This window comes from Dissulfuribacter thermophilus (genome assembly GCF_001687335.1).
Taxonomy (GTDB): domain Bacteria; phylum Desulfobacterota; class Dissulfuribacteria; order Dissulfuribacterales; family Dissulfuribacteraceae; genus Dissulfuribacter; species Dissulfuribacter thermophilus.
Map to the genome: position 1 here is coordinate 1 of NZ_MAGO01000006.1, position 57,671 is coordinate 57,671.

General features: G+C 42.0%; 52 protein-coding genes and 2 pseudogenes (2 of these 54 only partly in view). 30 read left to right on the forward strand and 24 right to left on the reverse strand.

What is annotated here, in order from left to right; translation table 11 throughout:
- Positions 1-545: pseudogene (locus tag DBT_RS05980) on the reverse strand (hypothetical protein); the annotation flags it as partial.
- A gap of 349 nt (positions 546-894) precedes the next feature.
- Here DBT_RS05980 and DBT_RS05985 point away from each other — a divergent pair.
- From DBT_RS05985 to DBT_RS05995, 3 genes are all read left to right on the forward strand, one after another.
- Positions 895-1,632 (forward strand): ABC transporter ATP-binding protein, encoded by a 738-nt coding sequence (locus DBT_RS05985; RefSeq protein ID WP_067617799.1) that lies wholly within the window; start codon positions 895-897, stop codon positions 1,630-1,632.
- A 125-nt stretch (positions 1,633-1,757) separates the two neighbouring features.
- Positions 1,758-4,187: a Gldg family protein gene (locus DBT_RS05990; RefSeq protein ID WP_067617802.1), complete on the forward strand. Its 2,430-nt coding sequence runs from the start codon at positions 1,758-1,760 to the stop codon at positions 4,185-4,187.
- A gap of 3 nt (positions 4,188-4,190) precedes the next feature.
- Positions 4,191-5,219, forward strand: a complete 1,029-nt coding sequence (locus DBT_RS05995; protein WP_067617805.1) for a DUF4340 domain-containing protein — start codon at positions 4,191-4,193, stop codon at positions 5,217-5,219.
- Here the strand turns inward: DBT_RS05995 and DBT_RS06000 are convergent.
- Entirely contained in the window at positions 5,175-5,903 is a 729-nt protein-coding gene (locus DBT_RS06000; RefSeq protein WP_067617808.1) for a sulfite exporter TauE/SafE family protein, read from the reverse strand. The genes DBT_RS05995 and DBT_RS06000 overlap by 45 nt on opposite strands.
- 199 nt (positions 5,904-6,102) lie before the next feature.
- Positions 6,103-6,366 (reverse strand): annotated as a pseudogene (locus DBT_RS06005) (rhodanese-like domain-containing protein); the annotation flags it as partial.
- Between the two features lie 306 nt (positions 6,367-6,672).
- Here DBT_RS06005 and DBT_RS06010 point away from each other — a divergent pair.
- Both DBT_RS06010 and miaA read left to right on the forward strand, forming a co-directional pair.
- Positions 6,673-7,347: a tRNA1(Val) (adenine(37)-N6)-methyltransferase gene (locus DBT_RS06010; RefSeq protein ID WP_083186668.1), complete on the forward strand. Its 675-nt coding sequence runs from the start codon at positions 6,673-6,675 to the stop codon at positions 7,345-7,347.
- A 50-nt stretch (positions 7,348-7,397) separates the two neighbouring features.
- A complete protein-coding gene (miaA, locus tag DBT_RS06015; protein WP_067617814.1) occupies positions 7,398-8,330 on the forward strand; it encodes a tRNA (adenosine(37)-N6)-dimethylallyltransferase MiaA in 933 nt (310 codons plus the stop codon).
- A gap of 226 nt (positions 8,331-8,556) precedes the next feature.
- On the opposite strand, the gene DBT_RS06020 is transcribed toward miaA, so the two are convergent.
- Positions 8,557-9,354, reverse strand: coding sequence for a hypothetical protein (locus DBT_RS06020; protein ID WP_067617817.1), 798 nt, complete (start codon positions 9,352-9,354; stop codon positions 8,557-8,559).
- Between the two features lie 286 nt (positions 9,355-9,640).
- On the opposite strand from DBT_RS06020, the gene DBT_RS06025 reads away from it, so the two are divergent.
- Positions 9,641-10,828, forward strand: coding sequence for an NAD(P)-dependent malic enzyme (locus tag DBT_RS06025; RefSeq protein ID WP_067617819.1), 1,188 nt, complete (start codon positions 9,641-9,643; stop codon positions 10,826-10,828).
- Positions 10,829-10,851: 23 nt separating this feature from the next.
- Here DBT_RS06025 and gdhA read toward each other — a convergent pair whose 3' ends face one another.
- From gdhA to DBT_RS06040, 3 genes are all read right to left on the reverse strand, one after another.
- The gene (gene gdhA, locus DBT_RS06030) at positions 10,852-12,207 is read right to left on the reverse strand and encodes an NADP-specific glutamate dehydrogenase (RefSeq protein WP_067617821.1); all 1,356 of its coding nucleotides are present in this window, start codon (positions 12,205-12,207) and stop codon (positions 10,852-10,854) included.
- A 160-nt stretch (positions 12,208-12,367) separates the two neighbouring features.
- On the reverse strand, positions 12,368-12,754 hold the full coding sequence (locus DBT_RS06035; RefSeq protein ID WP_244155323.1) for a hypothetical protein: 387 nt from the start codon (positions 12,752-12,754) through the stop codon (positions 12,368-12,370).
- A 17-nt stretch (positions 12,755-12,771) separates the two neighbouring features.
- On the reverse strand, positions 12,772-13,932 hold the full coding sequence (locus tag DBT_RS06040) for a deoxyguanosinetriphosphate triphosphohydrolase family protein (protein WP_067617824.1): 1,161 nt from the start codon (positions 13,930-13,932) through the stop codon (positions 12,772-12,774).
- Positions 13,933-14,272: 340 nt separating this feature from the next.
- Here DBT_RS06040 and DBT_RS06045 point away from each other — a divergent pair, with 340 nt between their 5' ends.
- Positions 14,273-16,558 (forward strand): GspE/PulE family protein, encoded by a 2,286-nt coding sequence (locus tag DBT_RS06045; RefSeq protein ID WP_067617827.1) that lies wholly within the window; start codon positions 14,273-14,275, stop codon positions 16,556-16,558.
- On the opposite strand, the gene DBT_RS06050 is transcribed toward DBT_RS06045, so the two are convergent.
- The 6 genes from DBT_RS06050 to DBT_RS06075 all read right to left on the reverse strand — a co-directional run bounded on the left by DBT_RS06050 (position 16,555) and on the right by DBT_RS06075 (position 26,775).
- Positions 16,555-17,784, reverse strand: coding sequence for a GAF and HD-GYP domain-containing protein (locus tag DBT_RS06050; RefSeq protein ID WP_067617830.1), 1,230 nt, complete (start codon positions 17,782-17,784; stop codon positions 16,555-16,557). The two genes, DBT_RS06045 and DBT_RS06050, sit on opposite strands and share 4 nt — an antisense overlap.
- A 12-nt stretch (positions 17,785-17,796) precedes the next feature.
- On the reverse strand, positions 17,797-19,719 hold the full coding sequence (locus tag DBT_RS06055) for a hypothetical protein (protein ID WP_067617833.1): 1,923 nt from the start codon (positions 19,717-19,719) through the stop codon (positions 17,797-17,799).
- Positions 19,710-20,951: a FecR family protein gene (locus tag DBT_RS06060; RefSeq protein ID WP_067617836.1), complete on the reverse strand. Its 1,242-nt coding sequence runs from the start codon at positions 20,949-20,951 to the stop codon at positions 19,710-19,712. Before DBT_RS06060 ends, DBT_RS06055 begins: the two co-directional genes overlap by 10 nt.
- 18 nt (positions 20,952-20,969) lie before the next feature.
- Positions 20,970-22,991, reverse strand: coding sequence for a CHASE2 domain-containing protein (locus DBT_RS06065; RefSeq protein ID WP_067617839.1), 2,022 nt, complete (start codon positions 22,989-22,991; stop codon positions 20,970-20,972).
- A gap of 3 nt (positions 22,992-22,994) precedes the next feature.
- Positions 22,995-24,632: a GAF domain-containing protein gene (locus DBT_RS06070; protein ID WP_067617842.1), complete on the reverse strand. Its 1,638-nt coding sequence runs from the start codon at positions 24,630-24,632 to the stop codon at positions 22,995-22,997.
- A 61-nt stretch (positions 24,633-24,693) separates the two neighbouring features.
- Entirely contained in the window at positions 24,694-26,775 is a 2,082-nt protein-coding gene (locus DBT_RS06075; protein ID WP_067617844.1) for a PKD domain-containing protein, read from the reverse strand.
- A gap of 482 nt (positions 26,776-27,257) precedes the next feature.
- Here DBT_RS06075 and clpB point away from each other — a divergent pair, with 482 nt between their 5' ends.
- From clpB to DBT_RS06135, 12 genes are all read left to right on the forward strand, one after another.
- A complete protein-coding gene (gene clpB, locus DBT_RS06080) occupies positions 27,258-29,846 on the forward strand; it encodes an ATP-dependent chaperone ClpB (RefSeq protein ID WP_067617847.1) in 2,589 nt (862 codons plus the stop codon).
- An 81-nt stretch (positions 29,847-29,927) separates the two neighbouring features.
- Positions 29,928-31,154, forward strand: coding sequence for a cation:proton antiporter (locus tag DBT_RS06085; protein WP_141674230.1), 1,227 nt, complete (start codon positions 29,928-29,930; stop codon positions 31,152-31,154).
- Between the two features lie 2 nt (positions 31,155-31,156).
- Positions 31,157-31,603, forward strand: a complete 447-nt coding sequence (locus tag DBT_RS06090) for a CBS domain-containing protein (protein WP_067617853.1) — start codon at positions 31,157-31,159, stop codon at positions 31,601-31,603.
- Between the two features lie 211 nt (positions 31,604-31,814).
- Positions 31,815-31,967 (forward strand): hypothetical protein, encoded by a 153-nt coding sequence (locus DBT_RS12080; RefSeq protein ID WP_153304051.1) that lies wholly within the window; start codon positions 31,815-31,817, stop codon positions 31,965-31,967.
- Positions 31,964-33,307: a sigma-54 interaction domain-containing protein gene (locus DBT_RS06100; protein WP_067617859.1), complete on the forward strand. Its 1,344-nt coding sequence runs from the start codon at positions 31,964-31,966 to the stop codon at positions 33,305-33,307. The genes DBT_RS12080 and DBT_RS06100 overlap by 4 nt, the downstream gene beginning before the upstream one ends.
- 192 nt (positions 33,308-33,499) lie before the next feature.
- Positions 33,500-33,883 (forward strand): NifB/NifX family molybdenum-iron cluster-binding protein, encoded by a 384-nt coding sequence (locus DBT_RS06105; protein WP_067617862.1) that lies wholly within the window; start codon positions 33,500-33,502, stop codon positions 33,881-33,883.
- A 5-nt stretch (positions 33,884-33,888) separates the two neighbouring features.
- Complete coding sequence (locus DBT_RS06110) at positions 33,889-34,158, forward strand: DUF5320 domain-containing protein (protein WP_067617865.1); 270 nt, start codon at positions 33,889-33,891, stop codon at positions 34,156-34,158.
- Between the two features lie 25 nt (positions 34,159-34,183).
- Entirely contained in the window at positions 34,184-34,996 is an 813-nt protein-coding gene (locus DBT_RS06115; RefSeq protein WP_067617868.1) for an MBL fold metallo-hydrolase, read from the forward strand.
- Positions 34,984-35,601 (forward strand): class I SAM-dependent methyltransferase, encoded by a 618-nt coding sequence (locus tag DBT_RS06120; RefSeq protein WP_067617871.1) that lies wholly within the window; start codon positions 34,984-34,986, stop codon positions 35,599-35,601. Before DBT_RS06115 ends, DBT_RS06120 begins: the two co-directional genes overlap by 13 nt.
- Positions 35,602-35,660: 59 nt before the next feature.
- Positions 35,661-36,422 carry an N-acyl homoserine lactonase family protein gene (locus DBT_RS06125; RefSeq protein WP_067617874.1) on the forward strand — a complete coding sequence of 254 codons (762 nt, stop codon included), beginning with the start codon at positions 35,661-35,663 and terminating at the stop codon, positions 36,420-36,422.
- 109 nt (positions 36,423-36,531) lie between these two features.
- Positions 36,532-36,909, forward strand: a complete 378-nt coding sequence (locus tag DBT_RS06130) for a NifB/NifX family molybdenum-iron cluster-binding protein (protein ID WP_067617877.1) — start codon at positions 36,532-36,534, stop codon at positions 36,907-36,909.
- A 19-nt stretch (positions 36,910-36,928) separates the two neighbouring features.
- The gene (locus DBT_RS06135) at positions 36,929-37,180 is read left to right on the forward strand and encodes an FmdB family zinc ribbon protein (protein ID WP_067617880.1); all 252 of its coding nucleotides are present in this window, start codon (positions 36,929-36,931) and stop codon (positions 37,178-37,180) included.
- 93 nt (positions 37,181-37,273) lie between these two features.
- On the opposite strand, the gene DBT_RS06140 is transcribed toward DBT_RS06135, so the two are convergent.
- The 9 genes from DBT_RS06140 to DBT_RS06180 form a co-directional block, all read right to left on the reverse strand.
- The gene (locus DBT_RS06140; protein ID WP_067617883.1) at positions 37,274-37,651 is read right to left on the reverse strand and encodes a DsrE family protein; all 378 of its coding nucleotides are present in this window, start codon (positions 37,649-37,651) and stop codon (positions 37,274-37,276) included.
- 45 nt (positions 37,652-37,696) lie between these two features.
- The gene (locus DBT_RS06145; protein ID WP_067617885.1) at positions 37,697-38,674 is read right to left on the reverse strand and encodes a (Fe-S)-binding protein; all 978 of its coding nucleotides are present in this window, start codon (positions 38,672-38,674) and stop codon (positions 37,697-37,699) included.
- Positions 38,671-38,973, reverse strand: a complete 303-nt coding sequence (locus DBT_RS06150; RefSeq protein ID WP_067617888.1) for a 4Fe-4S dicluster domain-containing protein — start codon at positions 38,971-38,973, stop codon at positions 38,671-38,673. Before DBT_RS06150 ends, DBT_RS06145 begins: the two co-directional genes overlap by 4 nt.
- Positions 38,974-38,976: 3 nt before the next feature.
- A complete protein-coding gene (locus tag DBT_RS06155) occupies positions 38,977-39,216 on the reverse strand; it encodes a hypothetical protein (protein ID WP_067617891.1) in 240 nt (79 codons plus the stop codon).
- Complete coding sequence (locus tag DBT_RS06160; RefSeq protein WP_067617893.1) at positions 39,213-40,976, reverse strand: CoB--CoM heterodisulfide reductase iron-sulfur subunit A family protein; 1,764 nt, start codon at positions 40,974-40,976, stop codon at positions 39,213-39,215. Before DBT_RS06160 ends, DBT_RS06155 begins: the two co-directional genes overlap by 4 nt.
- A 78-nt stretch (positions 40,977-41,054) precedes the next feature.
- Positions 41,055-43,205 carry an NAD(P)-binding protein gene (locus DBT_RS06165; protein ID WP_067617894.1) on the reverse strand — a complete coding sequence of 717 codons (2,151 nt, stop codon included), beginning with the start codon at positions 43,203-43,205 and terminating at the stop codon, positions 41,055-41,057.
- Positions 43,198-43,593, reverse strand: coding sequence for a hydrogenase iron-sulfur subunit (locus tag DBT_RS06170; protein ID WP_067617896.1), 396 nt, complete (start codon positions 43,591-43,593; stop codon positions 43,198-43,200). Before DBT_RS06170 ends, DBT_RS06165 begins: the two co-directional genes overlap by 8 nt.
- A 1-nt stretch (position 43,594) precedes the next feature.
- Positions 43,595-43,849 (reverse strand): sulfurtransferase TusA family protein, encoded by a 255-nt coding sequence (locus DBT_RS06175; protein WP_067617899.1) that lies wholly within the window; start codon positions 43,847-43,849, stop codon positions 43,595-43,597.
- A 10-nt stretch (positions 43,850-43,859) separates the two neighbouring features.
- Positions 43,860-44,237, reverse strand: a complete 378-nt coding sequence (locus DBT_RS06180; RefSeq protein ID WP_083186670.1) for an ArsR/SmtB family transcription factor — start codon at positions 44,235-44,237, stop codon at positions 43,860-43,862.
- Between the two features lie 141 nt (positions 44,238-44,378).
- Here DBT_RS06180 and DBT_RS06185 point away from each other — a divergent pair, with 141 nt between their 5' ends.
- From DBT_RS06185 to DBT_RS06205, 5 genes are all read left to right on the forward strand, one after another.
- A complete protein-coding gene (locus DBT_RS06185; protein WP_067617902.1) occupies positions 44,379-44,771 on the forward strand; it encodes a NifB/NifX family molybdenum-iron cluster-binding protein in 393 nt (130 codons plus the stop codon).
- On the forward strand, positions 44,768-45,631 hold the full coding sequence (locus DBT_RS06190) for a nucleotide-binding protein (protein WP_067617904.1): 864 nt from the start codon (positions 44,768-44,770) through the stop codon (positions 45,629-45,631). Before DBT_RS06185 ends, DBT_RS06190 begins: the two co-directional genes overlap by 4 nt.
- The gene (locus DBT_RS06195; protein WP_067618202.1) at positions 45,604-46,491 is read left to right on the forward strand and encodes an ATP-binding protein; all 888 of its coding nucleotides are present in this window, start codon (positions 45,604-45,606) and stop codon (positions 46,489-46,491) included. Before DBT_RS06190 ends, DBT_RS06195 begins: the two co-directional genes overlap by 28 nt.
- Positions 46,492-46,590: 99 nt before the next feature.
- Positions 46,591-47,991, forward strand: a complete 1,401-nt coding sequence (locus DBT_RS06200; RefSeq protein ID WP_067617907.1) for an ATP synthase subunit B family protein — start codon at positions 46,591-46,593, stop codon at positions 47,989-47,991.
- A 134-nt stretch (positions 47,992-48,125) separates the two neighbouring features.
- Entirely contained in the window at positions 48,126-49,100 is a 975-nt protein-coding gene (locus tag DBT_RS06205) for a hypothetical protein (protein ID WP_141674231.1), read from the forward strand.
- Positions 49,101-49,124: 24 nt separating this feature from the next.
- Here the strand turns inward: DBT_RS06205 and DBT_RS06210 are convergent, their stop codons facing one another.
- Together DBT_RS06210 and pstS are read right to left on the reverse strand one after the other, a co-directional pair.
- Positions 49,125-49,820, reverse strand: a complete 696-nt coding sequence (locus DBT_RS06210; RefSeq protein WP_067618204.1) for a winged helix-turn-helix domain-containing protein — start codon at positions 49,818-49,820, stop codon at positions 49,125-49,127.
- A 42-nt stretch (positions 49,821-49,862) separates the two neighbouring features.
- The gene (gene pstS, locus DBT_RS06215) at positions 49,863-50,933 is read right to left on the reverse strand and encodes a phosphate ABC transporter substrate-binding protein PstS (RefSeq protein ID WP_083186671.1); all 1,071 of its coding nucleotides are present in this window, start codon (positions 50,931-50,933) and stop codon (positions 49,863-49,865) included.
- A gap of 93 nt (positions 50,934-51,026) precedes the next feature.
- Here pstS and DBT_RS06220 point away from each other — a divergent pair, with 93 nt between their 5' ends.
- On the forward strand, positions 51,027-51,836 hold the full coding sequence (locus tag DBT_RS06220; RefSeq protein ID WP_067617914.1) for an ion transporter: 810 nt from the start codon (positions 51,027-51,029) through the stop codon (positions 51,834-51,836).
- A gap of 223 nt (positions 51,837-52,059) precedes the next feature.
- Positions 52,060-52,569: a hydrogenase maturation protease gene (locus DBT_RS06225; RefSeq protein ID WP_244155324.1), complete on the forward strand. Its 510-nt coding sequence runs from the start codon at positions 52,060-52,062 to the stop codon at positions 52,567-52,569.
- A 6-nt stretch (positions 52,570-52,575) separates the two neighbouring features.
- Positions 52,576-54,012 carry a 4Fe-4S dicluster domain-containing protein gene (locus tag DBT_RS12715; protein WP_279614867.1) on the forward strand — a complete coding sequence of 479 codons (1,437 nt, stop codon included), beginning with the start codon at positions 52,576-52,578 and terminating at the stop codon, positions 54,010-54,012.
- Between the two features lie 115 nt (positions 54,013-54,127).
- Positions 54,128-57,190: an FAD-dependent oxidoreductase gene (locus DBT_RS06245; protein ID WP_153304052.1), complete on the forward strand. Its 3,063-nt coding sequence runs from the start codon at positions 54,128-54,130 to the stop codon at positions 57,188-57,190.
- Positions 57,191-57,221: 31 nt separating this feature from the next.
- Positions 57,222-57,671: the 5' portion of a hydrogenase iron-sulfur subunit gene (locus DBT_RS12480; protein ID WP_153304053.1), read on the forward strand. 3 nt of this gene lie beyond the right edge of the window; the window shows 450 of its 453 coding nt (coding positions 1-450); it begins with the start codon at positions 57,222-57,224; its stop codon lies beyond the right edge, outside the window.
- Positions 57,664-57,671 carry the beginning of an NADH-quinone oxidoreductase subunit B family protein gene (locus DBT_RS06255; RefSeq protein ID WP_067617933.1) on the forward strand. The gene runs 916 nt beyond the window's last position, so only the first 8 of its 924 coding nucleotides appear in the window; it begins with the start codon at positions 57,664-57,666; the stop codon falls past the right edge of the window. The genes DBT_RS12480 and DBT_RS06255 overlap by 11 nt, the downstream gene beginning before the upstream one ends.

Consider the following 57,671-nt stretch of genomic DNA (forward strand, 5'->3'; position numbering starts at 1 on the left):
CCCCGGACAGTTTTTTTGTTGAGTTCTTTTCGTTTTTGGTAGATTTCTGCCACAGTAAAGCCATTTTCTCCCTCTGCCTTGTCCACATGGAATCCCTTGGGGATTTCAAGTGATTCTGTCTTCTTGGTCAAAGATGATGGCATGGCGGCGTGTGGATTGGTAGAGGCTTTAGAATGGTTATTGGTGTGGGCGCCAACTATCCCTGTGGCAAAAATGATCCTTTCAAAGGTACGGTTGAGTGTCCTGCTTGTAAAGTTTCTTAGTTCCATATCTGGAAGAACTTTTACTATAGAATCTTTTTCAACCTTTGATTCAGGGATTGCAACCCAAATTTTTTCGTTTCCAGTATTGAGATTAAGGTATGTATATCCTGGGACATTTAAGACTTCTAATACCTTTCCCTCGATTACCTTTGAGTGAAGTTTGGCCGGTGGAACAGCGTTGTTGTTAGAGGCCACCTTTTTGGGTTCATGAGAGTTGTTCCCCTTACAACCTGAATATGAGAATAATAATATTAAGCTCAATAAAATAGTAAAATATCGCATTTTGTTACCTCTCTTTTTTAGTGTTTTTAACAGATAAGGCTGGGTCTTATCAAGAGGGAAAACGTAATGGTTGGGAACTATGTGAGGAACTTGACAAATTTCTTGAGCTAATTAGTCTTCTTTACGTGTCGTCGTTCTTCCATATATGTTGGCGCCCACAGAGGGGAAGGTCTCATATGATCGGTCGCTCGACGAACAGGGAGTACGTCCATCGATCTTTCCACCTCGTAATAGGGGCGAGTTTTGACCGCTTACATATTTGGGAGTACGGAAAGTATGCATTGAAGTACTCTTTGAAGGCTTATCCTATTGGCTTTTTCAAGACTCCACGGTCTCGGAGGCATTGGTCATGATCCAACTTGAAAATATCTCTATGAATTATGGCAGCTTTCAGGCAGTAAAAAATTGCAGTTTTAATGTTGAAAAGGGGCGTATTGTAGGACTTCTTGGTCCAAATGGCGCTGGCAAGACAACTTTGATGAAGATCCTTGCCACGCAGATCGTGCCCACAAGTGGCAGGGCAATGGTTGCAGGTTTTGATTGTGAAAAAAATCCCAAAGAGGTGAGGGCAAATATCGGATATCTCCCTGAAAGGGCTCCACTCTACGATGACATGGAGGTCAGAGAATATCTTGATTTCGTGGCGAGGGGCAGAGGCCTCAAGAATAGTCTTCTAAAAGATCGTCTTGAATGGGTGAAGGATCGTTGTGCCCTAAAAAAGAAGTGGTGTACGCCCATTGGAGAACTATCCAAGGGATATCGCCAGAGGGTAGGGCTGGCCCAAGCCCTGATTCACGATCCTCCAGTTCTAATTCTTGATGAACCTACTAGCGGACTTGACCCATTACAGATCATAGAAATCAGAGACCTCATTAAAGATCTAGCAAAGGAGAAGGCTATACTCTATAGCTCTCACATCATTCAAGAGATCGTAGCCCTGAGTGATAGAGTAGTGATAATTAGTGAGGGCAGTATTAAGGCAGATGGTCCAATACAAGAGTTGGCCCCTGATTTTCCAATTCAAGAATTATCGAGGGCGCAGGCAGACCTCGAAAAGGTATTTACCACCCTTATTCACCATAGCTAGATCCTGCATGAAAATGCGAAAAATTTTGTCACTTTTAGTGATCGCAGGATTTTAGACCATAATCCTTAGGGCCATAAGAGTGTGGACCTTTGCAGTATACAGGACCAAGCTGGAAGGAGGTATTTATGAGCCAGTGGTTGAACGTAGCCAAAAGGGAACTGAGGAGCTACTTTAATTCTCCTATCGCATACTGCTTTATAGTAGTCTTTTTATTGGTCACCTGTGGCCTATTCATGACCACCTTTTTCCTGTCAGGTGTCGCCACTATGAGGCCTTTTTTTTCCTCCCTGCCCTTGATTTTGATTGTATTCGTTCCAGCTATAACAATGAGACTTTGGGCAGAGGAAAGAAAGAACGGTACGCTTTCCCTACTTTTCAGTCTACCCACAAATAGCATTTCGCTGGTCTTGGGAAAGTTTTTAGCCTCATTTGCCTTTGGAATTCTAGCCCTTTTGAGTACCCTCGTTATTCCAATTATGTTGATTGTCCTAGGCGATCCAGACCCAGGACCAATTTTTGGAGGCTATCTTGGGAGCATTCTTTTGCTCGCATTTCTCCTATCTCTTGGGATGGCCGTATCTGCCTTTTTCAAAGACCAGATAGTTGCCTTCATCATATCCCTTGTAGTGGGATTTAGTTGTTTTCTTGCGGGTCTTGAATTCATCAGCGCATTTATTGATGGTTGGATTCCCGGGCTGGGAACTTTTCTAAGGGAGACAATTGGTATCTCTAGCCATTTTAATTCATTTTCCAAGGGAATAATTGATATAGGCGACTGTCTTTATTTCATTGTCTTTTCCGTCATATTTCTCCTTATCAACGTATTCACCCTAGAGGGTTATCTTAGGATGCGTACCACCAAGGGGTTTGCCTTTGGCTGCATCCTCCTTATTGGTATTGGGATCTTTTTAAACGGCATTTTTAGGGATATGCACCTTGGCAGAATGGACTTGACAGAGGACAAAATTTTTACAGTCTCCCCTGCAACCAAAAGGGTCTTTGAAAGACTAAAAGTGCCAATTCGCGTTACCTACTATGTATCGCCAAAAGATAAACTTCCAACTCCCATGAAAGATATGCCAAGGGATGTTGGAGACATCCTTGAGGAATTAAAAAGGCTTTCCCCAAAGTTTTCATACAAGATTGTGAATCCAGAAGACATACCTGATGAAATCGAGGACATACACAAAAAGGGGATTCTACCCTTTAGTGCCCAGACCATTGAGCATGACGCCCTCAATATAAAACGGATATATTCGGCAATATCAGTCGCTTATCTCGATAAGAAAGAAGAGATAATACCACAAGTTGTTCCGGATTCTCTAGGAAGCCTTGAATATGACCTCGTTAGCAGGATCTATAGGCTTACCTTGACCTCAAAACCAAAGATCGTCCTCATAACTCCAAATTCTTCTATGGATCCAAAGCTCGCCGAAATGCTGAGGCAGGCAGGACGCCCACCGCAGGAAATGGATAGATTTCAGCGCATCGTGGAAATACTTGAGTCTCAGGGCTACGAAGTTGTTAAGCAAAAGATTACAAAGGATACTCCTATCCCAGACGATGCTAGGCTAGTTATGATTATCGCCCCTGAGAAAATGAGTGATAGAGCGCGTTTTGAGATCTACAGATTTCTGAGGTCTGGTAAGCCTGTATTTATCGCTGGTCAGAGCTATACCTATTCCTATAGTGAAGGACCAAATGGGCCAGAGCTCCATGCACAAAAGTCCCTTCAAGAGACCAATGATTTGATCAGTCCATTTGGTCTCAAAATAGGTGAAAAGATGTTTTTTGACACCAGACATGTCACTCTCCATGTGACTAGTCAACGTCAAATAGGCATGTTTACGGCGTTAGTTCAGACTCCAGTAAACTATCCAGTCCAGATACAGGTCTTGCCAGATCAGATGAATAAAGATCTTTCCATTACAAATTCGATTGCTGGCCTCTTGTATCTCTGGGGGAGCCCTGTTTCAGTAGATGACGATCTTCTAAAAAAATATGGTGTTACGAAAACCGTCCTTTTTGAATCGAGTCCAGGTGCATGGGAAAGGGATTTTCATTTTGGACCATTGACTCAAAGGGATCTGAGTCCACCAAATACAAGGCAGTTGAAGTCATATCCCTTGGCAGTGCTCCTTGAAGGGAAATTCCCTGACCCATTTGAAGGCAAGAAGGTACCCAAATGGGCATCTGACAAGACCGATAATGAAACTGAGACTGAAAAAGACCCTAATCGCAACCAGCAAGTTACCTCTAAACCATCGAGGCTTCTGGTAGTTGGATGTTCTGAGATGTTTTCAGATACAGCCATCATGGCCATGGGGAATCCTGTATTTTTGTTGAATAGTGTTGATGCCCTAAGTCTTGGTGAAGAGCTGATTCACATTAGGAATAAGACCCAAGTGCAGCGTTTCATAAGGCCAGTGAGCACAAAAGAAAAGCTCATGTGGCGTTTATTCACTGTATTTTTCATGCCAGTACTTTGGATTTTATACGGTATATTCAGGGCCATAAGTAGAAAGAAAAATAGATTGCTTTGTGAAGGGAGGTAGTAAATGAAGCAGAGCCATGTTGTCATCCTCAGTGTGGTGTTCATATTGGTTATTGGACTTTATTTCATTCAAAAAAGGCCCCATCATGTGGAACCAAATGAATTGTTCGAGGAAGTCATCCCTGAATTTGATATTGATTCCATAGATAGTATTAAGGTTTGGACCCCAAAAGACAAATCAGGACATCCCTTCCATATTGTAAAAAAAGATCATTCCTATTGGATAGAAGTTTATGAAGATGGCACCTCTTTTCTAGCCCCCTGTCAGGAAAGCAGGGTCAAAAGACTCCTTGAATCACTCAGAGGTCTCAGGGGGGAGGAAAGGGCAAAGGGTGAAGATCACTTTGATACCTTTTTGATTGGAGACAAAAATGCCCTTCATTTGGAGCTAAAGAGTGGAGATCGAGTCATTTGCCACATATTGGTAGGTAAGAGAGGTGAGGCATGGGGTACATCCTTTGTTAGAAAAGTGGATGATGATAGTGTCCTAATAGTCAGGAAAAACATGCTGAGTCTTGTGGAGATCTGGCAGGAAAGGGCTGCACAAAATCCAAGTCCAACATCATGGATTGATCTGGGTGTGATAAAAGACGATTCAAGTGAGGTTGAAGGGGTTTCTTACTCTACTTCTGATGAAGTGTGGAGTCTGACGTCTAGTGGCAATGAAACGAGTGAGAAGGGAAAATGGCTTCTGGTACAAGATGGGGCTCAAATATCCATTGATGAGGATAAGGCAAAGGAATTCTTAAGGTCTATCTTTCCACTCTATGCTAAGAGCGTAAGAGATCCTTCCAAGATTAAAGACTTTGGACTCAGCAGCGGAGAAAACTTTGGCAGATTCACCATACATTATAGGACAAAGGGCCTAAAAATTATACACATCGGTAAGATTGATAAAGAAAAGAAGGTTGGATGGATACGAGACAATAGAGGGGTAATTTTTGAGGTATCCAGTGATCTCATCCATAAGATTCAAACAGGACCAGTCTTAGAAAAAAAGGAGGAGGCATCCCATAGCCAAGAGCAAAACTAGGACTATTTTTAGATAGATTGCATAAGGTATTGCCCTGTATGCCTTCATGCCTAAAAAAACACCGGAAAGTATAAAGGGGGCGTTTAGGAGAAAAAGAAAATAGGTGGTTTTATTCGATATACCAGTAAATAGATGACCCGTTGAAATGAATATTCCCGTGAAGAGAAAGAAGGCAGAAAGCGTCCCCTTTATTTCGTCTTTTTTCCAACCACTCAAGGTCACGTAGATAATGGTCGGGGGGCCTCCTGCACTGAAACTTGCCCCAATTATGCCTGTGAGAAAGCCTGCAACTATTCCCCAAATACGTGACAGACGCTTGTTTAGAGTCCTTTTTTTGGATAAGGAATAAATGGAATACGAAATGATGATTGCACCTAGTATGCGTTTTATGAGTATCTCATCCGCATACCTCAAGAAGCTTACTCCTAAAAAGATCCCAGGTATGGATCCTATGATCAGTGGCAATATGTTTTCAGACTTTACGTCTGATCTATGCCTAATAGTCAGTATGGTCGTAATAAGTAATCCGTTTAAAATTGATAGGCTCACTGCGAGTTTTGCAGGAAGTATTTGAATAAAAAAGGGCATGGCCACCAGGGCAGAGCCGAAACCAGTAAGTCCCTGCGTTAATCCTGCAAAGAATGATATGGGAAGCGTAACCAGATAATTTAGTTCTTCTATCATTCGAGCTATTCCCTAATGAGACAATTCTAGAGAACAGAAAATTTTCCCATCATTTTTTAATATGGCAAATATTATCCTAAATAGTGTGGCCATCTTCAATGGGCTTTTATCCATTGGTCTCTGGGCCAAAGGCCTTTTCTCCCATCCATGCCTTTATGCCGCCTGATAAGCTGTAGACTTTTTTAAATCCAAGAGAGGAAAATATCTGGGCACCTGCCCTACTTCTTGCCCCTGAGTTTCAGTAGACTATCGTGGTCTTAGACGGATCCAATGCCTTTGCCTTTTGAGATAGTTCTGAAAGGGGCATGAGATATGCTCTGGGAATATGGCCTTTTTCATACTCTTTGGGCTGACGAACATCAACAATTTGGATCTCATTGGGATCTGCCTTTGAAATGAGTTCCATGGCCTCTTGGCTGGAGATAGTCTTTACTGAGGAAAAGAGCTTCTTTAAAAAAAACATTCAGATTACCCCCTTTATATTGCAAGGCTGAGCGGTTTTAACACGCAATATTGTGAAGATAAATCAGGAATTTCAAATTACAATCCACGCCAAAATTCCTTAAGTACTGATTTTGTAGAATCAATTAATATCATTATGGAATGAAAGTGGAAAAAATTTTATTTATTATGGGATACTTTTTAAAAGATTACTCCTTGGCTGCACTAGTTCGCAACAAGCACTTGTTATAGTGAGCCTGGCTTACACCCTGTATCATTTGCCTTATAGGATATAGGAATTCATAATTTGTGATTAAAGGAGTTAGCTTTGGAAAAGTTTTCTGATACCTATTTAAGAGATTTCCAATTGAATATCCTTCAGCCACGGGAAGGATACAGATTTTCTGTGGACTCCATTTTGCTAACAAACTTTGTGCGCGCACCCAAAGAGGGCAGACTATTGGATATAGGTACAGGTTGTGGTGTTATTGCCCTTTGTCTTGCAAGGCTTTATCCTAATCTCAAGATCGTTGGTATAGAGATCCAAAGACAGTTATATGAAATTGCCAGGGAAAATGTAAAACGCAATGATCTTTCCCACCAGGTGGAAATAATCCATGGGGATATAACCAAGGCCAGGGAGATATTTGAGGCAGGGAGCTTTCAAGTGATTGTTACAAATCCCCCTTATAGGGATCCCCTAACAGGAAGGCTATGCCCAATAGCCCAAGAGGCCCTGTCTCGCCATGAGATATTGTTGGACCTTAATTCACTGGTCAAGGCCATCAGATACCTATTGTGTCCTGGTGGCCATATCTTCATGATATATCCAGCTGATAGAGCGGGCATCTTACTTCATGAACTAGTAGAAGCCAGACTTGAGCCCAAGCGAATTAGAAATGTACACCCAGGTCCCAATGATGAGGCCCGTATGTTTCTGGTTGATGCAATTAAGGATGCAAGGAAGGGTGGGCTCAGGGTGCTGCCTCCACTATTTATTTAGCACACTATTCAGGCTGACTCGCCAATTTTAGGATTTAGGTATTTAAACATATGAATAAAAAATTGGTCAAATTTCCATGGATTGCCATTCTTGGGCCGACGGCCGTAGGAAAAACGGACTTTAGTCTCAACCTGGCCGATGAAATTAGAGGAGAAATTATAAATTTTGATTCAGTTCAAATCTATAAGTACCTGGACATAGGATCAGCCAAGCCTACGATTGAAGAGCGAAAAAGGGTACCCCATCATTTGATAGACATATTATATCCCGATGATCCCTTTGACGCAGCAGACTTTATCGAAGCCGCTCTCAAGATATCAAAAAAACTTGAGACCCATGGAAAGGTCCCAATATTTGTTGGTGGAACTGGATTTTATTTGAGGGCCCTTGTTGAGGGCCTAACCCCCCTTCCTAAAGGAAATCCTCCTCTGAGAAACTGGCTGCGAAGTTTGGAGAGCAGGTTTGGTAGAGGCTTTCTTTTTAGATGTCTAAGTCAGTTTGATCCAGATACCGCTAAAAGGCTAGCCAAAAACGATTATTTTAGAATTATACGTGCCCTTGAGGTGTTTATTCTCACGGGACAACCCTTTTCAAAAATCTGCCGGGAAAATAGACCGTTTCCTAGAAGGTTCGATTGTCTTGTTAAAATAGGTCTTATTCGCCCAAGAGATGAGCTCTACAACAGAATAGAACAACGGGTTGAACAGATGTTTGAAATGGGATTTTTAGAGGAAGTAAAAGCCATTCTTGAAATGGGATATAGTCCTAATCTTAAGCCTCTGCAATCCCTTGGATATAGGCAGGTAATCGACTACATCTTGGGTAAGAAATCCTTGGAAAGGGCCATTTATGAGATCAAAAGGGATACGAGGCATTATGCCAAGAGACAACTGACATGGTTTAGAAGGGACTCACAAATAAAGTGGTTTCATCCAGATGCCTTTTTGGGTAGAGCTGATCTTTGGCGGTTTATCAATGGATGATACACCCAAAGGCCCAAAGCCCTCGTAGGGGCTGAGGGGGGTTGCATGGATGCTGTGTAGGTTGGCCAAGGGGAAATTGGCAGATAAGACAAAGCCATCAGATAGCCATACATATAGAAAATGGGACAAACTGGGAATGGTCCCATTTAGAACACTACATTTGGTATAGCAAAATGAGGGGCACACCTTAGGTGTGCCCCTGTTTGAGGATGAGGGAGGGAGTAATTTACTGAATAGAGGAAGCTATGGGATTGGCTTCGTAGTTATCGCAGAGTCCGTCGCCATCGATGTCGACGAAGTTTCTCATGCCAAAGGCCCTATAGAAGCCAATGGTTTGAAATTCATCGTGGATTGAGTCACCGTTTTGGTCAACAAAAGGTCCGATTCCGAGCTGTTCAAAGTAAGGGGTGTTCTGGGCGTAGTCGCAGATTCCGTCACCGTTTTCATCCACAAAGTTCAATCCCATTGTCATCTGTCTGAATCTTTCAGGATTAACAAATAGGTCATCATCTGTATTTACCTGGAACATTGCATAATGCTGTGGACCGAATTCTCTTCTAAGGTTTTGAGTGGCATTTGTTGCAAATGGATTGGCTTCATAGTTGTCGCAGAGTCCGTCGCCATCGATATCGACGAAATTTCTCATGCCAACGGCCCTATAGAAGCCGATGGTTTGAAATTCATCGTGGATAGAGTCACCGTTTTGGTCGACAAAAGGTCCGATTCCGAGCTGTTCAAAGTAAGGGGTGTTCTGGGCATAGTCAATGATTCCGTCACCGTTTTCATCCACAAAATGCATACCACCAGCCATCTGTGAAAAGGTACGAGGATTGATGAAGAGATCATTGCTGATGTCTACTGAAACATCAGGATACACTTGGGGGCCCATGACATTACGCATGTTGTAAGCATGCCCCATGCCAGTGGCAATTTGACCTGTTCCACTGCTCATTGGTCCTGTGGCAAAGGCGTTTGAGAAGATCATTAAGGAAAAAATGGCTGTTAAAAGTGTTAATTGTTTCATCTCTGAAACCTCCTTTATTTTGTTTTTTGTCTATATTTAAATCCAAGGAATGTGCCAACTGTAATTTGTTAGTAATAACAATAAGTTATTAGTTGTGAATGGTGGCATCCAGTCGACGAAATCAGTATTTGCTCGACAAATTTGTCGATGCCATAGGGTTTACGGTACGTAGTTCCATGCTTACTCTATAACTGTTAATGAGTTCTTTTTCCTTTTCCTTTGCTGGCGTGTCGCTCTTCATCTTAAAGGAGGTGGAAAAAAATGTCTCAGACTCATAGGGGTAAAAATGGACCAGATTTATAATGATGCCTTGGATCTTCACAGGAAACTGAGGGGAAAAATTGAGGTAAGAGCAAAGGCCGAGATTAAAAATTTACGTGATTTGAGCCTTCTCTACTCTCCTGGTGTAGCTGCACCATGCAGGGCTATTAAAAGGGATTTGGAAGAAGTCTGGAACTATACGATAAAGGCAAATACAGTAGGTATCGTAACTGATGGTTCTGCCGTACTTGGATTAGGAGATATTGGTCCAGAGGCTTCTCTCCCTGTGATGGAGGGAAAGGCCATGCTTTTTAAAAGATTTGCCAATATAGACGCCTTTCCAATTTGCTTGGCCACGAAAGATCCGGAAGAGATCGTAGAGACTGTCAGAAGGATTTGCCCTGTTTTTGGAGGCATCAACCTTGAGGATATAGCTGCTCCACGTTGTTTTTTAGTAGAAGAGGCCCTGCAAGACCTTGGCATCCCTGTATTTCATGACGATCAACATGGAACTGCCATAGTGGTCCTTGCGGCCCTCATGAACGCTGTAAAATGTCTTGGAAAGAGCCTTGAAGACCTAAAAGTCGTAATCTGCGGTGCTGGAGCCGCAGGTATTGCAATTGCAAGATTGTTGAGGTGTGTGGGCCATGAAGGTACATCGTGTATTACGGTCAAAGAAGTAATATGTGTAGATAGTAAGGGCATTATTCATAGGGACAGAGAAGATTTGAATAGGCCCAAGGAGGAGATCTTGATGTACACAAATCCCCGTAATATTAAAGGTGGATTAGAAGAGGCCCTGAGTGGAGCAGACTGTTTTATTGGGGTGAGCAAAGGAAATATTCTGGATAAGAGTCTGATATCCAAGATGAATCACGATCCAATTGTCTTTGCCCTGGCAAATCCTGATCCAGAGATCAACCCTAAAGATGCGCTTGAGGCTGGAGCAGCAATCGTTGCCACAGGAAGGAGTGATTTTCCCAATCAGGTCAATAATGTTTTGGGATTTCCAGGAATATTTAGAGGGGCATTAGATGCAAGGGCAAAGCGTATAACGAATGAGATGAAATTGGCAGCTTCAAAGGCGATTGCCGCATGCGTGGAAGATCCAACTCCAGATAGAATTATACCAAGTGTCCTAAATGAAGATATAGTAAAGATGGTATCAATTGCTGTTTTTCGTGCTGCTAACATGGGGGACCTGACAGAATAGGCCAACTGGTTGTCTCAAACATGCTAGACTGTTCCGCAGCTTAGCATTGCATCTGCCACCTTTAAAAATGCTCCGATATTGGCTCCTTTTTTATAGTTTACATAGCCATCATGTTCTCTTCCATATTTGACAATTGTCGCATGTATGTCTGCCATGATTTCTTTTAGTCTCAGGTCTAACTCCTCCTCTGTCCAGGAAAGTCTCATACTGTTTTGGGTCAACTCCAATCCTGAGACTGCCACACCTCCAGCATTTGCGGCCTTACCAGGTATGAAAACGCGTTTTGAGGCCATAATTGTGTGAACTGCCTCAGGCGTACACGGAATATTTGCGCCCTCTAGAAAGAATCTACAGCCATTCATTATTAAAGTCTTTGCATCAGAGTCACTAATTTCATTTTGAATGGCACATGGAAGGGCGATATCACAGGGTACAGCCCAAGGCTTTTTGCCGGAAAAGTATCTTAGACCTCTGTCTTTAGCGAACTGAGATATCCTTCCCCTCTTTTCAAACTTGAGTATCTTTAATTCCTCTACGTCCTTTTCTGCTAGGCCTTTTGGGGCATATACAAACCCTGAAGAATCAGAAACAGTGATTACATTTGCACCTTTGTTAACCAATTTTTCAATGGCATGTATTGCCACATTACCCGCCCCTGAAACAGCCACGGATTTTCCTTCAAGTCGTTGGTTTTGTTCTTTAAGTACAAATTCAAGCATATAGGCGCATCCGTATCCTGTGGCCTCTTTTCTAATGAGACTCCCTCCAAAAGACACTCCCTTTCCGGTGAGGGCACCTGAAAATTCGTTTTTTATCTTTTTATATTGACCGAACATGTAGCTTATTTCTCGCTCTCCTACCCCAATATCTCCTGCAGGAATATCAAGATTGGGGCCAATATAGCGACTGAGCTCAGTCATGTATTGCTGGCAAAATTTCATTATTTCACGGTCTGATTTCCCTTTTGGATTAAAGTTGGCACCTCCCTTTGCACCACCCATAGGTAGGCCAGTAAGGCTGTTTTTGAAGGTCTGCTCAAAGGCAAGGGCTTTAAGCACACTGAGTCTGAGAGGGGCTCTAAAACGTATCCCTCCTTTATAAGGACCAATGGCATTACTGTGCTGGATCCTGTAGCCTCTATTAGTGTGTATTACACCTTGATCATCCTCCCATGTCACCCTAAATATTATGATCCTGTCGGCCTCTGTGAGCCGCTCAAAAATGCGTTTTTCTCGGTAAATAGGGTTCTTGTCCATAAAAGGGATGATGTCTTGCGCCACTTCAAAGACTGCTTGGTGAAATTCCCTATCACCAGGGTGTCTTTCTTTGATGCCCTTAATGAATGTATGTAGCCCCTCGGACAGGCATACAGCAGCCATTTTATCTCCTTAGTGTTGGTCCCTAAAACCCTCACGTATAACAGTGAATTCGCCTGTTTCAGTATTTAGATCATAGATGTTGAAGTTGGTCTTGGGATCTATTCCAGGATAGTGTATTGCAAGATTCATAGAGGCAGATCCTTTTGGTCCGCTGACGATTCTATGAAAGACACCCCCTTGGCCAGGAAAGGAGGGCTGGACCATCATAAATTAGCTGACTTTGGTGCCAGATCTCGTTAGGACTTACTTTAAAATATTCAATTTTACCGTGTTTTTTAGTGTAGAGTTCTACATGTCTTGTCCCGTAAAGGACCACTAAATTGTCGTCCTGGTTTGGATGCATATACCAGGGGCTTTCGACATCTCCCACAGGACCTGGAGACATAGCTCCAGCTTCATGAATCACCCTATCTATGGCACTGATTTCTTTGAAGGCTGACCGTGGGACCAGGTCAAAATAGACACCAGGGGTCCGCCTAAATTGGTAGAGAAGAATAATCTTATATAGGCCTGGGACTTCTTTTAAAACTTTTACTTTAATCGCCATATTTAACTCAACATTTCTTACTTAAACTTTGCAGGAAGCATTTCAGGGATTAGCATTTCTCTAGCTATTCTGAGAAAATATGCATCGGTCATACCCGCGATAAAGTCTCTTACCTTTTCTTCTGGTTTGGTGGAATCCATGTAGCGGGTGTTCATACCGTTTAAGAAATCACAGACTATGGGGCTACTTTTATTGAATGTTTTGACATCCTCCAAAAGACGTTCAAATAGGTATTGAAACAGATTTTCAATCTTTTTTGCCTGGGTCTTTATAAGGGGATTGAGATATATTCTCTCCATATTGAAAGCACGTAGGATTTTCAAGATTTCTGAAACTTCTTTACTAAAGGAGATAGTGTCCCTGTCAAAGCTGTTTTGGATGAGGTCTTCCACCAGGTTATAAACAATTTTTCCATTTGTATCACCAAGGCGATCCCTACATTCTTTTGGTATATCTTTTCTATCAATAAGGCCAAGACGAATTGCATCTTCTATATCTCGCCCTATATAACTTATAACATCGGTCATTCTAACAAGACATGCCTCTAGAGTTGTTGGGACGAAATCTTTTTGAGGATTCTGCTCCTTTTCTTCCATTTCTTTTAAGAGGTCGCTGAAGGTCTTTCCCCGTATTGGGCTGATTTCTCTTTGGTGCCTTTCTCCATCATGGCATAAAATTCCATCGAGTACCTGTAAGGTTAGATTCAATCCTCTTCCTTTACGTTCTACATCTCTCAGAAATCTTACCCCCTGACAACTGTGGACGAAGTATCCTATTCCATGGGAATGACAGATTTTAGACAGATACTGTTCTCCATCATGACCAAATGGAGGATGGCCAATGTCATGTCCTAGGCTTATGGCCTCTATGAGATCGACGTTAAGCCCTAAGAATCTCCCAATACTCCTTGAAATCCGTGAAACTATCTGTACATGCAAGACCCTGTGAGTAATGTGATCGTTTGGAATTAGGGAAAAGACCTGTGTTTTGTCTATATAACGAGTGTATGCCAATGAGTGGAGTATTCGGTCTGTATCTATTGAAAAGGCTGTCCTGTGGTCTTGCTTGACGGTTTCTTCATCCCGTTCTCTCTGGGCATTGAGGCTGAGGGTTGCAAAGGGTGAAAGTCTTTTCTTTTCTTCGGCTTCAAGCCTTTTTTTCCAGAGTTGGACATCCATGTAAATTTCCTTCCAAGGAATCTATGAGAGATTTCCTGTAATAGACAAATAATTACACGACATTTAGGAAAAGAAGATGATATTTTAGATTATATTATTATTAATCCTTGCTGCCAACTTTATACTTTAAAAACAATGAAAAATGTTTTGGCGATGTTTTTTCTTTTAATGACAATTTCTTGAATATAATATCTTTCTTGAAAAACTTGTTTTAGTTAAAATGTGTTATGAGCTAGATTCTTCAATTCTAAGTCACTTCACCAAAATGTTGGATCTTTTTTGCAAAATGTGGGCTAACTATTAGGCAATTTTGGAACCAGATCGAGGAGAAAATCGAGGAATGAAATATAAGGATCTTTATAAAAGAGAAAAAAAGATCAATGAGATCACAATCAGTCTAAATCAGGCTGAAAATTTAATGGAAATAATGTCTCATTTGAAAGATCAGTTACTTGAGGTCTTTGATTGCGAGAGAATAACTGTGTATGCAGTAGATGTAGCCACAAAGGAATTATTTTCTTACTTTAAAACAGGACGTACTCCCGACGAAATTCGGGTTCCATTGAATAAAATGAGTATTGCAGGTTATGTGGCCACTACTGGAAAAATAATAAATATAAAAGATGTTTACCAAAATAACTATCAAATCGACTACCCGGGTCTACACTTTGATGCCAGTTGGGATTTGGAATCTGGTTTCAGGACAAGGTCTGTACTGGCCGCCCCACTTGTAATCAAAGAAAAGTACCTTCAGGGGGTAGTTCAATTACTAAATAAAAGATCTCATTTAGGATTTTCCGATGAAGATGTTAATTTATTAAAACATATTTCTAAAGGGTTAGCCGTAGCAATATACAATCAAAAGAGAATTCATCGAAAGATTAATAAGTTTGACTATTTATTGCAAAAAAATATTATTAGTTGTGATGAGCTTAATAGGGCAATAGCTCTAGCTCGTAGCAATACTGATGCGATTAAAAAAGACGTAAGTTATGTATTATTACATGAATTTGGAGTTGATAAAAGTGAGTTGGGAAAGGCACTTTCTAGATTTTATGATACGGAATTTATAGAGTTTTCAGATCAAATCATCATATCATCAGAATTGCTACAGGGCCTTAATGTAAAATATTTGAAAAAACGATTCTGGATACCTCTTAAAAAAGAGGGGAAAACAGTAACCGTATTGGTTGACGACCCTTTTGATCTAGAAAAGAGAAATGAGATCAGATGTGCTGGCCTTGGCAGGGACATAAAACTAGTCGTTGGCATACGAGAGGATATTCTGCGTTTTATCGAATGCAGTGCTGGAGACGTTCCATCTTTTGAAAGATCTTCCATTGATTCCTTTTTAGAAGAGATGGATGAAGGAGGAATTGAATTTGAAAGCGATAATACGCCGTCTGAGGAAGATTTATTAAATGAAGACGCCCCAGCCGTGGTAAAACTCGTTACCAGGATCATAAAAGATGCCTATGATCAAGGCGTTTCTGATATTCATATTGAGCCTTATCCTGGAAAAATGCCAACAGAAGTGCGGTTTCGTAGAGATGGCGTCTGTTATAAATATCTTGATATACCATCGACGCATACAAGGGCAGTGGTGAACCGGATTAAAATAATGAGTAATTTGGACATTTCAGAGAAGCGTCTTCCTCAGTCTGGGAAGATCAAACTCAGGTATGGTTCAAAAGATATAGAGCTTCGAGTAGAAATAACACCAACAGTATGTGGTCTTGAAGACGCAGTCATGCGAATCTTGAGTGCAGGAAAGCCTATTCCACTGGAAAAAATGAATTTTTCGCCAAGAAACTTGGAAAAGTTGTTGAATATAATTCAAAAACCCTATGGAATAATTCTCGTTGTCGGGCCTACTGGCAGTGGAAAGACTACAACTCTCCATTCAATTCTTGGTCATCTCAATAAACCTGAGAAAAAGATATGGACCGCAGAGGACCCTGTAGAGATTACCCAGCATGGTCTTAGACAAGTGCAGGTAAAGCCACAGATTGGATACACGTTTGCTGCTGCAATGCGATCCTTTCTAAGGGGTGATCCAGATATCATTATGGTGGGAGAAATGAGAGATGAGGAGACTGCCCATATCGCGCTTGAGGCATCTTTAACAGGGCATTTGGTTTTGTCCACTCTACACACTAACTCCGCTCCAGAAACCATTACCCGTCTCCTGGATATGGGAGTAAATACACTAAATTTTGCAGACGCAATCCTTGGAATATTGGCTCAAAGATTAGTTAGGACCCTGTGTCCATCTTGTAAGCGTCCCTATCATCCAACTAAAGAAGAATTTGCGCTCATAAAGGCTGAATATGGCCATGACTATTTTGATGAGTTAGACATATCATATGATGATGATTTTAGACTGATGGGGGCAGGGGGCTGTCCAAAATGCAACAACACTGGTTATAGAGGCAGGATCGCCATCCACGAACTTTTGGTAGGATCAAGAGAGATAAAGAGACTCATTGTAGAAAAGGCCCCAGTGGAAAGGCTTCTAGAGCAAGGAATTAAAGAAGGAATGCGTACCTTAAAGCAAGATGGAATCTATAAGATTATTCAAGGTTACACTGATATGGTAAATGTTCGAAAGGTCTGCCTTGTTTAGTCAGGGTATTGTAAACGTATGGACTTGAGGATTTCTAGGCACTCGAAAAAGGCATCTATCATTTCAGGATCAAATTGTTTACCAGCCTCTGTCCTCATGACGTTTAGCACTTTTTCTTCATCCCATTGGTCTTTGTAACACCTCTTAGAGCTCAAGGCGTCGTATACATCGGCTATGGCAACTATTCTAGCGAATACAGGGATTTCTGAGCCTTTTTTACCAATTGGTCTACCATAGGAATCTACGCGATCGTGTGGATATTTTTCGGTCTTCGGATCAATATGTCCTGGATAGCCTCTGCCGTCCCACCTTTCGTGATGATTTAATGAAATCTCATAGGCTGCTTCATCAAACTCAGACCATTTGTCCAAGAAAAGCTTTGCCCCGAAGTAGGTGTGTTTTTTTATCTGTTCATACTCCTTCTCAGTCAGTTTAGCAGGTTTCTTGAGTATCCTGTCTGATATTGCTATCTTACCTACATCGTGGAGCATGGCCGCCATTCTCAAGATATCTTTTTTGCGCTGTATTTCCTGGTAGTTCATTCCTTGTTTCAAGGCCCATTGCTCAAATATTTCGATTGAATAGGCTCCAACCCTGTTTACATGCGCCCCTGTCTCTGTTGGATCATGGAGTTCAGCCATCTTTATCATTCTGAGAATCATCTCCCTAGTCAGCATGGAACGTTCCACAGCAACCGCAGCATTCATTGCAAAGTGTAAAACTAATTGTTCTTCTTCCATAGAGAATTGTCGAATTTGCCCTGTCTCGTCCTTGGCGTTTATGAGTTGTAAGACTCCAATCACTTCATTCCTATATGTCTTCAATGGAAAACTAAGAACAGAGACTGTCCTGTAATTACTCAGCTTGTCGTATTCTGGATTGAACCTAAAAGGATGAGTGGCACTAATTGAATATGCATCTTTTATGTTTACAGTTTTACCTGTAGCAGCCACATACCCAGAGATCGTTTGATTGTTAATTGGAATAGAAAAACTAGAATAAATTAATTTTTTGTTAACTCCTAGCCTTTTTTGTATTGTATCATTTTGTGTGTATTTAATCTTTAAGTTGTCACCTTCTTTTATGTATATTGATCCAGCGTCAGAATTTGTAAGCAGTCTGGCCTCTGTTAGGATTCGTTCAAGGAGGACGTCAAGGTCCTTGATATAAGAGATTTCATGGGAAATTTTTATTACTGAATTTAAATCCTTATTTGTTTTATTCATTTTGGTATCGTATCAAAAATTCCACTGAACGCCCAGTTCAAACAGCTTTCTTTGCCAAGGCAATTGGGTAGCATCAGTTGGCTCAGTGAGCAAATACCTATATTGTTGGTCTGTGATATTCTCCAACCTGGTAAAAAATAGGGCTTTTTTGTCAAAAAGGCTCTTTTCAAGAGAGATGCTTAGAATAGTGAAATTGTCACCTACAGCACTGTTAGTGTGTCTTTGTTCTTTTTGATCTACATACCATACAGCACCCTGAATTCTCCAACCCTTTGGATGTACCCAGGTAAGTCGAGCTCCCACGTCATAATCTAGTCTCTCATAATCGGTTTTAGGCTTCAACTTTGTTACTCCAAAAGAAATAGATACAGAGGTCCTCTTGTTTAAAAGAGATTCAAGAGTGAGCCTAAAGGAGGTATCCTGTTCGTCCTTCCAGGAGAGGTTACTAAATGCCCATGGCATAAATTGATTGGGATAGCGCCTGTAGAGTTTGAAAATCTCCATTCGGGAAAATAGTTTTTTGCTCCAGATCCTATCCCACCCAAGACCATAAAACCATGACCATGTTCCAGGCGTTACACCACTAACCCTTGAAAAACCTGCAACTTCAATTGGTTGAAGGGTTCCACTCAAATAGTGAGGTTGGATTTCTTGAAAATAGGCCGTTCTTACAGTGTCTTTGATGCCGATTTTCTTAGAAATTCCTATGTGTGGTAATATCTCTTTTCGTTCCAAGGAAGAGCCATCAGAGGCTTGCCACACTCCATCCATGTTACAAACAGAAATGCCACTGTCAATTATTAAATTCTGAGATATCTTCCAAATATCTCTTATATATGCCCGAAACTCTCGCATGTGGTTTTTAATATTTGAAGAATTTAGTGCATTAACCATTAATATGCCAAACTTTCGAGAATGATTGAAAAATTCCGATACAAATAAGTCTTCTAGTGCCCCTCCTATTGAAAGTCTGTGGTTATTTACTCTCAGAAACTGTATTGCCTCGCCTCTTATGCCCTTTCTATAAAAATCAAGGCTGGATCTGGTGATCAACGAGGTTGGGCCAAACCCTGAAAGGATGATTGTATCACTTGATTCGTCTAGACCGTTAGTATCCAAGCCATCTATTTGTAAGGATAAAAGTAAATCATTTCCAGGTGCCTGTCTCCAATGATAACCAATCTGCCCTTGCCAATAGTCCCCGTGCACCACATGATGGTTTGGGCTGGCATAGCCATTTTGCAAGATACTTAGATCTTCTTCATTTCTGTGTCCCGCAAGGCCTTCAAACAAGAATTGATGCTGACGAGAGACAGCGTACTTAATTCTTATTAAGGTGTTTTCTCCACGATTTCCTGTTTCAGTCTTTGGACCATCTGTAGTAAAATAGTTGGCGTCTACAAATACTGCCATCTTACCCTGGCCACCCTGGAGAAAGGCCCTAGTTTTAACTGTCTCGTCAGTTCCTATATCCACTAGGCTACTCCCTCTGAAAGAGGGTTGTTCCAGCAGTTCCTGATAATCTGTATAGGTGATGAAAGTGTTGGCGTTTACAGGCTGTAATAAATGTGCCCGTTTGACATCTCCTAGGGTGTCTGCTCCCACTTGTCTGAGGTGGACTGACTCTGAAGCCCTGAATAGATAGGCGCTGCTATTGGTGGGGTCATTCCATACTGCCCAATCGCCAATGGCTTTTGCCCACTCATGGAGGCCCATAAAGGCAAGAGACCAGGCAAGGCTTATATTTTTTAATGCCCTATCTTGATCTAGTAAGAATCTGGAACGCGTAGTCAAACGGTTATCGTTTAGGTCAATTGCTTTTTGTAGGGCCAAAATACCTTCTCCTGCCCTGTATTGATCAGTGAATATGGTAGCAAGATAGAGATAAGGAGTTGGGTCAAGTGGATCTAATTCTATTGCTCGCCTCAATTCCACCTCAGCCTCTTTTCTTTCTCCAAGTCCATGTGTGCCTTGCCAAGGTAATAATGTGGGTATGCAGAAAGGGGTTCTAGAAGACATGCCCGTTCCATGCTCTCTAAACCTTCATTAGTTTTTCCCTGGTAATAGAGGGCGAGTCCAAGACCTAGATGGGCAGAAGCAAGATCTGGACGCATGCTCAAGGCCTTTTTGAAGTATTTTGCTGCCTTGACCGAATCAAGCTTTATAAGACAAATATATCCTTTTTGTAGGTAAATCCTAGGGTCAGCACTAGCGTCAAAATTATTGAGGAGTGATTCTGCTTCCTCTATCCTATCTAGTCCTAAAAAGAGTTCAACTGTCCTTAACAATGCAGGTATGGAATGTGGATCAATTTTTAATGCCTGTTTAGCTTCCACTAGGGCCTCATCCAGTTTGCCAAAAGATTGGAGGATGGTCGCCTTTGCAACGTGTACTGCTGCAGGCAGTTTAGATAGCTCCTCAGCCTTTTGAACTGTGGCAAGTGCTTCATTAGCCCTATTCCTTATGAGAAGATCTAGAGCTGTTTTTGCCATGGCAATAGCCTTTGCCTCACTGCCTTTGGCGGTTAAATCAGATGGGCCTGTGATTTTAGGAGTAAGGAGTAACCACTGTACAGAGTCTTCTGGATTGAGAATTTTTACTATATCAGGTCCTTTTCCTTTTATTATTGTGGCCATCTGTCCCCTTTTTATTATGCCTTCTCCAAGTTCATTGGAACATCGAACTGTCCCCTCGAGTACCACAACCTGTGTGTCCCCAGTTTTATCAGCAACGGTTACGGCCATTTCTGTTCCTCTTATACTTGCGGTAACGACTGGAGTTTCAAATATCGGTTTTGGTACCCTTCGTTTGTTTCTGAACCAAAGAGAGCCTCTATGGAGTTGATAAACACCTTTATTTGAAATGTCTGTATCTGGAATTGGGCCTGCCTGTTTGAGACAAAAAATTGATCTTTGACGTAGACGTATTTGAGATCCATCTCTTAAGAGAATGGCAGCTTCACTGTCTTTGGAAACCCTAAGGCAGATGCCCTGAGTCAACTCCTGATGTAATTTTATTGCGTTCCAACTCGTGCCCCGATCATATGATGCCTCTAATGTCCCTTTAATCCAAACCACTTCGCCTGCCTTGATTCCCGCCCATGCTGTATTACAGATAAGGAATGAAGGGAGGAGGTAATTGAAGATTAATTGAATTGCCCATTTCATTATCTTGCTCCCAACTCATTATTTAGTTTTCATGGTCCAGATACCATCCCATGTCTTTGGCGGGTTTTTTAATAGAATTTCACACCTTGAAAAAAAGAGTTTCGATGGGCCATCATTTGGTTTAATGGTCAAAATTTCTTGAAATGCCTCCAAGGCCTTAGACCAATTTCCTTTTCTGTAATATTCCAATGCCTTATTAAATTTTGATAACAGAGTTGTGAGTTCGCTGTCTGCCTCCCCCTCTTTAATGAGTTCAAATATCCTAACAGGCAGTTTTTTACCCTTTACCCTAACAAGGTCCAGCTCCCTGAATAAAAATTTTTTGTCTACATATCGTTGGGTATTCTCTCCTATTATTATGGATGTCCCATACAATTTGTTCAATCCTTCGAGTCTTGATGCAAGATTGACTTCATCTCCGATAACTGTGTAATCGAATCTCCTATGGGAACCAAAATTGCCAATGACCATCTGTCCTGTATTAATTCCTATGCCGATTTTAGGGCGTTTGAGGCCTCGTTTTTCCCAGATACTACCCACCATCTCAAGGCATGAAAGCATTTCTAGAGCTGTTTTACAAGCACGGTAAGCATGATCATCACGTGGAACAGGGGCACCGAATACAGCCATTATTGCATCCCCTATGTATTTGTCTAAAAGGCCGTGATTTTTAAATACGCGTTCTGTCATATGGTCCAAATAATTGTTAAGGAGATATACGAGTTGCTCTGGGTCGAGTGTTTCAGAAAGAGATGTAAACCCCCTAATATCGGCAAAGAGCACTGTAAGTTCTGTTTTATGACCACCTAGATGCAACAGCTGGGGATTTTTGAGAATTTCTTCTATCACAGCTCGAGGTACATACCTATCGAAGGCCCGTCGTATTTCTTTCTTTTCTTCAAAAGTAAGAAGATAACCAGATAAGCCCCACCACAATCCGCCAAATATTGTGGCTAAAAGGGCAACACCTATATTAAGGACGAGTCCTTTATAGAAAAAAAGACTGACGGACGTGAATATCATAGTGCAGATCAGTGCAGCCACAGTGCCTGTGAGCATTAAAGGGTATCTTCTGACGAACAAAGGGACCAATGCAATTAGAGCGTATATGAACTTAAGCCATTTGAAATCTATTTCTCTTAAAGGGAAACCTGATAAGATGGTATTTAGTGCGTTGGCGTGGATTTCCACTCCAAACATAGCCTTTTTGCTGAATCTAAAGAATGGAGTGGGGAATGCATCTACTGCACCTCTTGAGACTTCAACTGCTGCTTCTGAGGCAAATCCAACAAATACAATCTTATCTTTGAAAAAATTTTTAGGAAGAAATTCTTCCATATTTAGGGCCTGATAATAGGATACGGTTTTTATGACACCCGAAGGCCCGGAAAAATCGATTAAAAAAGGATTTTTTTCTGGGTTGTAGTTGGTAGATCTATTTTTAATTGATTTTTTCTGTTGGAAGTAAGTTGCATAAGCAAGTGAAGGATATTCAGAAATAAACAACCTTCCATGGCGTATAATTCCGTCTGGATCAGGGAAAAAGTTTACCAATCCAGTTTGAGCACTTGCTCTTGACAGTATCTCCAATGGATCAGTAAAGAATATTTGCGTATAACCTTCTCGTTGGACTTGGGTAATGCTTGCTCCTAAAATGACATTTCCAGCATAAGCTAGGTCCTGTGCAAAGGTTTTATCATCATTGGGGTACCTAGATGGTTCTGTGAACATGATATCAAAGGCAATTACCTTGGCACCTGCCTTTTTTAATTTCCGTACAAGTCTTCCATGCAAACTCCGTGGCCAAGGCCATTGCCTTCCCAAGTATTGAAATGACGGTTCGTCAATGGCGACTATGACAATATCTCTAGGTGGAGATTTTATACCTCTAAGGGTGAAAAGAAGATCGATCCAAGCCAGATTGGTGATTTCCCCAAGTTTTGTGGTCGGTGCAAATATCAATGTTATGATTGGAACGAGGATCCCTATCTTTAAATATATTAATCTCTTGAGAGACCAGTGAGTTAGCTGAATAGCCATACTTCATTGCTGCTCAGGAAATGGACCTGACGATTTTAGAAGGTCTTTAAGCCAAGAAATCGTTTCGATGAAATTTGACAGCTGTGTTGAGAGGAGTGACAGGAAGGCCATGTCTCGTTGACTAAATCTTCTCAGAGGGCCTTTGTTGTTTACTGCCTCTATAACACCAACTACCTGTCTATTGTGATATAAAGGTACTGCAACCAATGATTCTGTAGTAAATTGTGTACTCTTGTCTATCAAATTACAAAATCGTTTATCATGACAGACGTCATTGACTACAGCTGGCCTTTTGTTGGCATAGACCCAGCCAGCAACGCCCTTGTCCCATGGTATGGACAGCCCTTTTAAAGCGTCTTTTTGGGGGCCAGTACCAATAGCAAAGACAAGGGATTTTTTTTGGTAATCTGCAATAAGGATTGAACTTGCCTCACATTGGATAGTCTCATTCACTATCTCAAGGATGTGGGAAAAGATTTTGGGTATTTGTCTAATATTCCCCAACATCATGGCAGTGAGAAGGAGAGTAGAGCAATCCTCATGTGTTAAGAGTTGGCATAAGTCCTGTGGCAGAATTTGTGCCTTTAAATTTTTTCTAAGGTTAGAAACCGAAATAAAGCCTATTTTTACTAGTAAGTCTCCAATGGATGCCTTACCTGAATTTTCTTCAAGCCAGTCAAAGAGGTGATAGACAATAGGAATATTGTCTTTAGTGTTTTGGTTTAACGTCTTTGAAGCCAAAGAATTTTTTTGATCGAGAGTAATATCTATATTATTTGTGGCTATAAGGCTCATATCTTCCAATAATTCTCCGATCTTTTCCCATTGGCTGTTTATTTTAGAGCTATTGACTATTAAATTGGCTATTATGCTTTCAATATATGGATTTCTAGCTACTGGAAATAAGTAATTTATATATTGATACATTGATCCAAGTTTTTTTAAGCGAGGAATGACCGTTTGTTCAAAAAAGGGAAATGTCTCTTTTCTCATTTCATCCACAGATTTAAAGCAGTTAATTCCTCTTCGGGACAATTCATTGATTCCCTCTATTTCATATGCCTCTTGAAGTTCTTCCAAGAGGTGTGAAAGGTGATCTAAATAATTTGGATCAGCCATTTGGGCCAGAAGGTCTGCGCTCGCCACCATTGATGCCACGACATTTTCAATATACCTGAGTTTCTTTGACGGCCTCGGGGGAATCTTGATATCTGTCAAAAGAATCATTTCAGGTACTATTATTTTTGACCTTTCAGACCAATTTTTGCTATTTAGATATTTCAATGCAATTTTTGTTGAGCGAACCTCGTGAGTGAATGAATATTTGCCGCCTTTTCCAATCTGATCTCCCTTATCTTTTAGGTATCCAGCGTCGTGAAATAGGCATGCAGCCATTCCGCAGAGAAATAGCTCTAACGAAATCGGCTCCTTTCCAGTCTTATGCCATCCTGCAACCATGTACGAAGTTGCAAGGGCTACCTCTTCGACGTGATGAAGGGTATGATAGCCTACCTGGCATGCCTCGTATTCTGGCCATCTGCCCTCATAGAGATCTTTTACATCATTATAGAGCTCAAAGAGTCGCTTTGGACATCTTCCGTATATGGACTTGGTGATGCTTGATACCTGTTCAATAGCCATGACTTCCTAAAGTTGCTACAAGTTTGGTGAAAAGTAAATCAACGTCCCTTTGACCTTAGATTTAGTTTGGAACAAAAAATAAAGTCTGCTTGCCAGCTGGAGAAGAGCTGTAAAAGATGACATCATTCCAACCATCCTCATTTTGGTCTTGGATTTTGAAGGCAAGTCCGTCCTTAATTTTATTTTGTTGATACCAGTCAAGCTCATCTTTGGAAAAGTCTTCTATAGGGGTAAATGAGTAATCAGGACGCCATAGTCCCGCATCAGCAGCTCTTAAGTCAATTAAACCGGTGTCCCTATCAATAGAATATTGCCCTGGGAAAAATTCTTCTAAAAGCTCTATCAACGATTCGAATGCAACAAATGCCGGTGGTAATGATTGAACAGTGCCGTCAGCATATCTGACTAGGATTGAAAAGGCCTGAGATGTGATGTCTGGTTGTGGTATATCAAAGCTTACCAGCCCAGTACTGAAGTTGTTTTCCTTGATTGTATGCCATCCAACAAATGTTGAATAACTTTTTCCATTGTTATCATGGACTACGATGCGACCGTCTCTAGTAAAATTGGCATTGAGGCCAAGACTGGCAAATTCTGCTGCAAGCTGGATGGGGTCATAGGGTGATGGTGCAATGTGCATGGCAAAGTTATTAGAAACATTAATTTTTGTATCATCAGGGAGATTAAGAACTCCTACTGGCACCAAAGGCGTCATGATATTTACATCTATTAAACCCATTACCAGGCCTTTATGGTTGTCCAACTGAGCATTGATAATGCCAGTTATAGGATCCACTGAGAGTTTTTTAGGCTCAAGGCCCATATTTTCACCAACAAGTTGGGAGGCACTCTTTATTGTTCCTTTTTCATCAATAAACAGTCCTTTGCCTGCATCTAATGATTCTTCAAGCGAGGATTCAATCTTATTGGTCAGCTCAGAGCTCAAACCGAGGGAGTCGAGTTTATTTTTTATCTTATTGCTAGGAATTCTGTGTAAGGCCACCACAGGTATACCAGTTTCCTTTATCACAGTCTTTAAAAAAACTGGATGATTTTTAAAGAATTCTTGAGTTGTTTCAGGGTGTTGTGCCAACTCCTTTATCTCTCCTAAAGAAACTCCCTTTTCCCGTGCAATATCATCGATACCGGCTAGAAGGAGTTGGCCTTCAACCACCCCTGCCTCATTTACTATGTCTATGGTCAGAGGTATATTGTGGTCGATCATTGTCTGAGATAGTTTTCCGCTTGACTGGGCAAGACTTTTTACAGAGGATAAAGTAACGTTTTCTGGTTTTTGGATGAGTTGGGCTAGGCGTTCTACCTGGCGTTCTAGGATAGTTTTTAGGCCTCTTCTTGCTGAGGTTGCAATTTGTTGTTTCACCTCATCTTTTACATTGGCTGCCTGAGTTAGTAGCCTGTCAAGTTGTCTAGAGGCAGAATCAATTATCTGTAGTATTGAAGAGATGGTTAAATCCTCAGCCATTAATGCAGAAACTGCCTGATCCAAGACTCGGGATACTTCTTGAGGTGCTTTTGATGCAGGCGATACCTTAATTGTTAAGGCGTTAGCTCCTCTTGTACCTTCATTGTCTTGGGCTTCAACACTAATGGTGTAATTTCCAGTCTCTAAAAATGTATGAGTTATTGTAGAATTAGAGGAGCTTATTGGGGCTGATCCATCGCCAAATTGGTATGAAAAGGTGATGGGTTCGGTTCCATTAGTTGCATTTACTGAAATAGTTATCCTGAGGGGAGCAAAACCTTCAGGAGGATCAGCATTCAGTTTGAGATTTAATTCTTTTTGCCTAAATATGCGAACCTCGGCATTACATTCATGTTCACTTCCAAGTCCATCACTAAAACGATAGGTTGGGTGATAGGTTCCCTCATCATTATACGAATGCCTAATTATAGGAAGAAATGCTGGTTGTTGATTTCCATCTCCAAAATTCCAGACCCCCAAACTCCATGGTTGTGGTATTTCATCTGAGATACTTACTCTTAACTCAACCTCGAGAGGAGGTGGGCCAGAAGACGGATTTACTAAGATTTTACATGGGGCATCCTGTGCAATAGATGCGGAATATTTAGAAACTATAACCAAAAAGACAACCAAAAAAATAAGAAATTTAGTAAAATGCATGAAATATGCCTAATTTTAAGTAATTATATTTAGTAAATAATTTATTATTAAATTATAGTCAAGGACTTTTAGGTCTGAATATTTTCTTAATTTCAATTTAACGCTATTTCATTATTTAGCCTAGAAAAATAGGCTAGGTAGATTTTGGTCAGAGGTTTTCAGCTATTAAAATTAGCTAGCCAATTTATTGATGGGCACTAAAATCAATAGTGCCCCCATGGACTCAAAAGAAAACAAACGATATTACTCTTTGAGGTAATCTTTAGGGCAAAGAGTCAAGTTTTAGTTTTAATCCTTCTTCACCATAAGGCATTTAATGCGCATTAGCGGGGTGTGAGGTAACCTTCATATTTAGATCACCAGAAGGGTCACTTCCTAGTCTATTTATTGTCAATTAAGCCATTGACATCTGTCATGTGGATTCTTAGCTTTTCTTCGAAAATAACATATTGAAACTAAATACTTTTTAGGAGGTTTAAAATATGCAGTTTGAAAAATTTACTCTTAAGTCGCAAGAAGCCCTTCAGAGTGCACAGGCTCTGTGCTCTCAGCTACAGCACCAACAAATTGAGCCTGAGCATCTTTTGAAGGTTCTCATAGAACAGGACGATGGAATAGTGCCATCCATACTTAAAAAGCTTGGAGTAGAGGTCGAGGCAGTAAAAGCCGAGATGGATGAGGCCCTGCGGGCGTATCCTAAGGTGAGTGGGGCTGGAGTTCAGGTCTACTTGTCTCCGAGCCTCAATCAGATACTCCAAAATGCCTTTGCGGTTGCCTCAAATATGAAGGATGAATACGTCAGCCAAGAGCACATACTTCTTGCTCTACTCGATGCCGGACACACAAAGGCAGCCCAGGCCCTGACATCTCGTGGAGTCACAAAAGATGCAGTGTTAAAGGCCTTAACCTCTATTAGAGGGAGTCAAAGAATTACTGATCCAAATCCTGAGGACAAATATCAGGCCCTTGAAAAGTATGGTAAGGACCTTACAGCCCTGGCGCGTCAGGGAAAATTAGACCCGGTTATTGGACGAGATGATGAGATTAGACGGGTGATTCAGGTACTGTCTAGGCGTACCAAAAATAACCCGGTTCTCATTGGTGAGCCAGGAGTCGGTAAGACAGCTATCGTAGAAGGGCTTGCCCAAAGGATAGTATCTGGAGATATTCCGGAGACCTTGAGAGACCGCAGAATTGTTGCCCTAGACATGGGAGCTCTCATAGCAGGCGCCAAGTTTAGGGGCGAATTTGAAGACAGGTTAAAGGCTGTCTTAAAGGAAGTGGCTGAAAAACAAGGTGAAATCATATTGTTCATTGACGAGATTCATACGTTGGTTGGTGCTGGAGCTTCTCAGGGGGCAATGGATGCCTCGAATATGTTGAAGCCTGCATTGGCCAGGGGAGAACTCCATTGTATAGGAGCTACCACCATCGATGAATACAGGAAATATATTGAAAAGGATGCTGCCCTTGAAAGGCGCTTTCAGCCTGTACTCGTAGAAGAACCCAGTGTAGAAGATACCATTGCGATCTTAAGAGGACTCAAAGAAAAATACGAAGTTCATCACGGAGTTAGGATAAAGGATTCGGCTATTGTGGCCGCAGCAACTCTTTCTCATAGATACATTACTGATAGGTTTCTCCCTGATAAGGCCATTGATCTAATTGACGAGGCAGCTGCAAAATTGAGGATAGAGATAGATAGTCTTCCTTCTGATATAGACGAGATCGAAAGGAAGATCATGCAACTGGAGATTGAGAGGGAGGCCCTCAAGAAAGAGAGTGATCCTGCCTCTAAGGATAGGCTTGAAAAAATAGAAAAAGAACTTGCAGATCTCAGAGAAGAGAGCGATGCCCTCAAGGCCAGATGGAGCCAGGAAAAGGGCATCATACAGAAGATTAGAGACATAAAGGAGCGTATTGATCAACTGAGGATAGAGGCTGAGAGGTTCCAGAGGGAAGGCGATCTCAATAAGGTGGCAGAGATACTCTATGGCGAGATTCCAAAACTTCAGAAAGAACTGGAGCAGGAGCAGCACAGACTTGCTGAGATTCAACAGGATGGAAAGAGCATGTTGAAAGAGGAAGTGGATGCCGAAGACATTGCTGCAATTATCTCTAAGTGGACTGGTATCCCTGTAAGCAAACTACTCGAGGGTGAGCGAGAAAAATTAGTGCACATGGAGGATCGTCTAAGCCAGCGTGTGGTCGGACAGCACGAGGCAATTGTGGCCGTATCAAACGCGGTCAGAAGGGCAAGGGCAGGGCTCCAGGATCCAAATAGACCTATTGGCTCCTTTATTTTCCTTGGCCCCACAGGGGTTGGTAAGACAGAGCTTGCGAGAGCCCTTGCAGAATTTATGTTCGATACCGAACAGGCAATGATCAGGATCGACATGAGCGAATTCATGGAAAAACACGCTGTTGCACGCCTCATAGGTGCTCCGCCAGGCTATGTTGGATATGAGGAAGGCGGTTATTTAACAGAGGCAGTGCGCAGACGGCCCTATTCTGTGATCCTGTTTGATGAAATTGAAAAGGCACATCCAGATGTGTTCAATGTACTTCTTCAGATACTCGATGACGGACGCCTTACTGATGGTAAGGGCCGTACAGTAGACTTTAAGAATACCATAATTATTATGACATCGAATATTGGTAGCGATCTTATCCAGACTATTTCTGATAGGGAAGAGATGGAAAGAAGGGTCATGGAGGCCTTAAAGCTCCATTTCAGGCCCGAATTTTTAAATAGGGTAGATGATAAAATCATATTCCATGCACTTACCCGGGAAGATCTCAAGAAGATTGTTGATATTCAGATTCGCAATCTCAAAAAGCGTCTAAAAGAGCACAATTTTGATATAGAACTCACTGACCGGGTGAAGTCATGGCTTGCTGAAGTAGGATATGATCCAAACTATGGTGCAAGACCTCTTAAAAGGGCAATTCAGCGCTATATAGAAGACCCTCTGGCATTAAAGGTACTTGAAGGTAGTTTTAAAGAGGGGGATAAGATCATAGTTGACCTAGATGAAAATAACCATGTAGAATTCAGACATGCTGAATAATGACACTGTAGTATTATCTCTTTAGAAAAGAGGCTGGGAAACCAAAGGTTTCCTGGCCTCTTTTATTTTGGGAGTTTATATTTGGCTCTACCGCATATGGATATAAGTCTTTTGGCCACTGCAGGTATTATGATACTTGCAGCATACATAGGAGGCAGATTAGCCAATCTCATAGGTCTACCTAGAATTAGCGGTTATCTTTTTGCTGGAATATTACTGGGCGAAAACCTAGCCAATCTGGTCCCAAAACACGCAGTAGCAGTAGAGTTCTCTTGGATTACCAGCGTTGCCCTCTGTATTATTGGATACGGAATTGGAGGAAGTCTTGAATTTAAAAGGTTAGCCCGTCTTGGGAGTACAATATTTTGGATCACTTTTTTCCAGGCTATTGGAGCCTTGGTGTTTTCTACCATAGCAATTTACGTTGCACTTCGGCTTTTTGGGCCAAGTGAAATGCTCATGACAAATACGATTATTTCAATGAGCTTGACTGTGGGTGCCATCTGTGTTGCCACGGCACCAAGCTCTGTACTTGCAGTCATCTCTGAGACCGGTGCACGAGGTGTATATACAGATATCCTTTTAGGGGTAGTTGCGCTTGATGACGGTGTAACTCTTTTGATCTTTGCAGCAGTAATGGCATTGATTCAGGGAATATTAAGGCCTGAAGGCCTAAATTTACACACTTTGTTAGTACCATTGTGGGAAATAGTCGGTTCAATATCGATTGGCTGCCTGTTTGCCTTTTTGATGAGCAAGCTCCTAACAGGGATTTATGAAGAAGGGGCGATCTTGAAGGTGATTTTAGGGGCATTGATCTTGATAGCAGGTCTTTGTCCCCATATTCATTGCTCTCCGATTTTGGCAAGCATGAGCGTAGGTTGCTTTATAGTCAATTATGAAAAGAGACATAATCTTTTTTTTCAATCTACAGATCCCATTGAAAATGCCGTATTTGGACTTTTTTTCGCCCTTGCCGGTGCTCATATGGATTTTAGGGTCTTATCAAGTTTTTGGCATCTTTCACTGGTGATATTGGTGTTTAGATTCCTAGGAAAACAGTTTGGCGTATTCCTCGGTAGCTCAGTTAGTAAGACAGATGAACGAGTTAAGAAATATCTTGGGATTGGACTTTTCCCCCAAGCCGGTGTCTCCATTGGTCTTATACTAGTTGGTGCCCAATATTTTGATAGATGGATAGGGGAACTTTTGATTAATTTTGTAATTGGATCTGTTATCTTCAATGAAATTATATCTCCTCCTTTATTAAAATGGTGTCTTACTAAGGCTGGGGAAACTACGAGGTAATTATGAGATCTAAACTCAAAATTGTAGACATCCTGAATTCAATTCCCATGCATCCTTATGCCCTGTTACATGCAACTGAACCTATTGAATATGTCAAAAGGCGCCTTGAACAATTCGAGGTGTTGAGAAATCTTTATGTAATAGATAACGAAGAACGATTAATAGGCTATGTGTCTCTTGGAAGGCTTATACGCTATTTGACCTCTACGAGAAGGAAGACAAGTTTTCATTACCATACTTTATTGGAATATGTATCGGCAAAGACAGTTTTAGATTTGATGGAAGAAGATATAGTTTTTGCAAGGAAAATGGACCTAGCAGAAGACGTATTACATAAGATGATCTGGAGGGGAATAAAAGAGGTCCCTGTGATCGACGAGGGTAGGAGAGTTATATCAAACGTAGGGATATTGGATCTTTGGAGATTTACAGAGGATAGAGTCAGTTAAATTCTAGACCATGAGTCTATATGTCGATTACTCAATCAAAGGGAGTCGCGTGGTCTTCTACTATTTAAGAACTAGGTTCGAGTGAAAAGTATGTGAGCAGTTGGTTCAACTCGCACAGGAAGTTATAGAGGAAAAATTCCCTGGCAGGATACAGGTTGAAGTCATTTCCTTTGGAAGTCCAAAAGAAAAGGGGTTGAGAAGGCTTTTTTCTTTGGAGGTTAAGGGATTTGTATTGGCTGAGGAGGAGTCAGGAAAGATTTTGAGGTTTAAACATTTAAAGGATATATGGAAACATTTTAGGGATCCGGAAAAAGAGAAAGAATATCTTGAAAGGGAATTCCGGAAGTTTCTTTCAAAAACATGAAGGATCTATCGAAACATACTAATATTATACTTGAGAGCATATCCGATGGGGTTTTCACCATTGACCTCAACTGGAGGATTACGTCTTTTAATAGGGCGGCTGAAAAGATAACAGGAACCCCTAGAAGAGAGGCTATAGGCAAGACATGCTACAATGTTTTTAGGTCCAGCTTTTGCGAGTCATGGTGTCCGCTCAAAAAGACCATAGAAGACGGTGAGCCAGTTATAGACAAAAGGGGATTCATTATAAATGCAGATGGTGAGAAGGTCCCAATTAGTATTTCAACTGCTGTTTTGAGAGACGAAAGTGGAAAGATAATTGGTGGAGCAGAGACTTTTAGGGATCTGAGTGAGGTAGAGGTCCTTCAAAATGAATTGAAAAAGGATTTTTCCCGGGGATTTATAGCATCTAGCCCGGCTATGAAAAAGATACTCGAACTTGTCCCTGTGATTTCAGAGACAGACACAAACATTTTGATTACGGGCGAGACTGGGACAGGAAAGGAGAGGATAGCAAGGCTTATTCATTCAATGGGGCCAAGGAATGATAGGCCATTTGTAGCAATAAATTGTGGTGCCCTGCCAGATACCCTATTGGAATCTGAACTTTTTGGCTACAAAAAAGGTGCCTTCACAGGTGCTACCAAGGACAAACTTGGCCGCTTTTCCGTGGCCAAAAATGGAACCCTCTTCCTTGATGAGATAGGAGACACGAGTCCTGCCTTTCAGGTCAAGTTACTCAGAGTCCTTCAGGAAAGGACCTATGAACCCCTTGGTTCCCTTGATAGACAGGTGCTAGAGGCAAGAATCATATTTGCTACAAATAAGGATCTGGCAGAAGAAGTAAAAAAGGGCAGGTTCAGAGAGGATCTCTATTACCGAATCAAGGTGTTTGAGTTAAGGGTGCCGCCGTTGAGGGAACGTCCCGAGGATATCCCATTGCTTGTGGATTCATTGATTAAAAAATTTTCATTGTTAAAGGGTCGAAAAATTAGAGGGATATCAAATGATGCCCTGGATTGTATGTTGAGGTACCATTGGCCAGGCAATGTGAGAGAACTTGAAAATGTGATCGAAAGGGCCTTTTTGATAGCAAGGGATGAAATAATAAAGTTTGAGGATCTACCAGATGAATTAAGAGTTCAGAGGCGATTGTCTTATCCCAAGATAAGGGCCGTCAAGGATGAAATAGAGGCCCAGACCATTCTGGAGGCATTGAAAAGAAACAATTACAATAGGAATCAGACTGCTAAAGAACTTGGAATCCACAGAGCCACACTTTTCAGAAAGATGAAACGGCTTGGAATTATTACTCCTTTTAAGGATCCTATCGTTCGGTGAGCTCATTTCAAATCTCATTGTCGCAATAATGCAACATTAAATTTAATAACTGTTGCAATAATGCAGCATCAAGAATTCCTCTGAGGGATTTTGGTGGAATTGGTCCCTATTCTTTTTTAAATAATATCAAGATATTATAGATGTTAGTTCGAGGATCATTAAGCTGGCATTAAACTTGTAACATATTATGACATGGCGAGGAAAAGGATTGGCTTTTCAATTGTTGGGGACGCAATTGCTCCCGTTTTTGATGTTTCAAGAAACCTTAGAGTATATGAAATGGAAAATTCTCGACCATTTGATTTCGCCGCCATGTCAAGATACGACGTTTGTCTTGATGGAAATTATTTTGAAAGGGCAGCAATCCTCAAGGGCCTAGGGGTGCAGCTCATTGTATGTGGTGCCATATCCAAGGAATTTGAGGCAATCCTGACTGCTATAGGAATCAATATTATTCCATTTGTCAGCGGGAATATACATGAAATTTTATGGCGTATAGTTTCAGGGCATAGATTGGTAAAAAGATTCTTTATGCCAGGAATTAAACCAAAAAATAAGAAGGAAAAAAGGAGGTAAGAGACATGCTAGGCTTAAATAGAATGGGTCGCAGGGGGGCTAGTCCACGGACAGGTAGAGCTCTTGGACTGTGTAGAGGCCGGGGATTAGGCCTAGGGACAAGTGGTGACCTCAGTGGCCGTGGTAATAGAGGCTTTAGATGCTTTGGTTTTAGGGGCTTTTGGAGCCGAATGTTCTCTGGTCAAGCTGAGAGGCAGACTCTGGAATCCAGGGCAAGGGCTCTACGCGACGAACTCAGGTTTATAGAAGATAGGCTAAAAGGCCTTTCAAACTAAAATGGCGTAAGAGGCGAGGCAGATCTTGATCAAGATTACCGCTCTAGTTGACGATAAGACAGGTAGATTAAAGGGGGGTCATGGGCTTTCTCTATGGATTGATGCCTTTGGGCAAGGGATTTTGTTTGATCTTGGACAAGGAGATGTCCTCTTAGATAATGCAAAGTGCCTGGGCATCCCCATTGAGGATGCTGACATAGTAGTCTTGAGTCATGGCCATTACGATCATTTGGGGCCACTTTCATATTGTCTGACTCAGTTAGAGAAGGCGAGATTTTTTGTGAATCCCAATGCTCTAAAACCAAAATTTTGCAAAAAGGCGGGCAAAATAACAGGAATTGGAATATATGTGAAAAACTTCCATAATAAAAAGGTGCAATGGGTAGATAGGCCCACGTGGATCTTTGAGGACAAGGTTGGAGTAACAGGTAAGATTAGTCTTAGGAATAAATTCGAAATGGAAAACGAAAATTTTTTTCTGGATCCAGACGGACTAATCCAGGACCCTTTTGAAGATGAGCAGTGCATGTGGATTAATACGGCTTCAGGTCTTATTATTTTTTTGGGATGTTCTCATAGAGGGGTAATAAATTCAATTTCAACAGTAATTGATTTTGTTGGTAAGGATGAGATTTCATATTTGATAGGTGGTTTTCACCTAATCAGTGCAACGAAACAAAAGATATTGAATCTAATAAATGGATTACGAGACTTTAAAATAGAACATATTGTCCCTATTCACTGCACAGGACAGACGGCAAAGACAATGTTAAGGGCTGAATTTGGTAATGCCTTTATAGATTTTTCATGTGGAGATACCTTGATATGCCAAGAATAGAGCCCTTTGAAAGATTTTTTGAACGTTATGATACATGGTTTGACAACAATAAAACCGTGTATCAGATAGAGTTGTCAGCAATTCAGTCACTATTTCCTTCTGATGTTGCTTATTCCCTTGAGGTTGGGGTTGGAACTGGCAGATTCGCTGTCCCATTGAATATCAGGTTTGGCATTGATCCTTCTGTGAATATGTTAAAAATTGCAGGACTTAGAGGGATATTTCCTATTTTGGGTGTAGCTGAATACCTTCCCTTTAAAGAGAATCAATTTGATGTCGTCTTGATGGTTACATCTATTTGCTTTGTGGATGATATCCTCAAGAGCTTTAAGGAGGCCAAAAGAGTTTTAAAAAACACTAAAGGATCTATTGTTGTTGCCTTTGTGGATAGGGAAAGCCCTTTGGGCAAAACATACCTTTTAAAGAAGTATGAAAACCCCTTTTATAGAGATGCCATATTTTATTCGGCTACTGAGGTCCTTCAGTATTTGAAAGAAGCAGGATTTCAAGAATTTTGCATCAAACAGACCCTTATGGAGGGTAATTATGAAGGCATCAAAGAAGGATATGGTGAAGGCTCCTTCATTGTTATAAGGGCCAATTAATATGTTGGTAATTTCGTTTTTCGAGGATTTAGGCAAATCAACCCAAGGAGGAAGGATCCATGGCTGAAACCCCAATTTATAAAATCCACCCTATTGTCGTGGGAACAAAGATCTTTGATAAAGGCATGATGACATACCAGTACGATTATGGGAAGGAATATACGATACCAATCTACTCTTGGTATATAGAAGGAGGAGATAAAAGGATTCTTGTTGATACTGGTCTCATAGGTGTGATTCAATCTGAAGACAGAGAAAGGGCCATTGGTGGTAAAATCTATACTTTTGAAGAGGGGCTTTCCCTTTACGGCCTCACACCAAAGGATATCGACATAGTAATACATACCCATCTTCATAACGATCATTGCGAAAATGATTTTAAGTGCATAAATGCCGTCTTTTATGCACATGAACTCGAGTTTGAGTCTGCCTACAATCCTCATCCATTGGATTTTAGGTACATGGCTGACTTCATACAGGAGATTGATGAAGCAGGTCAGATGGTACACATAAAAGAGGAAGAATATGAAGTTGTACCAGGTATAAAGATGATTCACACCCCTGCTCACACAAAGGGAGGCATGAGCGTCTTGGTCAATACTGAGAAGGGAATCGCTGGCATAAGCGGTTTCTGTACAATTATGGAAAATTTCTATCCGCCCAATGAGATAAAGGCCATGGAGATGGATGCCATTCCACCAGGAACAAACATAAATCCTTATGAGGCCTATGATCAGGTTATACGGCTTCGTGAAATGGTCGATATTATTCTGCCTCTTCACGAACCTAGATTTGCATCAATGGATGTTATACCGGCGTAAATAATCCCAGATTATGCACATCAAATGCCTGAGAAAAGGATTTTATTTGGATAATTACACAAAATATTGATGTTGGATTTAGGTCACATAGAATATACAGGAGGTAAACATGAAATTAGCTATGCCAATTGAAAACGGGATGTTATCAGGACATTTTGGACATGCTCCTCAATTTGCATTTATTGAAATTGATGAGGCATCTCCGTCTGTGCCCACAGATTTACAGTTGGAAACACCACCGCCTCATGAACCAGGGGTACTTCCAAGGTGGTTAAAGGAGATGGAGGTCACGCACGTTATATGCGGTGGTATTGGAGCAAGGGCAGTGGAATTACTGGAGTCTTCTGGGATAAAGGTGCTAGCTGGGGTAAAGGAAAGAGATCCTGCCAAGATCGTTCAGGAATTTGTTGAAGGACGTATCTCAGGAGTAACTGGCCCAACCTGTGATCATGGGCATCATGGCCATGGAGGCGGCTGTAGCAAATAAATGCGTGGAGGAAACAGTAATGCCAATATATGAATATCTCTGTGAGACCTGTGGTAAGGTAGGAGAATATCTCGTATTTTCTGGAGAAGCTGAATTAAAGTGCAAATTTTGTAGTTCTAGCTCTCTAAAGAAGCTTTTGTCTCCTAGTGCCAAATATTCAGGGCGCCCCTCTAAAGGTTTACCAGGCCATGGAGATACAGGTTGTTGTGGTTCTAGGATAGGGGAGGCCTCAAATTGTAATGGCCCTGGATCATGTTGCGGAAGGGCCTGACAATTTGTAACTAATCATAGGCAATTGCTGCTAAGAAAAGGGAATAAGGTTCAAGGTTCATGGGAATTGAACCTTGAACCTTATTTTTATTGATCAATATGTAAGTGCCTGATCTGCATTCATCACTTCATTGATTAGTTTTCCAGCCTTTACAAGCTCACAGCCGTCCACTAGTTGATCCTTTGAAATCTTCCTTTCCTCGATACAGGGAATACAAACGAAAATCTTCCCTCCAAGGGGTATTATCCCGTCTACTAATTCCTTTAAAGGCTTGAGGCCTGGGGCAGTAATATGTTCATACATCCCCTTGGTACATGCCATGACCCCTTTCCCCTGGAATACCACAGTGACCTGAACGTCCATTGCAAGGGCTGCATTGGCTACTACCAATCCGAGAGTAGCCTTTTCTGGATCGTCAAGTCCATGGGTGATAATTACCACAAGCTTTTTTCCAGCTATTGATCCTGCCATTTTTATATTACCTCCTTATATTTTAATGAAGAAAATATGTAGGGGTTAGGTGCTAGTTTTTTGGGTAGATGATGACTCCAGTAGATATTCAGAAATATCCTTAATTTCTACTTTATCTTGAGTAGCAGCTTTTAGATTGAGATGACAGACGGGACACATAGTCACTATTTTTTTGCCAATGGCCGAAAGAGATTCCAGCCTTTTTTGAGCTATCTCCCTGGTCTTTTCAGGAAAAAGTGACTCTATTGGTCCACCACAACAGTGGGTTAGTCTCCCAGACAGTTCAGGCTCACATACATTATATCCGGCTTGTTTGAGCAGTTTTCTTGGGGCCTCTGATACATCCAGATATCGCGTATAAACGCATGAATCGTGGATTACTACTTTACTATCTCCATTAAAGTGGAGTTTTTTAGGGAGCTTTTCAGCTAGTATCTCGAGATAACTTTTTACCTCAAGGTCAAATCCATTGATCAGCTCTGGATAGATATGTCCTAAGATATAAGTAGTGTGAGGATCTACGGTGATTACAGTACCTACGCCTGCCTCTTTGAGAGTTCTATAGACTTTTTTTGCATGTCTTTCAAAGACGTGTTGAAGTCCCAAGTCATAGGCAAGGGTACCTGCATAGTCTTCTCTTTCATAGAGGTATCCAGGGTCAATGCCTGCTAATCTCAAGAGGAAAACGATATTTCGTAGATAGCCATTATATAGTCTAATGTCTTGTGGAGATGCGGCAGCAATTGACATTAGAGTAGATACGCTAAAGATGGGATTTATGATTCTAGCAAGTCTAGTCTTTTGGGAAGGGTTAGAGATCTTCTTTTGCCTTTTCTGTACCCCTTTAATAAAGGGTATTATTTGATACATGTGTCCTGTAAAGATTACAACCTTTCCGCCTCGTTTCAGTCCAAGGCCTTTGGCCCAGGCAGTTAGTCGCTTCCAGCTCAGGGGAAAGGCGCTCTTTCTAATGGCAATATTCTGTTCCAGTATTGCAAGTATGTCTTCTTTGGGAAGTGTCATGGTTTAAACACCTTTTTATTTAGATATATTCTTAGGAGCCTTATATTGTTGGATATTTTTACTCCTTCTGGACAATTCTCCTCACACATTCTGCAAAGAAGGCAGGAAAAAATGGGGTCAGATTCATCTCTTAGACGATCCTCTGCGCCGAGAAGGGCATATCTAAAAATTTCTCTTGGGAGGATAGGAAGTCCAACAGGACATAGGGCTGTACATGTTCCGCAGCTAAAGCACATGCTCGCATTAAAATCCCCAATTTTTTTTAGTTCTTTCAAGACATTTTCACTTACTTTGATCATGGCTTACTTCTTCCTGTATTTAAAATAACGATCCCGTCTTTCCTTTGGGACCTCCTCTATTAGGCTAAATTTTCGCATGGCCATGACATACATCATGATCTCGTCACTTGGCCATTGGATTGCCTGTGAAATTTCATTAATTGAAAGTGGGCCGCGCTCTTCGAGGACAGATAGTATTTTTTTCTGGAGCCCCATTTCGTCTCTGAATTTTTCAACAGTTGTCTTTGGCCGACTTGGTTTCATGGTCTAATCTCTCCTGTTAAGGCTTCAATCATTGCCCTAATTCGTTGATGCTCGTAACCCTTTATCTCTACGGCCTCTTTTGGACATACAGGAACGCAGGCGCCTTCTCCCTTACAGAGTCCAGGATTTACTTTTGCAACCTTTTTTCCGTCTACATCATTGATTGAGATTGCCTCATATGGACAAGCATCAATACACAATCCGCATCCATCACAGAGTTCTTCATAGACTTTGGCAATAAAGGGTTCGAGGTATACCTTTTCCTTTAGAAGCATTGACCCTGCCTTGGCAGCTGCTGCAAGTGCACTTTGAACACTCTCAGAGGCATTTTTGGGAGACTGTGAACACCCAGCAATGAACAGACCGTCTACTACTGTTTCCACAGGTCTGAGTTTGGGGTGTATTTCATTGTAAAAGCCGTCCTTGCCTATGGGGAGCTTTAGAATTGATTCAAGTTCAGGATTATCTCTGGGAACCATTCCTGTCACAAGGACTACTAGGTCACAGTCTATCTCCAGTTCCTGTTTTCGAGTGAGAAGGTCTTTTACTTTTACACGGTTTATTCCAACCTCCCTATCTATTATTACTTCAGGCGGGGATGAAGGAGAAAATTTTATGAAAATGGATCCTGTCTCTAGGGCCCTTTGATATAGAGCTTCAAATGCTCCATAGGTCCTAATATCTCTATATAAATGATATTGTACTATTTTTTCTCCAAAATTCTCGTGGGTACTGACTGCTGCATGAATGCCTGCTGTGCAGCAATAGCGGGAGCAATATGTCAATGCGTCTTCCTTTTTGGAGTTTTCTCTTGAACCAACGCAATAAATATAGCAAATTTTTTTTATCTTTTTTCCATTGAGCATAAGGGCGGATTTGTGAGTGCCTACATTTTTTTCCAGCAAATCCAGGTACTGCCCCAGAGTAATTACGAAAGGCGCTCCAAATCCTAGTTCACCCTCCTTTGGTGTATAGGGAGCAGCGCCTGTGGCCACAATAATTGCGCCTACATTTAATTCGATAACATCTCTATCATCTGTCTCTGGCCTCTTCACCTCTACCTTGATCGTGAAATCTCCTACGCTCCCTTTTTTCTCAATGAGTCTTGCCCCATAGTAAATATGTAAGGTATCAATGGCATTTGCCCTCAATCTAAGTGATTCGATGAGTTTTTTAGCATCAGTGTTATTGGGAAATAGTCTCTTTCTGTTGCGTATTAGTCCTCCAGGTTCATTTTCTTTTTCCACGACATATACATTGAGCCCCATCTGTCCAAGGCTTATTGCAGCTCTCATTCCTGCTATGCCAGCACCAATTATCAATACGGCCGGACGGGTCTTGATCTCTATAGGCTCCATGGGCTTTGAAAATCTAGTACTAGCAATCCCTGCCCTGACGAGTCGTATGGCCTTTTGGGTAGCTCCATCCTTATCGTGGGTATGTGTCCATGAACACTGTTCGCGAATATTGGCATGGCTATATTCATAGGGATTGAGTCCCCCACGTTTGGCCATGGACCTGAATGTACTTAAATGGAGTTTGGGGGAACAAGATGCAATAACAATCCCATTGAGATTGTATTCCCTTATGTACTTGATCATTTCTTCTTGGGCGGCATCAGAACAAGAAAACGTATTTACCCTGGCAACCACTACGCCTTTTTCTTTTGCTATGCCCTTAACTACCTTATCGACATCGATATAATCAGAGATGTTCCCGCCGCACCGGCATACAAATACCCCAATCCTTTTGTCCGCCATTATTCCTCCTAACGCAACCCTTCCAAAAGATTCTTTTCCTTCAACTCAAAACTCAACACTCAAAACTCAACACTTCCATTAGGCCTTGTCCCTGGATTTTAGATACGATGCCACCTGAGCTGCACAGGCCCCTGCATGAACTACGCAATCAGGAATATCCTTTGGGCCCGATGCAGATCCCGCCACGAACACTCCATCTACGTTGCTAAGGCAAGGCTCAGAAATTTCGCTAATTTCTTTAAAGAAGCTCAATTCATTTAATTGGGGAATATTGTCCTTAAATGCCTTTGTGATCTTTGAGTCTGCTAGCGCCCCTACTGAAAGCACCACAAGATCGTGTTTTGCACGTTTTAGTCCCCCTTTTCTCTCCATATCCTCGTAATAGAGGTAAAGATCATCTCCTGGGGCCTCTTCAATGCGCGCAACCTTGCCCTTTACAAAGACTACCCCCATTCCTTTGGCCTGCTCGTAGAATTCATCGTAGCCCTTTCCAAAGGCCCTGATGTCAATGTAATAGATAGTGACATTCGCAATAGGAAGCGCCCCCATGATGAGCTGGGCCTGTTTTATGGAATACATGCAACAAATACGGGAACACCATGGATTTCCGACTGTTTTGTCTCTGGAACCAGTACAGAGTATAAGGGCAATGTTGCCAGGGATTTTTCCATCTGAGGGCCTGAGTACCGCGTTGTAGGGCCGTGTTGGCGAAAGGAGTCTATCCATCTGCATTGCAGTAATGACATTTGGCATCCTTTCATATCCAAGGAGTTTCTTTTTGGATGGGTCAAACAGTTTAAATCCGGTTGCAGTGATTATGGCGCTTGCCTTCACATTGAGTTGGGTAGGCTCCATGGAAAAGTCAATAGCACCTGCCGGACATGCCTTTTTACACTCTAAACACTCTGAACAAGATCCGCAGTCAAGACACTCCATGGCTTTCTCAAGAGCCTGTTCCTCAGAGAGAAGGGGTCTCAAGGAAGCATCTTCCTTGGGCAAAGTCTCGTAGTGGCCGTGTTTAAATAGTTTCCTCCCTGTTGTTTTGTCCGACTCTTTTAATGTGACAGTCTTTCCCTCCAGAAATAAATGAATTTGTCTGGCGATTCGCTTGGCCTCCTGAATGCCTAGTACGATCCTACATGGATCCTCGACCACTGTCTCTGGCCTGAAGATTCGTTCATCTTCAGATGTGTAGGATTTATCTTCTGTGAATACAACGTCATATCCATTTGCCAAAATCTCTTTAAAAGATGCGGGTTTTATATCCTCGACATTTATACCCTTTGAAAGTATCCCTTGAATATCATTTTTTAGGATGTAACTAGGAAGATGGCCACCTTGCTTTGCCTTCAATAATATGCCCCCCAGTTCTTTTCCCCCTGTAAATATCGTTACACTATGTCCCTGTATGCATAGGAAATAGGCTAGGGCAAGAGATTCAACTCCAGAACCTACGATGCCTATTTTGTGTTTTCCCTGTGGTGGCTCACATGGTAAACCATCATCATTGTTATTTGGTTTTGCCCCAATCCTTTTCTCAGCGATAAAACGCTCAAGCTCCCTTATGGAAACTGGTTTATTAGAGCGTTTGCCTTTTGTGCAGTGTTTTTCACACGGGGCATAGCAAAGATAGCCCAATGATCCAACAAAAGGTGCATCCTCCATGTGCCTCTCATAAGCCCTCTCAAATCTTCCATTTCTTATCAGTGCTACCAGTCCATGTGCCCTTATTCCCGCAGGGCAGGAGTTTGAACACGGAGAAAGCCCCTTTTTCTCTATAACTGCCTTTTTGGGGACAGCCTGGGGAAATGGGATGTATATCGCCCTTCTCGCAATGAGTCCCTCGTTAAATTGGTCAATTCGTGCAACAGTGCATACCTTTTCACACTGAGAACACCCAGTACACTTTGAAGGATCTACAAAGGTAGGCTTTTGGGTAATTTTTACATCAAATGTCCCGTCTTCTAGCCTCTCAATGGATTTGACCTCGGAATATGTTAAGGTCGTAATATTTGGGTGATTATATGTTGCTGCCATTTTAGGAGTAGATATGCAACTCGAGCAGTCAAGAGTGGGAAAGACCTTTGAAAGGAGGATCATCTTACCGCCTATGCTGGCTTCTCGTTCCACCAGGAGCACTTTGAACCCCATATCTCCCAGGGTTAAGGCAGACTCCATGCCTGAAATGCCACCCCCAATAACTACGCAATCGAAATGGAGATTATCCATCTTGTTCTCCGCAGAGTTTCTTTAGGTTTTCCTCAAATTTTTTCATGTGGTTTTGGAATGCCTCTGAACACACGGAACATATCGCAGCCATCTTAATCCTTCGGGGGTCCATTCCATTGATTTTGACTAGCTCTTGGGCGTTTTTTACGACATCTGCTGTCCTTTTGGTGCAATCCTGAAGGAAGCTGCAATCTGTTCCGTCAGCGGCTATGAATACTCCATCAAATCCCTTTTTTAGGGCATACAGTATCCACCTTGGATCGATCCCGCTTGAACATGGAACGGATATCACTGAAACGCCGAGGGGATAGTCCAAGTGGGACGCCCCAGCCAGATCTATCCCCGGATCTGAGATGGTGTTGGTTGAAAAGACTAGGATCTTTAACATGTCACTCCTCAGCCTTTTTTACAAACAGCCTCCAAAATCCTGCCTCCTCAATGACTCCCAGAAAATCATGACCAGCGTTTTCAGCCCATAATGGCAGGTCATCATTTGTACCTTCATCAGATGATTGGACTTCTAGGATGGCTCCAGGGGCCAGATCTGCTATTGCTCGTTTTGCCTCGAGCAATGGACCAGGACAGGCTGTTCCCCTGGCATCTACAACTTTGTCTGGTTTTAACGAACTTAGATCTACGCTCATGGCATTCCTCCTATTTTTTTGTGGTTTGTCTTGATTCCATGGGTTCAAGTTCCTCAATGCACTTTAGAAGCTTGGCCTGGGACCTGAGCCTATCCAACAAAGTGGCTCTAATGAGGTCACAGGCCCTTGGAATCCTGTCATCCGATATGGAATAAACCACTGTTTGGCCGATCTTTTTTGTCTTCACAAGGCCACGGTTGCGAAGTTTTGCAAGATGCTGACTTGCATTGGCTATTGGAACCCCAATTGCCTGGGCGATCTCACTTACGCTCTTGTCTCCGCCAGAAAGGAGGTAGAGTATCATGAGCCGCTTGGGATTGGCCAAGACCTTACAGACTTCAGCGTGTTCGTCGAACACCTTGGGATCAAAGTCTATTTTTATTGTCACTTGTGAGCACTCCTGTTTTCAGTTTTGTTTAGATTAATATTTTCGAAAATTTGAAATTACTACTTGAAATTTAGGGGCGATGTCTTATTTTGTCAATATAAAAAAGTTTAAAATTCAATTATTGAAAATGGAGGAATATCTATGAAGGCTGCAGTTAGCATAACTGATCCTGAAAAAAGTTTGGATTCTCAAATAGATCCACGTTTTGGTAGAGCAGCTAACTTCCTTTTGGTAGACCTTGAAAAGGGGGAAGCCTTAAAGGTCATATCAAATTCTCAGGCAATGAATTTGGGCCACGGGGCTGGAATACAGGCAGCAACCTTGATCGTAGAGGAAGGAGCAGATGCAGTAGTAAGCGGATATGTTGGCCCAAAGGCATTTTCTGTTTTGAACGCCGCTGGAATCAAGGTCTATTCAGGGGCTGAAGGTACTGTCAAAGAGGTAATCAATCTTTTGAAAGAGGGGAAACTTACTCCTGGTGAAGCTCCAAGTTCAAATGGACATGGTATGGGAATGGGGAGACGTGATTTATGAGAATTGCCATAGCAAGTGGTAAGGGTGGAAGTGGTAAAACGAGTTTTTCCGTTTTACTCGCCTACTATCTTAGAAACAAACTAAAACATCCGGTAAAATATCTAGATTGTGACTGTGAAGCCCCAAATGGACACCTTTTTTTTGATGTTGACTTTAAAGGTTCAAGAAGCGTTGAGGTTGAGTGCCCAGACATAGATGAATCTCTATGTGATTACTGTGGGCTTTGCAGGGACATTTGTAAGTTCAGTGCAATCACGGTATTTGGAAAATCTATAATGACCTTCCCTGACATGTGTCATTCCTGTGGCGGATGTTTTAGGGTCTGCCCTAATGGTGCAATCAATAAACAATCAAGAATGATAGGAGAGATCAGGTGGGGAGAGAGTAGAAAAGTTGAGGGGCTTTCATTTGTGCAGGGGAGCCTCAGGATAGGGGAGGCCATGAGTCCACCCTTAATTAAGGAGGTGTTAAACACTAGATTTTGGAATGAACCAGGTACTGTTGAAATCGTAGATTCCCCGCCTGGTACATCGTGTCCTGTGGTGACGAGCATAAAGGACGCCGATTACGTTATCTTGATAGGAGAGTCAACGCCCTTTGGCCTTCACGACCTTAAAATAATGGCAACAGTTGCAAGAAAAATTGGGGTTCCCTTTGGTGTAATAGCAAATAAGGCCAGGGAAAAGACAGAACTCATAGGAAACTGGTGTAGTGCAAGCGGAGTTGAATTTCTCGGCTCACTCCCCTTTTCCATGGAATTTGCAAGAGCTTATGCAGGGGGAGGGGACATATTTGAGATCATGGAAGAAGAAAAAGATAGTCAGGAGTTGTTATGGCACGTGGCAAAAATGGTAAAGTAGAACTCGTAATTTTAAGCGGCAAGGGCGGCACAGGAAAGACGACCTTTACTGCCTCATTGGCAGCGCTACTTTCCGAGATCGTGATAGTGGATTGTGATGTAGATGCATCTAATTTATTCCTGTTACTAAATCCAAAAAATGTTGACGTTAATGAATTTTATAGCGGTCAGAAACCAGTAATCAATAGCGATCTCTGTAGCAAGTGTCTTACCTGTCAGGATGTATGCAATTTTGATGCAATTTATCCTGAATCAGGGAAAGTTGATGACATCGCATGTGAGGGCTGCGGTGTTTGCGCCTGGTTTTGCCCTGAAGGTGCCATAGATCTCAAAGAAAACCACTGTGGTAGGTGGTATGTGTCGAAAACTTCGTATGGACCAATGGTACATGCAGACCTTTTTCCAGGCGAAGAAAATTCTGGAAAGCTTGTCTATAAGATAAAGGAAACAGCCCGTGATATAGCTCAATCTGAAAATTTTGACTTGATTTTAATAGATGGTCCCCCTGGAACTGCGTGTCCTGTTATCTCAACACTGTCAGGTGCAACACACGCGGTCCTAGTGGCAGAACCTACACTTAGTGGTTTTAGTGACATGAAGCGGACATTGGAACTATGCATGCATTTTAAGATCAAAACCTCTTGCCTCATTAATAAAGCCGATATTTCTCCACAGATTTCAGATGAAATTGAAAAGTATGCCCTGGATAACGGCATTACCTTTTTAGGGCATTTACCTTTTGAGGAAAAGGTCACACTAGCCATGGAAAATTGTACACCATTTGTAAAAGCATTTCCAAATTCGCCCCTGTCTTTGGCAATAAAAGAAGTTGTGACGAAGATGAGGGAATGGATCACTTAAACACGGGTGAATGTTACATCTCTGTGACAATATAGCGTGTTGACTTGATATATCATCGTCAACGTTTAAATCTCCTCCTTCAAAAAAGGAGGTTTTTTTATGGTTTCAAAAAGGTATTTATTTTTTACAATCATGGTGTTCTGGCTTGGGTTTTGGGGATGCCTTCAGGGTAGTTTGAGAGCAGAGGTCAAAGATCCTCTGTTAAAAGTGCTTGTAAGAAAGGGGCTCTTGACAGAAAAAGAGGCACTGGAAATAAAAAAGGAGGCCGAATTAGAGGCAAAAAAGGAAAAAGAAAGGATCGCTTCTGAAGTAAAAAGTAGGATAGAGGCAGAGGGAGAAAAGATACCTAAGGGCCTAAAAGGAGTGAAACTAGGGACACTGACTTATCTTGACTATTCATCTGGGTATGGCCCGTTTTCTCAAGATGGATCCAAAGACAGCACAAACTATTTTTCTATTACAAGGGCCTATTTAAATTTCGAAAAGAAGATAACCCCCTGGTTTTCTTTCAGGTTTACTCCAGATATCCATAGCGGCAATGGAGATGATTATGATCTAAGAATAAAATACGCCTATGCAAAGTTTAAACTTCCTTCTGTTGGTCCATTTACAGGGCTTTTCATTGAAGCAGGGCAGGGCCATTTCCCGTGGCTCGATTTTCAGGAGCACGTAAATCCATATAGAATGCAGGGTACAATGCCCAGAGAGTTTTTTGGTACTTTTAACTCTGCAGACAGAGGAATAAGTCTGGCAGGTGACATAGGCGGAAAGCTCGATAGCGTTTTTATTGAAAAACTCTCCGCTCATTACCCAACCTTTGATCATTATGTTGGCAAGTACGGGACCTTTTGGCTTTCTGTCATGAATGGGGCTGGATATCACAACAAAGAAGTGAACCAAAACAAGGGAGTTGAGGGAAGGATCACTCTGAGGCCCTTTGGAAACAGTACAACTGGTATGTTACCGCTTGCAGGTCTTCAGGCGAGTTACTTTTTCATAGTTGGGGAAGGTAATGATGAAAACAGCCTTGGAGGATCTGCTCCAAACTATCTTGTCAATCTATTCATGTTGTCTTATCAGCATCCATGGTTTGTCTTGACAGCTGAATACAGTACCTCCACAGGGAACAATTCTGGATCCTGGGTAGTTACTCGCCCAGATGGCAGGATCGAGGAATTGGATACTGTTTGTTACTCTGTTTTTGGTGATGTCACCCTGCCGATATTGTCAGAAAAACTCCACGTCACAGGAAGATTTGACTGGTTCGATCCAGATAAAGAAGGTGTTAATGATACTGCCAGGCACTACATGATGGGCCTTGCCTATTACCTTACTGGAAAAAACATTATTCTCTTAAATGCTGAGTGGATGGACTATGATAGAAATTTCAGGATAAAACCGACTTTGGATTTTGGTAAGTGGGGCAAATACAATCCAAGCGGCGTTGGCGACCTAGAAGACGGATTCCGGATACAAACCACCTTACAAGTTTCATTTTAGTCAACAAAATATACCAATCATTGGCCTGGAAGCTGGTTTAGTGGCCTTTGCCAGTGCCTGTTCCAGGCCCTGAGGTTTGTGTTTTTTTTATCAAAAGGCATCTTGCCTATTTTTAGTGTAGCTCCTTATAATAGATGGATAAGACCATATGGAATATCCTATTAGTTAGGGGATTGTCTGGCTTTTTATTCATAGAAAATCATCATTTACCAATGGCATCCTGCGACTCCTCAATGCATGGAGGCAAAGTAAGAATGAATTTTTTTGAAAAGTTTATTGCTTTAGTTACGTATATTTATGATCCAATACATTATTGGTGGGAAAGGGAAAAAACCCAGAAGTTTGTTGCATCTTTATTGATTTTTATTTTTCTTTTCTGGCTTACCGTAATAGAGATGAACAGACATGGGGTATTGCCTGAATTCCTTGGCCAGAAAATCCCTAAGAATCCTTTTGATGCAGTTCATTTGGCGTTTTCATTACTTTTGATTTTCGAGGTAATAACATTTATATTTGTGCTCCCGTGTTCTGTAACAATGGCCGTAGCCAAGCAGCTAGAAATACTTTCTCTTATTTTTTTAAGAAATTGTTTTAAACTTTTAATTGAATTTGAAGAACCGATTAATTTTTCAGCTCATTTGGATATCATATTTCAGATTGGTAGTTATGCCTTTGGGGCCCTTCTACTTTTCATTTCATTGACTATTTATCAAAAATTGAAGCAACCAAGAGAAGGCGTGGAATCTGGCGTTACAATTTATTATTTCGTTGGGGCTAAAAAGTGTATTTCGCTCCTTTTAATCTTGATATTCATTAGTTTAGGTATTTATAATGCCTTTGCCGCATATTATGGAAAACCACATGTAAACTTTTTTCAAGAATTCTATACAATATTAATCTTTAGCGATATACTTATTGTGTTGATCTCACATAAATTTTTCCCTTCCTTTAAGGATATGTTCAGAAATTCTGGCTATGCTATAGCTACTCTTTTAATGCGTTTATGTCTCACTGCTCCAATTTATTTTGATGTCATGATTGGTCTCATGGCTGCAGTCTTTGCCATGTGTCTTACATATGTTTACAACAGGGCTGAAAGATTCTTTTAAAAATGTTATATTTGAGATTAATATCTATATCTTAAATTTATATCCAATGCCTCGAACAGTCTCAATGTAATCAGCTGCTTGTCCTAATTTCTTTCTCAGCCTTCTTATGTGAGTATCTACGGTCCTGGAATTGACTGGATAGTTGTAACCCCAGACTTGTTCCATAAGCATTTGTCTGGTTAGGACTATGGAAGGATGTTCTGCAAGATAGGTGAGAAGCTTGAATTCAACTCTTGTCAGTTCAATCTCTTTTTGTGCAACTGTTACTTTCACCCCTGCCTTGTCAATCCTGAGAATGCCTTTTTCAATGATGTTTTGTGGATTTTCAATATAGTCTCCGGCTCCGGCCCTTTTGAGTACTGCCCTTGCCCTCAGTACGAGTTCTCTAGGGCTAAAGGGCTTGACCACGTAGTCGTCCGCTCCAAGTTCAAGGCCGTAAATACGATCGTCTTGGGCATCTTTCGCAGTGACCATAATAACGGGGATAGACCTGGTATCGTTTCTCTCTTTTAAGGCCTTTATGATTTCAAAGCCATCCACGTCTGGCAACATTATGTCCAGGATAATAAGGTCAGGAGCAAAGTTGCGAATTTCATGAAAGATACCACCACCATAGGCAATGGCTTTGGTATCAAAGCCAGCGGCATCCAGATTGAATTGCTCAATGTTTGCGATCTCTGGATCGTCCTCAACAATTAGGATTCTTTTGGGCCTATCCATAAAGAGAAGGCCGGGAATTTTCCCGGCCACACCTTTCTTTTTTTAATGGCTTGGCCAAATTGGTTCCCCATTTACGGTAATTTCTTTGGCCCACATTTGTTCTACTATTTGTACAACTTTTAAGGGCATAGGAACATAAAGTAGGTCTCGTGCCATTTCAGTGCCGTTTTTATAGCACCAATCAAAAAACTTTAACATAGTAATAGCTCTATTTTTATCCTTTTGTTCCTTGTAGATCAAGATAAAAGAAGCCCCTGTAATAGGCCAGGAATTTTTACCAGGCTGATTTACAAGGACAACCGCCATCCCTGGAGTATTGATCCAGTCGGCATTTTTAGCAGCTGCTTGGAAAGAGTCAATGGTTGGAGATACAAAGTTTCCGTCCTTGTTTTTGAGTAAAACTGAAGTCAAGTTATTTTGTTTTGCATATGCAAACTCCACATAGCCTATGGAGCCCTTTAGACGTTTCACATAGGCAGCCACCCCTTCATTTCCTTTTCCTCCAACACCAGTAGGCCATTTTAAGGCTTTGCCTACCCCAACTTTTTCTTGCCACTTTGGACTCATACTGCTCAAGTACTTACTAAAAATCCATGTAGTACCAGAACCATCTGACCTATGGACTACATAAATTTTTAAATGAGGGAGTTTTATCCCCTGATTCAGTTGTTTTATTCTGGGGTCATCCCAGTATTTAATGGCCCCAAGAAATATCAAAGCGAGGGTTTCCCCATCTAGCTTGAGGACATTGGAGCCAATCCCCTTGATGTTGACCACGGGAACTACACCACCAATTACCATAGGAAATTGAAGGAGGCCTGCTTCATTGAGTTCGTTTGCGTTAAGAGGGGCATCTGATGCTCCAAAATCTACTGCACGTGCCTTAATTTGTCGAATTCCTCCCCCTGATCCAATAGACTGATAGTTGAGCTTAATGCCTGTCTCTTTAGCATAACTGTGTGCCCATTTGGAATATATCGGATAGGGAAATGTGGCACCTGCTCCAGTGATAATTTCTGCTGAGTTGGCATTAGACCAAAAGGCCAATCCAATGCCTAAAAAGAGGATTACCATGGCAGTTTTTTGTCTGAGTGATCGGATAAAGCTAGTCATAAAATCTTCCTCCATTTGTGTTTTTGCCTTAACATAAGATTAAAATGTTACATCTATGTGACAGATTTGTGACAAAGAGGTGAACATAAAGTAATGCCAAAGCCCTCTAGTTTTCGTTCTCGGTTATACGAAATTATCTTTAAAGCAGACACTCCAGCAGGTAAGGCATTCGATGTGATACTTATAGGTATCATTGTCTTCAGTGTGTTGGTGGTGATGCTGGACAGTGTGCGCCAATTTCATGAACGCTTTGCCCCATTGTTTAACGCCCTTGAGTGGGGATTTACTATCCTTTTTACCATTGAATACGTAGCGAGATTATATTGCGTGCAACAGCCGTTAAAGTATGCTAAGAGCTTCTTTGGGGTTGTTGATTTACTCGCCATCTTGCCTACTTATTTAGGTATTTTGTTTCCCGCTACCCACTATTTGTTGGTCATCAGAATCTTACGGGTATTGCGTGTTTTTCGAGTCCTTAAGCTGGTGCAATACCTCGGAGAGGCGCGCTCGCTTTTACTGGCCTTACGGGCTAGCAGTCGAAAGATTACGGTATTTCTGGTCTCGGTTTTGTCATTGGTCATTATATTAGGTTCAATAATGTACGTCATAGAGGGCGAAGAAAATGGCTTTACCAGCATTCCCCGCAGTATTTACTGGGCTATTGTAACGCTCACCACAGTTGGATACGGAGACATATCTCCGCAAACCCCTTTAGGACAGGCACTTTCCTCTATTGTAATGATTTTGGGGTATAGCATCATTGCTGTGCCAACAGGCATAGTTACAGTGGAAATGTCACGTACCACCAACAAAAAAGTTCTTACCCGAACATGCCCTGTATGTAGTTCTGAAGGCCATGATGCCGACGCTATCTACTGTAAGTATTGTGGTGCAAAATTGTAGAACCTAAAATTAAAAAAAGATTAAACGAGTTTTTCCTAAGGGCCTTCACATTTCGAATATAGAATAGAATGTTGTGCAATTTGTGCAAAGTCGTGTTTATTGTCACATATAAAAATTAAAAAATCATTATTTTTGATTGACATTATCAAAAAAATAGTTTAATCACACAAGCGTTAAAGACTTAAGTTGAAATAAATGCACAAATCGCACAATGGTGCTTGTCTTGAAATGGTTAAATAGAGAACATAAACGTATAGCTGTTTTTGGATGTGGTAATCCCCTTTTTGGGGACGATGGCTTTGGTAGTGCAGTTATCGAAAAATTAAATCAGATCAAGAATTTGCCTCCTGATGTGGTGTTAGAGGATGTAGGGACGGGTATTCGGGAGGTCCTATTTGACTATATATTGGATCCTTCGTTGCGTCCAAGAAAGATCGTTATTGTGGACGCGGCAAGTCAGCAGGGTAGAAGGGCTGGGGAGGTCTTTCTAATTTCTCCTTCTGAGATTCCTCACGAAAAAGTACACGATTTTTCCCTTCATCAATTTCCTACCGTAAACATGCTTTCAGAGTTGGCAGAAGGTACTGGTACAGAAGTAATAATAGTGGCTGTCCAACCTGAATCCATACCAGAAAGCGTGTGTCCTGGTTTGTCCCAGTCGGTTGCCGAGGCCGTGCCCCTGGCCTGCAATATCATAAAAAAAATAATATTCGATGAATCAGAAGTGAGGTAACCAATGATGTTTGAATTCAGGATAAGGGATTTGGCAGAAGAGTTTGGAGTACATCGAAATACGGTGCGAAACTGGATAAAAAATGGAGCCATAGCCGCCAAAGAGGGACCAGGTAGGCGCTATTTAATGGAATGGAGCGATTACCTGGCTCTCTGTGAAAGGTTTGGGAAAAAGCCGCGATTTATACCAGAAATACCAGAAAAAAATGGTGCTGAGAAGGCAGATAATATTCCTGAACCTCTGGTTATTGATAAGGATAATTCCAAGACGCTATGTCCTGATCCTGCCTGGGCAGACGTCTGCCTTACCTGTGGAACATGTGCCAGTGCCTGTCCTATAGCAGGGGTCGATGGGCTAGATCCGCGAAAGATCGTACGTATGGCACTTTTTGGCCTCGAAGAAGGCCTCGTAAACAGTAACTGGGTTTGGAAGTGCACCATGTGTGCAAAATGTGAAGAAGCCTGTCCTATGAATGTCAAGATCGTCCAGCTTATAAGGAAAATCCGATCTCTCAGGCCAAGAGATCGGGTCCCTGGGCCTATACACAAAGGAGTTCAAAACTGCCTAGAGCGAGGAAACAATCTGGGGATTCCCAAAGACGACTTCTTGTTTCTCCTAGAGGATCTTGGCCAAGAGCTCTCAGAAGAGGCATGTCCTGGGTTCTCTACCCCAGTGGATGTTAGGGGAGCACGAATCCTGGTCACTGTGAATTCCAAAGAACCCTTTGCTGAGCCAGATGACATGAAATGGTGGTGGAAGATCTTTTATGCAGCCGGTGAATCCTGGACAATTTCTTCTGAGAACTGGGAAGGTGTCAACTGGGGCCTATTTTCCGGAGACGACGAGGCCATGAAGACAATCGTTAGCCGTATTGTAGACAATCTACAGAGGCTTAATTGCGAGGGGCTTCTACTACCGGAGTGAGGTCATGCATATTTTGCAACCCGGTACGGGTTGAGCAAGTGGTTTCCTGAGTTGCTCAAAAAATACAAGATTTATTCTATCTTTGATCTCTTGATGGAGTACATAAAAGAAGGGCGAATCTCCATCGACAATACTGTCCACGCCAAGCGCACGACATATCACGATCCCTGTAACTACGGCAGAAAGTCATTGAAGACCTTTGGTCACGGTTATTTTGAGGAAGGACGTATTATTACCAGAGAATGCTGTCCTGATTTCAAAGACATGAACCCCAACCGTGAAGGTAACTATTGTTGTGGTGCAGGAGGCGGTGCCTGGGCCATGCCATTTAGCGCTGAAAGGGTCTATTACGGGCGTATAAAGGCAAGGCAAATAGAGGAGACAGGAGCTGAACTGGTCATAGCGCCCTGTCATAACTGCCGTGATCAGATCAAGAAGAGTTTAGCACACGAATACGACTTGAATATAGAGGTCAAATACCTGTGGGAGTTGGTGGCCGATTCTCTGATTTTGCCATAATCGCTCACAGAGCATCCTATCTGTTTTGTTGTTGGGAGCTAGGCTCTCTCTGCCTCATATTTGGGGCATTCTGTAGGCGATTATACATAGCATATGGGAAATGAAGGAGGTTATCATGTCAGTTAAAGATGCCATTGGTTCTGTTATGGTAATAGGAGGCGGTGTCTCAGGCATTCAAGCCGCGTTGGACCTGGCTGATGCCGGATACTTTGTATATCTAGTAGAGAGAAGCGGTGCCATAGGAGGCGCTATGGCCCAGCTTGATAAAACCTTTCCTACCAATGACTGTGCAATGTGAATTTTGGCACCCAAGTTGGTGGAGTGCGGTCGGCACTTAAATATACAATTGATGACCTTGAGCGAGGTCATGGACATTGAGGGTGAAGAAGGAAACTTTTCAGTCAAGATCAAACAGCATCCACGTTACGTAGATGTAGACAAATGCATAGCCTGTGGAGAATGTGCTTCCAAATGTCCTAAGTCGGTGTTGGACGAATACAATGTCGGCATTTCCAAGCGTAAGGCCATTTACGTAAAGTATCCTCAAGCTGTTCCTCTGAAATATCAAATAGATCCTAAGTCCTGCATACGCCTAAACAAACCTGGTAAGTGTGGTTTTTGTGAGAAGGTATGCCCTGCAGGTGCCATAAAATTTGACGACACAGAAAAGGAACTCACAATACAAGTCGGTTCCATAATTATGGCCCCTGGCTTTGAGTGTTTTGATCCCAAAGAGGCAAAAGTATGGGGCTATGGACAATATCCAAATGTAATCACGTCACTTCAGTTTGAGCGCTTCCTTTCTTCCTCAGGCCCCACTGAAGGACATCTCATACGTCCCTCTGACGGAAAGTCTGTACGCAAGGTTGCTTTTTTGCAATGCGTGGGCAGCAGGGATAAGAACAGGTGTTCTAATGAATATTGCTCATCTGTGTGCTGCATGTACGCCATAAAAGAGGCTGTTATTGCCAAGGATCACGTACCTGACCTTGTGACCTCCATATTTTTCATGGACATGCGCACCAATGGGAAAGATTTTGATCGTTACTACCAGAGGGCTAAGGATGAATCCGGAGTACGGTTTGTAAGGTGTAGGGTCCACGGAGTGGAACCCCACGGCGAAGACGGAGACCTTAGAATCCATTACATAAATGAAGAAGGTCGTCAGATCGAAGAATACTATGACCTTGTGGTCCTTTCCGTGGGTCTGGAAACACCAAAGTCAGTAATAGAGCTGGCCAATAAGGCAGGCATACAACTTACTTTAAATAATTTTGCCGCTACCTCTGCCTTTAATCCAGTTCTCACCTCTAGACCTGGAATCTTTACCTGTGGGGCCTTCGCAGGTCCGAAGGACATTCCTCAATCGGTCATGGAAGGTTCTGCAGCAGCGGCAGGAGCAGCCGAAGTATTGGCACGGGTTCGAAATTCCATGACCAGGGAGAAAGAGTTTCCCCCTGAACGAGACGTGGCCAAGGAACAACCCAGGATTGGGGTATTTGTCTGCCACTGCGGTTCAAATATCGCATCAGTAGTTGATGTGGAGTCCCTGGCTGATTATGCAGCAACCCTTCCATATGTCGAACACGTGGAGAGGAACCTCTTTACCTGTTCCCAGGATACTCAAGAAATCATGAAGGATATCATTCAGAAAAAGGGACTAAACAGGATCGTTGTTGCTGCATGTACACCAAGGACCCATGAATCTCTCTTCAGAGAGACGTTAAAGGCTGCAGGACTCAACGAATACCTATTCGAGATGGCAAACATAAGGAATCAAGATTCCTGGGTACACCAGAACAATCCTCAACAGGCCACCCAAAAAGCCAAGGATCTCGTTAGGATGGCTGTTTCAAAGGTGGCATTGCAGGGACCTTTGAATCAGATCAATGTGCCTATAACCCAAAGGGGTCTCGTAATTGGTGGGGGCGTTGCCGGAATGGAAAGTGCCCTTAGTTTGGCAGAACAGGGATTTGATGTAGACCTTGTAGAAAAGGGTAGAGAATTAGGAGGAAATGCCAGGTTTCTGCACCAAACATGGACAAATGAGGATATTCAAGGATACCTTCAGAAATTAATCCAGAAGGTATTTGACCATCCAAAGATCAATGTCCACTTGGAATCTAAAGTAATAGATGTCGATGGATATGTTGGCAATTACTCCACTACAATATACAGCAGAGGAAAGAAGAAGACCATCGAACACGGTATTGGGATAATCGCCATCGGTGGCCAACGTTTTAGGCCCAATGAATACGGATACGGAAAGCTGGATGGCGTCTTCACTTCCATAGAATTCGATGCCATAAAAAGGGCAGGGGATTATCGCATAAGACGGGCCAAATCTTTCGTGTTCATACAGTGTGTTGGCTCACGAGAGGACGATAGAAATTACTGTTCACGCGTGTGTTGTACTCATTCTGTTCAGGCAGCAATTGATCTCAAAAAGGAAGATCCATCTCGGTCAGTATACATCCTTTACAGAGACATGCGTACTTATGGAGAACGTGAGGCCTTGTACAGGCAGGCCAGGGAGATGGGTATCATCTTCATCAATTACGAACTCCATGGAAAACCGCGAGTTAGTCCTATCGAGGACTCTCATCAAATGAAAGTCGAGGTTTGGGACCACGTGCTTCACCGTCCACTGGAGATTGTGACTGATCTAGTGGTACTTGCATCGGCTATTGTCCCAAATCCAGATGCCAAGAACCTAGCAAAGCTTTTCAAGGTGCCAGTGGATTCCGATGGCTTCTTCCAAGAGGCCCATGCCAAACTGAGACCAGTGGATTTTGCTACAGATGGTCTCTTTATGGCTGGATTGACCCATTATCCAAAACCCATAGAAGAATCTATTGCCCAGGCAAAGGCAGCAGCAGCAAAGGCAGCGGCCCTTCTGGCCAGGGAATCCATAGCTCTTGAAGCCATAAAGGCAAACGTCAACCCTCAAAAATGTGACGGCTGTGCTCTTTGTATAGATGTTTGCCCCTTCAATGCCATAAGCCTTGTGGAAACCAGAGACGAAAATGGCGACATTCACAAATCCATAAATATTAACAAGGCTCAATGCAAAGGTTGCGGTCTTTGCCAGGGGACATGTCCGAAAGAGGGGGTCAATGTTGCCGGCTTTTCAATGGAACAACTCAGGGCACAGATCAAAGCGGCTCTGGCTGCTTGATAGGTGAAAATAACAGGAGGTCTGAATCGATATGAGCTACGAACCCAAGATAACCGCCTTTTGTTGTAACTGGTGCTCCTATGCAGCAGCAGATCTTGCTGGGATTTCCAGAATGGAATATCCCCCAAATGTAAGAATAATCAGGGTCATGTGTTCAGGTATGGTGCATCCAGACCTTGTCCTGGAAGCCCTGAATTTTGGCGCAGACGGCGTAATGGTCCTCGGGTGACACCTTGGAGAGTGTCATTACCAGGATGGTAATTACGTAGCCTATGAAAGAGCAAAAATGATAAAGGACGTATTAAAAGAATTTGGTTATGATCCTGAACGGTTCCATATTGCCTGGTGCTCATCCTCTGAACCTGACAAATTTGTACAGGAAGTTACAGAGATGACCAACAGGATCAAGGCGCTGGGACCACATGCCAATAGCCTGTTTTACAGGGAAGCACAAAAGGCAAAGGAGTGTCAAAATGGGAGT

What these genes read in the sequence shown, in the direction of transcription:
- DBT_RS05985 (WP_067617799.1), top strand. Translation starts at nt 895, where the DNA reads ATGATCCAACTTGAAAATATCTCTATGAATTATGGCAGCTTTCAGGCA.
- DBT_RS05990 (WP_067617802.1), top strand. Translation starts at nt 1,758, where the DNA reads ATGAGCCAGTGGTTGAACGTAGCCAAAAGGGAACTGAGGAGCTACTTT.
- DBT_RS05995 (WP_067617805.1), top strand. Translation starts at nt 4,191, where the DNA reads ATGAAGCAGAGCCATGTTGTCATCCTCAGTGTGGTGTTCATATTGGTT.
- DBT_RS06000 (WP_067617808.1), bottom strand. Translation starts at nt 5,903, where the DNA reads ATGATAGAAGAACTAAATTATCTGGTTACGCTTCCCATATCATTCTTT.
- miaA (WP_067617814.1), top strand. Translation starts at nt 7,398, where the DNA reads ATGAATAAAAAATTGGTCAAATTTCCATGGATTGCCATTCTTGGGCCG.
- DBT_RS06020 (WP_067617817.1), bottom strand. Translation starts at nt 9,354, where the DNA reads ATGAAACAATTAACACTTTTAACAGCCATTTTTTCCTTAATGATCTTC.
- DBT_RS06025 (WP_067617819.1), top strand. Translation starts at nt 9,641, where the DNA reads ATGGACCAGATTTATAATGATGCCTTGGATCTTCACAGGAAACTGAGG.
- gdhA (WP_067617821.1), bottom strand. Translation starts at nt 12,207, where the DNA reads ATGGCTGCTGTATGCCTGTCCGAGGGGCTACATACATTCATTAAGGGC.
- DBT_RS06035 (WP_244155323.1), bottom strand. Translation starts at nt 12,754, where the DNA reads ATGGCGATTAAAGTAAAAGTTTTAAAAGAAGTCCCAGGCCTATATAAG.
- DBT_RS06040 (WP_067617824.1), bottom strand. Translation starts at nt 13,932, where the DNA reads ATGGATGTCCAACTCTGGAAAAAAAGGCTTGAAGCCGAAGAAAAGAAA.
- DBT_RS06045 (WP_067617827.1), top strand. Translation starts at nt 14,273, where the DNA reads ATGAAATATAAGGATCTTTATAAAAGAGAAAAAAAGATCAATGAGATC.
- DBT_RS06050 (WP_067617830.1), bottom strand. Translation starts at nt 17,784, where the DNA reads ATGAATAAAACAAATAAGGATTTAAATTCAGTAATAAAAATTTCCCAT.
- DBT_RS06060 (WP_067617836.1), bottom strand. Translation starts at nt 20,951, where the DNA reads ATGAAATGGGCAATTCAATTAATCTTCAATTACCTCCTCCCTTCATTC.
- DBT_RS06065 (WP_067617839.1), bottom strand. Translation starts at nt 22,991, where the DNA reads ATGGCTATTCAGCTAACTCACTGGTCTCTCAAGAGATTAATATATTTA.
- DBT_RS06070 (WP_067617842.1), bottom strand. Translation starts at nt 24,632, where the DNA reads ATGGCTATTGAACAGGTATCAAGCATCACCAAGTCCATATACGGAAGA.
- DBT_RS06075 (WP_067617844.1), bottom strand. Translation starts at nt 26,775, where the DNA reads ATGCATTTTACTAAATTTCTTATTTTTTTGGTTGTCTTTTTGGTTATA.
- clpB (WP_067617847.1), top strand. Translation starts at nt 27,258, where the DNA reads ATGCAGTTTGAAAAATTTACTCTTAAGTCGCAAGAAGCCCTTCAGAGT.
- DBT_RS06090 (WP_067617853.1), top strand. Translation starts at nt 31,157, where the DNA reads ATGAGATCTAAACTCAAAATTGTAGACATCCTGAATTCAATTCCCATG.
- DBT_RS06100 (WP_067617859.1), top strand. Translation starts at nt 31,964, where the DNA reads ATGAAGGATCTATCGAAACATACTAATATTATACTTGAGAGCATATCC.
- DBT_RS06105 (WP_067617862.1), top strand. Translation starts at nt 33,500, where the DNA reads ATGGCGAGGAAAAGGATTGGCTTTTCAATTGTTGGGGACGCAATTGCT.
- DBT_RS06110 (WP_067617865.1), top strand. Translation starts at nt 33,889, where the DNA reads ATGCTAGGCTTAAATAGAATGGGTCGCAGGGGGGCTAGTCCACGGACA.
- DBT_RS06120 (WP_067617871.1), top strand. Translation starts at nt 34,984, where the DNA reads ATGCCAAGAATAGAGCCCTTTGAAAGATTTTTTGAACGTTATGATACA.
- DBT_RS06125 (WP_067617874.1), top strand. Translation starts at nt 35,661, where the DNA reads ATGGCTGAAACCCCAATTTATAAAATCCACCCTATTGTCGTGGGAACA.
- DBT_RS06130 (WP_067617877.1), top strand. Translation starts at nt 36,532, where the DNA reads ATGAAATTAGCTATGCCAATTGAAAACGGGATGTTATCAGGACATTTT.
- DBT_RS06135 (WP_067617880.1), top strand. Translation starts at nt 36,929, where the DNA reads ATGCCAATATATGAATATCTCTGTGAGACCTGTGGTAAGGTAGGAGAA.
- DBT_RS06140 (WP_067617883.1), bottom strand. Translation starts at nt 37,651, where the DNA reads ATGGCAGGATCAATAGCTGGAAAAAAGCTTGTGGTAATTATCACCCAT.
- DBT_RS06145 (WP_067617885.1), bottom strand. Translation starts at nt 38,674, where the DNA reads ATGACACTTCCCAAAGAAGACATACTTGCAATACTGGAACAGAATATT.
- DBT_RS06150 (WP_067617888.1), bottom strand. Translation starts at nt 38,973, where the DNA reads ATGATCAAAGTAAGTGAAAATGTCTTGAAAGAACTAAAAAAAATTGGG.
- DBT_RS06155 (WP_067617891.1), bottom strand. Translation starts at nt 39,216, where the DNA reads ATGAAACCAAGTCGGCCAAAGACAACTGTTGAAAAATTCAGAGACGAA.
- DBT_RS06160 (WP_067617893.1), bottom strand. Translation starts at nt 40,976, where the DNA reads ATGGCGGACAAAAGGATTGGGGTATTTGTATGCCGGTGCGGCGGGAAC.
- DBT_RS06165 (WP_067617894.1), bottom strand. Translation starts at nt 43,205, where the DNA reads ATGGATAATCTCCATTTCGATTGCGTAGTTATTGGGGGTGGCATTTCA.
- DBT_RS06170 (WP_067617896.1), bottom strand. Translation starts at nt 43,593, where the DNA reads ATGTTAAAGATCCTAGTCTTTTCAACCAACACCATCTCAGATCCGGGG.
- DBT_RS06175 (WP_067617899.1), bottom strand. Translation starts at nt 43,849, where the DNA reads ATGAGCGTAGATCTAAGTTCGTTAAAACCAGACAAAGTTGTAGATGCC.
- DBT_RS06185 (WP_067617902.1), top strand. Translation starts at nt 44,379, where the DNA reads ATGAAGGCTGCAGTTAGCATAACTGATCCTGAAAAAAGTTTGGATTCT.
- DBT_RS06190 (WP_067617904.1), top strand. Translation starts at nt 44,768, where the DNA reads ATGAGAATTGCCATAGCAAGTGGTAAGGGTGGAAGTGGTAAAACGAGT.
- DBT_RS06195 (WP_067618202.1), top strand. Translation starts at nt 45,604, where the DNA reads ATGGCACGTGGCAAAAATGGTAAAGTAGAACTCGTAATTTTAAGCGGC.
- DBT_RS06200 (WP_067617907.1), top strand. Translation starts at nt 46,591, where the DNA reads ATGGTTTCAAAAAGGTATTTATTTTTTACAATCATGGTGTTCTGGCTT.
- DBT_RS06205 (WP_141674231.1), top strand. Translation starts at nt 48,126, where the DNA reads ATGGATAAGACCATATGGAATATCCTATTAGTTAGGGGATTGTCTGGC.
- DBT_RS06210 (WP_067618204.1), bottom strand. Translation starts at nt 49,820, where the DNA reads ATGGATAGGCCCAAAAGAATCCTAATTGTTGAGGACGATCCAGAGATC.
- pstS (WP_083186671.1), bottom strand. Translation starts at nt 50,933, where the DNA reads ATGACTAGCTTTATCCGATCACTCAGACAAAAAACTGCCATGGTAATC.
- DBT_RS06220 (WP_067617914.1), top strand. Translation starts at nt 51,027, where the DNA reads ATGCCAAAGCCCTCTAGTTTTCGTTCTCGGTTATACGAAATTATCTTT.